Below are 57,671 nucleotides of genomic sequence, written 5' to 3'. Positions count from 1 at the left end.
GAGTACATGGAACTATTGCCGCGGAGTTTTACTGCCACAGAGGTATCTTTGAATTCATACCCGCCTTCGGTATTTATGGTGGTAATCTGTGCTGAAACATAGGTCTCATCAGAACTTATTGCGGCACCGGAAATTGTTTTTATTGCGATAACAGGCATTTCCAACTGAGTATACTCAGGGTTTGCAGCAGGAGCTGTTTCTCCCTTTTCCGCTGCAAATACACTGCCGTTTACTCCCAAAATGCCGGTAAATATAAAGACAAAACACAGTATTAATGCTGTTAACCTTTTTCTCATAGTTTATCCCCTCCTAAATTATTCGGCTTTGTAAAGTCAGTTGCTGTCGGCTTAAGACCAATATAACTGACTTTATGAAAAACGCCCAAAGTCTGCTTGCCGTCAAAGATTTTATAATTCCGGAAGGCTTACCAGTTTTGTAGGTTATAATTTTTTATTTAACACAGTAATGTTTTATATCAGCATTTTGCAATAACAGTAAATAAGGCATTACTGCTATACGATATTTATGTCAACTCCAATATCTACAGGTCTTCCGGAATAAATCCATGAGGTGGAAATGGAATTCACTCCGGTTTTAGCGTATTCCTCAACATTTGCATCATTTATACCGCCGGTTGCAATCAAAAGTATGTTTGAATTGATGACTCTGAGCTTTTGTACTAATTCTCCAAGTTCCACAGGCGGAATTTTATCAAACTGTATGCCATCGGCACCTGCCCTGCAAAGCTTTATGGCATCTGCTTCGCATTCGGTTTCCACAATCACTTTCTTTTCGCAGGCCCTGGCTTTGACAGCCTCCATTCGGCTTAGGAGTCCATCAATCCCTCCCATGAAATTCAAGTGCTGTTTGAATATCAATATGGTCTCAGATAAGCCCAGCCTGTGAGGCAGTCCACCGCCTGCCACAACCGCCTTAACCGCAAGCTCCTTTGTTCCCGGAAACAGCTTCCGGGTAGTAACCAGCTCTGTTTTTGGACTGACAGCCTTTACCCTGTCCACAAGCTTTCTGGTTCTGGTCGCTATACCTGAATAATACTCAAGTATATTCATTGATACCTTCCAGGCCATATGCAGGCATTCCGCCCTGCCCCGGGCTTCAAGAAAGGTTTCCCCCGGGCTGACACAGGTTCCGGAAGGTGAAAACCCTACCGTTTCAGCTCCAAGCTTGTTAAATATTCTAATAACTTCTTCGCTTCCGCATATGATTGCGTGTTCCCTTGAAGTAAAACATATTCTTCCGTTTTGGTCTCCTATTTCCAGAACCAGAGAAGTTAAATCAATATAGGGCAGATCTTCCTTGATAAACCTGTCCAGAGTTTCATCCGCTGTGTAGAACAATTTCTTCCTCCTTCCTTAAATGTAAATATTATACATTTAAATCATACATCCTTTACACCCGTATGTCAAAAGCCAGTGACCCCATTCATCTGAATGACTGTGTTCGTGACAAACCGGGTCCGTGGATATCAAGCTGCCTTCAATAAACCCTTTGGCTGCATTTTCCACTTCTCCTTCCGCACCGGTATGACCTTTTTGCTACCGTTTTACATAATCTATTATTGAGGTACTTTGTTTCATTCCAAAGCTACACCTCCATACAAAGCCTTATGTCCTCCTCTACTGTCCCAATGCCTGCAATACCGAATATCCATATATGAAAAAGCTGAAATTTACAAGGTCCTAAACAGAGCAGCACCTGTTCCGCTCAGATACCTATAGGCACCAAAGTCCACAATCACAGTTACAGCAAGCCAGAGCAGTTGGAAAACAACAATATCCGAAGGCTTAAGCAGCACCAGCATGACAATGGGTAAAATTACGGACAGGAAGCCTGTGAAAATGGCAAGCATCACACTTGCGCTCTGCTTCACCGCCGCAGTCTGGGTAGTCCACTCCAGTTTGGGAAAATGAAGATTGATTATCAGCCCTGTCACGGCAATGAATATACTGTAGGCGCAGCCCAGTCCCACCGACAGCAGGTACTCCCACACAGACAGCCTGAAAACGGCAGCAAGCACCGTCACGCTTAACAGCAGCACAGGTACAGCCACAACAAGGTTCAGGCATATTTTCCCTTTAAAAATGTCTTGTGCCGTCAAGGGCAGTGTCCTGATTATCCAAAGCTTCCTGCCCTCCAATGAAATGGACGGGGCCGTTGTGCACGTGAGTGAAACACAAGCCGCCATTGTCAGTGTTACCAGGAAAGCCTCCGATATCTTAACGGGAAATACCGACAACATCTGGGGAAGCTTTTCCCTGTTAATGATAAACATGACTACCGCAAGCAGCATCATAACAGCTCCGAAGCCAGTATTTAAAACATATACATAGGATGAAAAGTAGTGACTGAGCTCTTTTTTAAGCAATGCCCGGGGAATGCTCTGCACCCGGAGTTCCGTCATCTTAAAATCCGAGGCTTTATATTTTTCCTGCATTTTTGTATTTGTTGCCTTAAAACTCCGTGAAAACAGCAGGACAAAAACCGCAAAAACTGCAATTGATATCCCGCAGAAGAGCAGCAGGGCTGTCAGGCTCAGCCCGGCAAGTGTACGGGTTATCAGTCCGAAGGGGTAATATACCATTTTTAAGCTTTCAATACTCTCTGCAATATCTTTGAGATTTGCAGCAGTCAGTGAATTTATGGATAACATGCCCAGCATAAACAGCAGCAGAAACAAAAACGAACCAACTATCATTATAAGATTTGTACGTTTTGATTTGCCGGACACCTTTCCAAGCCCCAAAGATATCAGAGAACCTATGGTTAACGGCAGCAGGCTTGACAATATCAGCAAGATAACCGCAAGAAAATAAAATATTGCTCCGGCTGAGGTTCTGATGCCATATACCATGAAATACGGAAAACCCAGGAGCACCGACAGGCCCATATTCGACACGGCAAGCATGAACAGCTTGGCTGCTAATATTGCTCTGACAGACAGGGGCAGCGACATGAGCAAATCAAAATCCTTAAATGTAAACAAATAGCCGGAGGCCTTATATATGGACATGAACAGGCAAACCAGCAGTGAAAGTGCCGTACCTGCAATTATAAGCACATCCATGGCTTTATACTTTTCCAGAAAATCAGATATAATCCAGGCATAGGCACTCATTTGTATAAAAACCATAACGGCCACGAAAAACATCAGCCCCACAAACAGTCCCGACTTGACTTTTTCCTTGCTTGTGGAACCTTTCAGCAATTTATTGATTCCCAGCGAGTTTATTAATTGGACTCTTATCAGCAACACAGTATTATTCATTTTCAATCAACTCCAAAAATAATTCTTCCAGAGAGCTGTCACCCTTGACTTCATCTGTCCTTCCGCAGGCTATAAGCTTTCCGTCCTTTATTATGCCTATTTTATTGCAAAGCTTTTCAGCCACCTCAAGTACATGTGTTGAAAAGAATATGGCGCCTCCATTGTCGCACAGTTCCCGCATAAACCCCTTTAATATGTGGGAGGCCTTTGGGTCAAGTCCTACAAAGGGTTCATCCAGAATAAGAAGCCTGGGCTTGTGGATGAAGGCGGATATGAGAGCAAGCTTCTGCTTCATGCCGTGAGAATATGCACCTATAATATCTCCAAGGCTTGAGGTGATTTCAAATGCCTGAGCATATTTTTTAATGGAATTTTCTCTTTCACTTTTTGAAATTCCGAATATATCCGAAATAAAATTAAGATACTGTATGCCGGTCAGGTTTTCATACAGGTCGGGATTATCCGGAATATATGCAATAAGCCTTTTACATTCCATATCCCGGGTTTTAATTGAATTCCCGTCAATATAAATCTCTCCCTCAGTAAATTCCAAAAGTCCGGCGGCACACTTTATGGTTGTTGTTTTACCCGCACCATTATGGCCTATGAAGCCGAATATATCTCCCGGAGCTACTTCAAAAGACAGATTATCCACCGCTTTTTTACCGTTCTTATATGTTTTCGACAGCTTATCTATTTTCAGCATTTTTTATTTCCTTTCTATCTTTTCTTATAACCGCAAAAAAATAAACAATCAGCGGCAGAGGAAAGCTGGATATGCCCCAGATACCCCAAAACCATGGAAATCTGCCCCTTCTCTGTGCATCCCTGAATATCCATATCCCCTGACAGAATACAAGCAGTACCACCAAAAACACCAGCCACACAGGCGGATTATTTAAGAAATCATGTAAGCTCATTCCTTTTCCCCCTTTTAATTAAAAGCAGAACAGCCGGTACTGTAACAAGCAAACCCTGAACTATGGCAAAAGCCAGGGCAGACAGTTGAAACAGGACTGCCAGAGAGGATATGACCGCCAGAGCCGTACAACTGAAAATTGCCATATGCTTGTTATTTTTTGCGGCAACGCTTGCCTGCCTGTCTGAAATAAAATTCATCAGAGACATTAAATCAGGAGTGGAGATATCCATAGCATCAATTTTCTCCGATATTTCCTTTAAACCGTCAGTAATTCTTTTTTCCTCGTCCATCGCCATCCAGCTCCTTTCCCATACTTTTCAATGCGTTTGAAATTCTCGACTTCACAGTTCCCAGGGGTATGTCCAGGGTTTTAGCTATAGCCTCATAGGAATAATCAAGATTATATTTTAAAATAACAGGTGCTTTCAGCTTTTGGGAAAGGTTGTTGACAGCCTTAATCAGATCTTCATTGTTAAAAAGCCTGTCGATTTCATTATCAAAACCCTCCGGTAAAGCAAGCGTACTGCAGTAGCTCTCAAACAGCTTTTTTCTTTTAAGTCCGGTAAGCCACAGGTTTCTGGCAATAGTTACAAGCCAGGTACTGAAGGCCGATTTCTCTCCATCATAAAGACATATCTTTTCCACAGCCTTTGCCATGGCCTCCTGAGTGATGTCCTGAGCCTCCTCCCTGCTAAAGGTTAATTTAAGGCAGTATTTGTATACCGTTTCATAGTTTTCCTTCAGCAGTTGTGCCATAGCATGCCTGTTCCCCTGCCTGGCACTGCGGATCAGGTATTGTATCCCATCCCCCAAACAAATTCACCCCCGTTTCATGCCCGTCTGTTTGTTATACTTATACTGTATTGATTTTGTTCACTTTTGCTAAGAAATATTTAAATAACACCTGAAAAGCCATCTTGAATGACCCTTACAATGCAAGGCCCTGTGAGCCCAATGAAAATTCATACTCTCTGACAATAAAAAAAGTGCATATTTCACAGGGCAGGCGACCATGCCGGCCCGGAAACATCCACTCTTAACCTCCCGGACTAGTCACTGGAGCCGGGAGAATACCTTTTTTATGGCAGCTCGTGTTTTTTCCATATCTGCTTCCGTATGAGAATAGGATATGAACAAAGCTTCAAACTGTGACGGTGCTATATAAATACCCTCCTCAAGCATCAGGGAAAAGTATTTTTTAAATCTGTTCAAATCTGATTTCAGGGCAGTGTCATAGTCAGCCACCCGTTGTCCGGTAAAAAATACACTCATAAGAGAGCCCAGCCTGTTTATGGTTATATCAATGCCACAGCTTGAAGCGGCCTGCTCATAAGCCTCCTGAAGCGATTGGCCAAGCTGGTCCAGACGGCGGTAAAAATCCTCCGTATTTTTTATGATGCTCAAGGTGCTTATTCCCGCCGCAACAGCAACCGGATTCCCGGACAGAGTACCTGCCTGATACACGGGGCCCAGGGGAGCAACCTTTTCCATTATTTCTCTTCTTCCTCCATATGCACCCACAGGCATTCCTCCGCCTATGATTTTCCCAAGCACCGTAAGATCGGGTTTGATGCCGAATAGCTCCTGGGCACCCCCATAGGCCATCCGGAAACCTGTTATCACTTCATCAAATATCAGAAGGGAGCCATAACGTCCGGTCAAGCTCCTCAGCTCCTTGAGAAAATCAGTTTCCGGCAGGACCAGTCCCATGTTTGCTGCCACCGGCTCAATTATAACAGCCGCAATGTTGTTTCCAGCGTTTTTGAATAGCTGCTCCAGGCCTTCAATATTATTATATTCTGCAACAATAGTATTTTTTGAATAATCCGCAGGAATTCCCGCACTGTCAGGTACACCTGCCGTTAATGCTCCTGACCCGGCCTTGACCAGCAAACCGTCGCTGTGACCGTGATAGCAGCCTTCAAACTTCACCACCAGATCACGCCCGGTATAGCCTCTGGCTGCCCGTATTGCACTCATTGCCGCCTCGGTGCCCGAGCTTACCAGCCTCAGCATCTCCATTGAAGGTATTGCATCGGATATAAGCTCCGCAAGCAGCAATTCATTTTCTGTAGGTGCTCCAAAGCTGGTTCCATTTTCCGCAGCAGCTTTTATTGCTCCGATGACCTGGGGATGGGCGTGTCCCAGAATCATGGGGCCCCAGGAGCACACGTAGTCAATGTACTCATTTCCGTCCAAATCAAATATTCTGGAACCTTTGCCCTTTTTAACAACGGGAGGTACAAGCCCCACGGAGCGGTATGCCCTTACAGGGCTGTTAACACCGCCCGGCATCAGCTTGCAGGATTTATCAAATACTTCCTTTGACTTAAAAAAATTATTCATTTGTCAATTGTCTCCTTATTTTAACCAGAGTGCCGCATCCTTTGCAAAGTAGCTGATGATTATCTGGGCACCTGCTCTTTTTATAGCGGTCAACGCCTCCAGAGCAGCACCCCTTTCGTCAATCCAGCCCTTTTGGGCTGCAGCTTTTATCATGCAGTATTCACCGCTTACATTATAGGCTGCCAGCGGGTAATCAAACCTTGTGGCTGCCTGGTGCAAAATGTCCAGGTATGCGAGTGCCGGTTTCACCATGATTATGTCCGCACCCTCAGCTATGTCCAGCTCAATTTCCCTCATGGCTTCCTTTCTTCCGTGATAATCCATCTGATAGGTTTTCCTGTCACCGAAGGCAGGAGTGGAGCCCGCAGCATCCCTGAAAGGTCCGTAGAAGGAGGAGGCATATTTTACACTGTAGGCCATTATTGCCCTGTCGGTAAAGGCCTGGCTGTCAAGAGCCTTTCTGATAACCCCAACCCTTCCGTCCATCATATCCGAAGGCGCGATTATATCCGCTCCTGCTTCTGCCAGGCTTACTGCAGCTCTTGCCAATATATCCAGGGTAAGATCATTATCAATTTTTTCATCCTTGATTATTCCGCAATGTCCATGGCTGGTATATTCACACAGGCACAAATCCGCTGAAAACAGCAGCTCTGGATACCTCTTTTTGGCTTCCCTGAGTGCCTTTTGAACTATTCCGTCACTTAAGAAGGCTCCTGTTCCTGTCTCGTCCTTTTCATCAGGAATTCCAAACAGTATTACACCAGGTATACCGGCTTTTTGTACATTTTCCAGTTCCCGAAGCAGCCTGTCCACTGAGTAATGCATTATACCCGGCATGGAGGGAATTTCCTTTTCAATACCGCTGCCTTCAACAACGAACATGGGATAAATAAAGTCATCAATGTTTAAGCTCGTCTCTCTTGCCAGCTTTCTTATACCCTCACTGGTTCTGAGTCTTCTTGGTCTTTTTGCCAGTTCCATTTTTACCTCCTGGTGAAAATAATTATTCCTGCTGCCTTATGAAAGCTCAATTATTTTATTGATTATTCCTTCAGAGTTATGGGTGGCTGAAATCTCAGCCTCCAAGCCTTCTTCTTCGGCGGCAGCGGCAGTAACAGGCCCTATGCATATGAAACGGCCCTTAAGCCTTTCAACCTTGTCTTTTCCCATTATGGAGATAAAGGCCTTTATGGAGGAAGGACTGGTAAAGGTAATATAGTCAGCCTTTTCTACTTCGGGAAGCAAAAACTCCAGCTTGTCCTTCAGATTGTTAACGCCCGTGGTATATGCTGATACCTGTTCAAAGTTCATTCCATTGGCCTTCAAGCCTTCTGCCAGTTCCGGCCGCGCCAGTTCGGAATTTACCAGCAGTACTTTATCCCTGCTGTTCAACTGTTTCAGCAGTCCTTCAAGCAATTGCCCGCCTGTGAAATCCCCGGGAATATAGTCGGAATATAAGCCATGGGAATTCAAGGTTTCCTCTGTTGCCGTACCCACAGCGGCCAGCTTCAGGTCCTTCAGGCTTCTTATATCCTTTTTCAGCTTCCGCAGTTGCTTGAAAAAAAACTCTGCACCGTTGCTGCTGGTAAAAACCAGCCAGCTATACCGGTCAATATTGTCAACAGCAAAATCCAGCGGTCCTGAATCCTGAAGTCCGGAGGTGTGAATTACCGGAAATTCAGTCACATGAGCACCAAGGCTTTCAAGACCTCTGACGAGTTTTTCAGACTGGTCTGCCGGTCTGGTTACCACTATTCTTTTACCGGAAAGAAGTTCCTTTCCATACCATGCCAGATTCCGTTCAGGAGCGGCCACCTGTCCTATAACTATTACCGCAGGTGATTTCACAGCTTCCCGGCTGCATATGTCATGAATATCCGAAAGTGTTCCAAATACAGTTCTCTGCTCCGGCCTGGTTCCGTTTTCTATGACAGCCGCAGGTGTTTGTGAGGGTTTACCGGCACTTATAAGACCTGTGGTTATCTCTTTGAGATTTTTAACCCCCATAAGAAAAATCAGTGTCCCCTCCTGCAGTGCCAAAGCTTTAAAATCACAGGAAATCAGGCTTTCACTATCCTTGTCGCCGTCGATTTCATTAACAGCATCGCCTTCACCAAAAGCCGCCTGATGTCCGGTTATGATATGAAGGGAAGAGGCATGCTCCCTGTGTGTTACAGGAATCCCCGCATATGCAGGTACTGCAATCGCCGAAGTAATCCCGGGAACAACCTCAAACTCAATCCCGTTTTGCTGCAGGCAGTGGCATTCCTCCCCGCCCCGGCCAAACAGAAACGGATCGCCCCCCTTGACCCTGGCTACGGTTTTTCCCTCCATTGCATATTTTAAAAGTATTTTGTTTATTTCCTTCTGAGGTACCCTGTGATGCCGGGGCTGCTTTCCCACATTTACAAATTCCGCACCCGGACCGGCAAAGCTCAGTACTTTGCTGTCTATAAGCCTGTCATATACTATGACTTCTGATTTTCTGATTGCTTCTGCCGCCTTTAAAGTCAGAAGCTTGTAATCACCGGGACCAACTCCTATTATATATACCTTGCCAGCCATATTTTCCTCCAAAACGGATAATTTAAACTGTAGTGCAATATTTAATCTGAATTGCACTTTGTCCTATCAAGCACCATATCAGCAAGCCTTTCTCCAAGTTGAGCCGCCTGCTGCTTGTCTCCTTCTGCAGCCGCCCTGATTATCCTGCTGCCGTCCCAAAGCATCCCCGTTATCTTCATGCTGTCTCCGCTGATTACGGCATGGGCGGCAATGGGTGTGGTGCAGCCGCCGTTAAGCCGGAGCATATACCTTCTCTCCGCCTCCAATGCAAGCCAGGAGTCGCCGCAGTTTATGGACTCAACCAGCGCTTGAAGCTCTCCGCCCTTCCTGACCTGGATGCCAAGAATCCCCTGTCCAATGGCGGGAATCATATCCTCCGCCCTGAAATAATGGGTACATCTCTCCGAAAGCCCCAGCCTTTTCATTCCTGCGGCTGCAAGAACTATGGCATCATATTCACCGGCGGCCAGTTTATCCAGCCTGGTAAGCACATTCCCTCTGAGCTGTTTAACCCTGATATCGGGCCTCAGGCTCATGAGCTGAACCTCCCGCCTTATACTGCTGGTCCCAACTACAGAACCCTGCGGCAGTGAATCCAGTCCTTTTCCGTTCATGGTTATCAAGGCATCCCTGGGATCTTCCCTTTCCGAAACTGCAGCTAAAATCAACTGCTCCGGCATAACGGCAGGCATATCCTTCATGCTGTGGACAGCCATATCCAACCTGCCTTCAATAAGTGCATTCTCGATTTCGTTTACAAAAAGTCCTTTTCCACCTATGAGGTCCAGCCTTGTATCCAATAAAACATCGCCCCTGGTTTTCATGCCCACAAGTTCAAATTCAAGTTGGGGGTATCTTCCGCTCAGGAGGCTCACAACCAGCCTGCTTTGAGCCAGCGCCAGCGCACTTTCCCTTGTTCCGACTCTTATGATATTTTTCATTTTCCAGCCAGCCTCCATCAACAGTAAGTTAAAAACAATTAAAAAGCTATGAACATATATAAATTAATTATTTTACTATTCCATCAAGCCATATTTATTATAATATACTTGAAGTATTGCTTTCAAAGCCTCCGGGGTAATATTCCCCCCGGAATAAAGGTCATCCAGAACAATATTCAACAGCTTTTCCTTCTCAGCCCCGGTCAAACCGCTGCTTCTGATTCTGCTTCTGTAACCTGCAAGCAATTCAACCATTTGTGAATATTCCTCGGTAAACAGTTCTTCTGCCATGACTCTCAGCCGTTTTGACAGGGCGGGATACGCCCCGGAGGTAGAAATCCCTATGGTCAAATCTCCCCTCTTTATAACCGACGGAAATATAAAAGTACATAATTCAGGAGCATCAACCACATTTACCGGAAGCTTTCTTTCAACAGCATCTCTGAAAACCATTTCATTTACTGACTTTGAAGAGGTTGCCGCAATCACCAGAAAAATACCCTCAAGCATTTTTGTGCTGTACCTGTCCTGTATATATTTTATGTTGCTCTCTTTTACAAGTTCTGAAACAGAAGGGCATATTTCGGGTGCAACAACAGTTATGCCGGCTTCAAACCTCAGCAGCAGTTCAATCTTTCTGGCCGCCACCTCACCGCCGCCAACTACCAGGCATTCCTTATCCTTCAGGTCCACATACATGGGAAACACTGCCATAACTCATTCCCTCCAATTAACTGCCGGTATTTTGCTGATTCCCTGATAGGAATACCTGTTTTCAAACCATCTTATAAACTCTTCCGTATGATTTTCAATCTGTTGAGCAATAAATTTATAATCAAAGGGAACCTGACCTTTTTTTACCCTTGCAAACTCCTTCAACTGGTCGATGTTAAAAAGCTCGGCGTTCTCAAGCCGGGCTATGGCTTCGTCAAAATCCCTGGGTACGGCCAGATCAATAAAAACATGTTTTTTATCCGGGTCTTTCATATTTGCTTCCAGCATATCCATAGTCAAAGTATAATGGGGGCTTGAGGTTGCACCTATCACAACATCGCTGCTATCGATATAAGCATACCGGTCATTATAATCTATGAGCCTTGTCCTGCCGTTATCAACGCTGTTTTTACCCATGGAGGCCTTGTCCCGGCTGGTCATGCTTATATTTTTCATACCCATTTCAGTAAGCCGGTTTACAACAGTTCCTGCTATCTCACCGGAGCCTATAATCAAAACAGACCTCTGTGCCATATCCTCAAAGAGCAGATCAATGAGCTGTCCGGCCTGTGCAGCAAAAGATGCTGCCTTTCCCAGCAGCAAATTTCTGGTTTTGATTTTTTTAGAGGACGTTACGGCAAGTCTTGAAAGCGTATTTAAAACAGCCCTGCTTGTACCGTGCTTCATGGATATTTCATATGCCCTTTTGAACTGCCCCAATATCTGATCTTCTCCAAGCAGCATTGAATCCATGCCTGAAGCAACCTTGATTATGTGGTGTATGGCGTTTATACCTTCATATACATAAAAATACTTCTTAATCTGATATATGTCCATTCCTTTCAGACGGCAAAAGTATTCTTCAATTTTTGACGTCTGAAGCAGCATATTCTCAGAATAGATATGCAATTCAGTCCGGTTGCAGGTGGAAAGCAGGGCACACTCGGATACACCCTCAGCTCTCTTGAGCTCGCACAGTATTTCACCGCATTCTTCCGTATTCACACTGAACTTTTCCCGTATTTCAATCGGAGTGGTTTTATAATTCAGTCCGATAACATATATTTTCATACAAATTCACCCTGTCATAAGTTGTTATAAAAAAGCATATAAAATAAAAGCCATTGATGATTAAAAGTATAAATACTCCTAATCACCAATAGAACAATTATAATACTAATTATAAATAAAATTAATGGCTTTCTTCATTTATTTAAAATAATAAATCTATTTTACTTCCAATTGCCGGGCCTTTTCCCTGGCCAGCTCAATTATCTTTCTAGCTGCCACAGCACCCTGTCCCACGGCAGTAGAAACCTGCTTAAAGCCTCCGGTACAGTCACCTGCTGCAAATAAGCCTTTAATGTTGGTTTTCTGATCCTGGTCTGCAACAATGGACGCACCCTCTGTCAATACTCCCAGCTTCCTTGCAAAATCCACACTGGATGCACTTTCGTTGGCTATAAAAAGTCCATCCAGTTTTTCAGAGGTTCCGTCAGCGAAATATATGCTTTCCAGGAAGTCCTTCCCCTCCAGTTTCTGAACAGGCTTCTCCACTATCCTGAACTTGCTGCGAAGCTTCTCATAGTCACCGCTGTATTCAAGTTCCTTACCGTTGGTATAAACCGTAATATCCTTGGTAAAGGGCTCAAGTTCTTCTGCTTCGTGAATTGCAAAAGCCTTGTTTCCCAGAACTCCCACCTTCAGGTTCCTGTAGAAGAAACCGTCGCAGGTTGTACAGTAGCTCACTCCGGCTCCTTCCAAAGCCTTCAGGCCCTCTATATGCAGCTTCTTTTGCGGCTGGCCTGTGGCAAGCAGCACCATTCTGCCGGTATAAACAGCCTCAGAGGTTATAACTTCAAAATCCTCTTTCTGATTTATTCCCAGCACTTCTTCACAAATAATCCCGGCGCCAAGCCTGCGGGCCTGAGCCTCCCCTGCCTCCAGCAGTTCCCTGCCGCTGACGGCATGGGAAAAACCGAAATAATTTTCAATTTTATGGGCCTTTAGAAGCTCGCTGCTGTCTTTTCCTATGACAAGTGTCTTTAAATTGGCCCGTGTAGTATACAGTGCTGCCGATAATCCTGCCGGCCCCTTCCCCACAATAATCACATCGTAAAGCATATACCCCTCCATCTCATTAAATTGCGTTTCCTGCTCAGTTCAGCTTATCCAGAGCCTGTTCAAAATCAGCTATTATATCTTCCAAATCCTCAATACCCACGCTGATTCTTATCAGGTCTTCATAGACACCCATTCTTTCCATTTCCACAGGAGAATTGGTGGCGTAAATAGTTGAGGCAGGATGTATGACCAGAGTTCTTACATCTCCGATATTTGACAGATTATATGCATATTTTAAATCGTTAATAAGCTTGAAGGCGTTTTCCCTGGAACCTACTCTTATGGTAAGGATGGCTCCAAATTTATCTCCGAATTGTGCGGCTGCCACCGGGTGGTACTCTGAGCTTTCCAGCCCCGGATAGTTCACCGCCTTGATCTTTGAATGAGTTTCCAGTACCTTTGCCAACTGCAGGGCATTGCTGCACAACCGGTCCAGTCTCAAGGCCATGGTTTCAAGACCAAGGCTGCTCAGGTATGCATTGAACGGCGACATGCAGGCTCCAAAATCCTTGAAGATGGTCTTTCTCAGTTTGGCAAGGTATGTAAAGTTCCCAAATTTCTTATAGGGCTTCAGAGACGGATATTTTTCAAAGTCCCATTTGAACCTGCCGCCATCTATAATTATTCCTCCGATGGAATTTCCGCTGCCGTTTATATACTTTGAAGTTGAGTGGATGACAATATCCGCTCCCAGGCTCAAAGGCTTTACCAGATAGGGAGTGGTTACGGTATTGTCCACTATCAGAGGAATACCGTGACTGTGTGCCAGTTCCGCCAGTTCTTTTATATCATATACATCCAGCTTGGGATTTCCGATGGTCTCAATGTAAATAGCCCTGGTTTTTTCATTGATATTTTCCCGAAAAGACCGGGCGGAATTGTCCCCTGCATATCTTGTAACAATCCCCAGGTCCTCCAGACAGCCAAACAGGGAATAGGTGCCTCCGAATATGCCGCTGCCGGAAACTATTTCCTCACCGCTTCTTACTATATTAAGGAGGGCAAGAGTGGCGGCGGACATTCCGGATGCGCAGGCCACGGCACCTGTGCCGCCTTCCAGGAAGGAAATCCTTCTTTCAAAGGCATCAATAGTGGGATTGCCGATTCTTGTGTATATAAAACCCGGCTCACGGCCATTAAAAACATTTTCCAGTTTTTCAGCGGTTTCCTGTTCAAAAGCGGACGACTGATAGATTGGAGTGGTGGTAGCTCCTGTTTTGCCGTCCGCACCAAACTCACCGTGCAAAAGTGCAGTATTAAATCTCATATATCCTCCATAGGACGGATGCTCAAAACCAAACGCTTTTATGCATCAGCCTTCCAGTCCGCCCTTTTCAACAAACACGGTAAAGGTTCCGTCTTCATTGTTAATCACGTTCAATACCTTGTGTCCTTCATCCTTAAAGCTTCTGGGAACATTTTGAATGGGTTCTCCCTCGTTCATTCTGACCTCAAGAATCTGCCCGTCCTCCAATTCTTCAATTGCCACCTTTGCCTTTACAAAAGTTATTGGACACACTACATCCGTTATATCAACAAAATCATCTGCTTTTATTTCCATGACAACCTCCAGCTCTACATTTTTACTTTTTACTGCAATACACCTGCCACTTCTTTTTCCAGCAGTTCCCAGCCGACCCTGTCAACGGTATTTCTGAAACGCTCACTGGCCTTGCCGTGAGTTTCATAGAATTTCAAGGTTGCATCCACTACCTTGAACAAATCCTCAGTGGAGAAAATTATGGGCAGTAGTTTTTTCCCTATTGCAATCCTGTTGCCGAACAGTCCTCCGAAGTATAAAACAAAGCCGCTCTTGCCCTCCCAGGCCTCTGTGGGGCAGGCTTTCACACAACGGCCGCAGTAGTTGCAGGCCTCCTCATTGAACAGGAGTTTTTTCCCGGATTTGTCAACGGTGATGGCTTTTTCACGGCATACCGCTTCACAAAGTCCGCAAAAGGTACACTTATTCTCCACCCAGTTTACTTTCTGTCCGCCTTTAACTCCCACATCATTTTCCTCCGCCTTCAGACAGTTGTTGCAGCAGGCGGTTATGCCAAACTTGAATTTGTGTGGCAGCTCCCTTCCGTGATAATGGCTGTCAAACTCATAGGCAAGCTTCGTTGAATCAATAACTCCGTTAGGACAGACCTCACTGCCCTGGCATGCGGTAATGGTTCTGACCCTGGGACCGCACACCCCCGGCTGAAGCTTTGCTTCTGCCAGCTCTTTTTTAACACTCTCCACATCTTCTAGCTTAATGAACGGAATTTCTATACTTTGCCTTGAAGTCATATGTACATAGCCATGCCCATATTTTTTTGCAATCTCGTGCACCTTCAAAAGCTGGTCGGCCTCAATCTGACCTCCGATAATTCCCAATCTCAGGGAAAAATTGTCCTTTTGCTTCTGGCGCATGAAGCCGCCCTTTTTTAACTCCTTGTAATCTACCTGTGCCATATTTATTTCCATGCCTCCCCTCTCGCACAAAACTCCATGAAAGTCACGGCATGGAATCGGTGCAACATTTTTATTTGCTTCAAAACTTCTTTCAACCTTGTCTTCTCTTTTTTATGAACAGGTCCTTTGCTGCAAGGCAAACTGCCGGAACTATTCACTTACTGTTATTAATTTTTCTTCAAAAATCTGATCACCTTTTATATTAAAGCTTTTAATAACTATGTTTTCCTCGTCCAGCAAGGAAATTATCATATAGCTGGCATTGGGATCAAAGGCCAATCTTTTATCCTCCTCCGAGGGACGGGCAGGTGATTCCGGATGGCTGTGGAAATTTCCAAGCATAAGCCAGCCGTTGCTTCTCATATCCTTTACTGCTCCGAACTGTTCACCCGGGTCCATTGAAAAATGCTCGGGACTGTTGTCCATATTGGTAAGCATATATACCTTTTTTACATATCTGGTCTCATTTTCAATAATGCCGCCCAAAAGGCCGCAGGACTCATTGGGATATGTCTTTTTTGAATGCTCAAGGATATCCCGGTATTGCTTTTCAGTAATTACAATCAATTATAGCACCTACTTTCTTTGAACGGAACATGACATGCAGCATGTTTTATGTTAAATTTATGATTGCTTTAGTTCGCAAACCGCCTGTTCATAATCTATCAAGGTTTTAATGGTTGGATTCTCTCCACATACCTGACAATTTTTATTATGGGGCAGTTTTATTTTTCTGAATTCCATTTTCAGTGAATCATAGGTCAAAAGCTGTCCGGTGAGCAGTTCTCCAACACCAAGTATGTATTTTATGGCTTCGGTGGCCTGTATGGTTCCGATGATTCCCCCCATTACCCCAAGTACGCCGGCCTGCTTGCAGGTTGGAACAGCATCGGGCGGCGGCGGATTCAAAAAGACACACCTGTAGCATGGGCCCTGCCCCGGAACATATGTCATGGTCTGCCCCTGGAATCTGATTATTCCTGCATGGGAGAAGGGTTTTTGAGTGAGAACGCACGCGTCATTTATTAAAAACTTGGCAGGAAAATTGTCTGTCCCGTCTATAATAAAATCATAGTCCTTATCCTTTATAATGTCACTGATATTTTCCGAGCTGACCCACTCCTTGTAGGTTGTCACCTCCACATCAGGGTTCATCTCATTGATGGTCTCCATGCCTGATATAACCTTGGGCTTTCCAACATCCCTGGTAAGATGTATGATCTGCCTTTGCAGGTTGGAAAGCTCAACCGCATCAAAGTCCACCAGCCCGATGTTTCCAACTCCTGCGGCAGCCAAAAACATGGCAGCCGGTGCGCCCAGTCCGCCGGTTCCGATTATGAGCACCTTGGAGTTCAGAAGCTTCTTTTGCCCCTTCACCCCTACTTCCTTTAGTATAATATGTCTTGAATACCTTTCAAGCTGTTCATTTGAAAAACTCACACTAACCTCCGTTCTGCTGCCATGCAGCCTCCGCCCATAAAGTAAAGGAATTCTACCACATCTCCGTCCTTTACCAGCAGGGTTTCAAAGTCGTCTCTGTTTACAAATTCATCATTGATTTGTACTGTAACGTAATCCTGCATTTCAACCTTTTGAAAGCTCAACAGCTCCTTTACGGTCAGTTCCTTTTCCAGAACCACTTCTTTTCCATTGGCTTGAATCTTCATGTTCATACCTCCATTTTTATATTTACTATATATAGTAGTCAAGAATGATTTCCTGCTGCTGAAGCAGCCTGCATACCGATTCTACCGTTTCATCAACAGGACTTCCCCCGGATATATTCTCCTCAGGCTTAAAGCTGTTAAAGGGAGATTCACCTATATTTACAACTATTATTTCATTTGGCTGGTTCAATAATTTCAGCTTTTCAGCCTCATAGTCGTCCAGGTTGAAAACAGAGGTTATGAATATCTGTCCTGCATCTGTAAATATCCTTGCAAGCTCACCAATCTGTTTAATCTGGTTTTCTCTTGAACCGGAATCGGTTGCGCCTTCAGAGGCAAGCCCGTTCAGCAGGCTTGATACGCCCAGATAATAGGCCTTGTAGTTCATTTTAAACAATTTGTTTTCCAGGTTCTTTGCCACGGCCTGAATAGTCTTTTCATTATCTTCACTGCCTGTGGTTATAATTACAAATTTTGATTTGTGGCCGTAGTTTTCTTCTCTTTCAGCCGGTGAAATAAGACTCTTTTCCCAGAGAAATTCCCTATCCCTGATATGTTCAACAAGACTGTTTTCGCTGTCGGATACTCCCTCCAGAATAATTCCTCCGCCTGAAATTTCATAATTGTCAACCATAACAAATCTGCCTGTCAGCTCCAGGTCCGATATGGCGTCAAAGGCAATGGGCTTTGCTGTTTCCAGAATACATTCGGCTACATCGTGTCTTTCCACCTGGTCCTTAAAGGTGTCAATATTCAGCTCGGCTGCATCAATTATATTGAGAATCTCAACCAGCTTGACTGAAATTCTCATAGTGCCTATTTTCAGCTTGTAGTTCCTGTTTTTTATCAAGGGTACGTGTCCCACCCAGAAAATATTGACTCTGAAACGTGAACTGAGCACTGGCAGCGGTTCATTTGTCCTTACCATGAGCTCTCCGGGCTTTATGTATATCTGGGTTTTCAGTGTAAAACCTACAGCCTGGTCGGCATATGCAGTTTCGGCAGGCGCAGTGTTAAAGCTCTCAATGCTGCTTATAATGCTTTTCTTTTGAGAGGGCAGGAAAACCACTTCATCACCGGCTTTTACATTCCCGCTCAGGACAGTTCCGGCTACAATTCTTCTGTCGTCATTTTCCTCTGTAAACTTGTATATATCCTGTACCGGCATACGGAAAGGAAGCTCACGATTTTCCTTTTTATTTGCAAACCCGTCCAATTGCGCCAGCACGGTAGGTCCCTCATACCACAAGGTATTTTCCGAAGCGGCTGCTATGTTGTCACCGTTAAATGCGCTTATTGGTATGAAATTCAAGGGCTTTATATTTATTTTTGTAAGGAATTCGGTAAATTCAGACTTTATGGAATTAAATACATCGCTGTCAAAATCCACAAGATCCATTTTATTTACCAGCACAACCACCTGTTTGATTCCAAGCATGGAAACAATATGACCGTGGCGTTTTGAATTTTCCCTGATGCCTTCCTTTGCGTCAATTACAAGCAGGGCGGCCTCAGCTCTTGAAGCTCCTGTTACCATGTTTTTGAGAAATTCAATGTGGCCGGGTGCATCTATGATTATATAGTCCCTCTTTCCGGTTTTAAAAAAGCAGCGCGCAGTGTCAATGGTTATTCCCTGGGCCTGTTCATCCTTCAGGGCATCCAGCAGAAACGCGTACTCAAAGGGCCTGGAATTCTTTTTGCAGTATTCCTTTACAGCTTCCAGCTTACCTTCGGGCAAGGAATCGGTATCTGCCAGGAGTCTTCCTATTACGGTGCTTTTACCGTGATCCACATGCCCTACTATTACTATGTTCATCTGTTCTCTGTTTTCCATTTACATGTATCCTCCCCTGCGCAGAGTTTCAAGTCCGCCGCCGTCATCCTTGTCCTGGGCGCGGCCTGATCTTTCGGCAATATTTGCAAATTTGCCGCTTTTCAATTCCTCGATGATATCACTTACGTTCTTTGAGGTGGAATCCACCGGAGTGGTGCAAGGATAGCAGCCCAGCGACCTGTAGCGCTTTCCGTCTCCCCTGTCAAAGTACAGTGAGGTTATGGGAATATTCTCCCGTTCAATGTATTCCCATATATTCAGCTCGGTCCAGTCCAGCAAGGGATGTATTCTTATGTGGGTGCCGGGTGCAAAATCCGTCTTGAACTGATTCCAGAATTCAGGGGGCTGATCTCCCACATCCCAGTCATTTTCCTTGTCCCTGGGTGAAAAATATCTTTCCTTTGAACGGCTGCCTTCTTCGTCCGCCCTTACTCCGACTATAACTCCGGTATATTTCTCCCTGTTTGTATCCTGAATGTATTTTCCAGTACTGTGGTTCATTACATATCTGTTCCATTCTCCTGACAGGGTATTTTTCAAGGCCTCCGACTTAAGATTCTGGCAGCAGGTGATTCTGTCCGCCTTTCCGTCCGGAAAGGTCCTTTTCTCAGCCAGGGCCTGGGTGTTTTCACCGTAGACCATGGTCAGCTTCCACTTTAAGGCCAGGTCATCCCTGTATTGGATCATTTCAGGAATTTTATAGTGTGTGTCTATATGTACCAGGGGTATGGGCACATGTCCGAAAAAGGCCTTTCTGGCAAGCCATAAAAGTACAGTGCTGTCCTTTCCTATGGACCAGAGCATGCAAATATTCTTGAATTCCCTGTATGCTTCTCTGAGTATGTAAACACTCTGAGCCTCCAATTTATCCAAATGATTCATAATTATCTCCAATCTACGCTTCCATTGCGTACCAATATAGTTGAAAACCGGTCGTTGACCTATGACATTTCAGGCAGGCTTGTGTCCTCCCAGATGGAGTCCGCATTCCTTTTTGTCCGGATCTTCCCACCACCATCTACCGCTGCGTATGTCCTGTCCCGGCTGTACCGCCCTGGTACAGGGCTCGCAGCCAATGCTTCGGAAGCCCGTATTGTAAAGGTGGCTGTATGGAATATTGTTTGCCTTGATATACTCCCACACCTGCTCCTCAGACCAGTGAACAATGGGATTAATCTTATATATTGAATTCCCGTCGTCCCATTCGAAAATATGCATGTCCTGACGTGTGGGGGACTGGTCTCTTCTCAGACCGCATATCCAACCGTCAACCGTACTCAAAACCCTTTTCAAGGGCTTTACCTTTCTGATCTCGCAGCACTTCTTCCTGAGCTCCACGCTTTCGTAAAAGAAATTCGGCCCCAGCCTGGAAACTGTTTCTTCCAGGTCTTTGCTCTCCGGTGCATACACCTCGTAATTGAACTTATACCTGAGCATTGTCTGCTCCATCAAATCATAGGTCTTCTGAAAATGCCTGCCGGTATCAATTACAAAAATCCTGGCCTTGGGGTCAAGCTCCAGAAGCATATGAGTAAGTACCTGGTCTTCAATAGAAAGACTGGAAGCCAGTGCAACCTTGGAGGTTCCCAGCTTTTCAAGTGAATATTTAACAACGTCGGTCGCACTTGAATATTGATCATTCAACGCCTTCAAATCAAATTTTTCCATTTCATTTCTTCCACCTTTCTTTATTTTTGTGGCTGATAAAAGCTTGTCAATTTAAGGCCCTATTGTCCAAAAAGCTCTCAAGCACCATGGCAGCCGCTCCCACAGCTATGGCGCTACTATTGAAAAAGCCTCCGTTGCTGAAAAATATTTTCTTGTCACCGTGAGCCCGGCATTTTTCCAGAGCAGTTTCAGTACATTTTTCATAAAATATTCCGGAGTGTTTTATAAGCGGCCCGCTTAAAATGACAATTCCAGGATTCAGAAGCTTTATCATATTTGAGAGCCCATCGCCCATAATTTCTGCCGATTCCTGAATTACCTTGAGAGCAACCCCGTCACCGCTAGCCGCGGCATTACAAATATCAGTAAAGGCTATCTTTTCAAAATCCTGCTGTGAAACCCTGCTTTTCAGGCTTTTATACCTTTCAGTTATTGTGAATATGGAGCAGTAGGACTCAATACAGCCACTGTTGCCGCAGGAGCATTTGTTCCCGTCGGCATAGATCATCATATGGGCAAAAGCGTCTTCAGAGTCATTTATATTCCTTACAAATACACCCGATGAAATCAGGCCGGTCCTTATACCCACACCGCAGTTAATGTAGATGACATTTCTGATGCCCTTGCCTATTCCATAATATGTTTCCGCCAAAACTGCCGCATTTGCTCCATTATCAATAACAACCGGTATTCCCAGCCTTTTTTCAAAGATGGACTTGAGCGGTATGTTTTCCCACCCCGGAGCTTCAAACTTTTCGGGATTGAGAATCATACCGTTTTTTCTGTCCAGAGGGCCTACGGTACCGATGCCCATTCCGATGATTTTTCCGTTTTGCTTTATAATTTTTTCCTGGACCTCTTTTATCCAGCTTAGTATTAAGCTCAGAGTCAATTTTGGAGTGGACTCCGTATTCATTTCAAATCTGAACTTTTTTATGGGCTGCATTTTCAAATTTGTAATTACCAACTGTGTATAGGTCCTTGATATATCAATTCCCACAATATAATATTTTGCAGGATTAACATCAAACAGCACCGGTCTTCTGCCTCCGGTGGATTCCCCTATTTCAGCCCTGGTCAGCAGGCTGATTTCTTCAAGAGGCTGCATCATTCTTCTCAAACTTGTCAGCTTCATTTCAGAAAGCTCAGACAGGTCTGATTTAGTTGCTGCCTGATTATGCAGCACCAGGCGGAAAATATTCTTTGATTCCACGGACAATTCACTGAAAAGGTTCTTAATACTCATACGCAACACCCGACTTTTTACCAAATTAGTTAAAAGCTTTCAAAAAAAATGTCTATATTATATAATCCTCCGGAATGAAAACTTTGAAATCCTTCGGTTTGACATATACTGTCTGCTTTTCCTTAAGCTGCAGCTTTTTATATATCTCCTTGCTGATTTCAACCTCAATGTAGTCCCCTGTATCAATTCTTTTCATTTCAAGGTTTACTATTGGACCTACTGCCCGTATAAATATGATAGCCGCGGCTATGAATCCGTTTTCTGCAGGTTCAAGACTTATTTCAATATCATGTGGCCTGATATAGCTTATAACATCCCTGTCTCCTGCCTCAGTGTTTTCCGGAACGTCAAGCTTCAAGCCCCCAAGTTCGATTTTTCCGTTATGAACCCTTCCATGAAACAGGTTTACATTGCCGAGAAAATTATATACAAATGGATTTGCCGGATTGTCGTATACTTCTTCCGGTGTACCTATCTGTTCTATCCTGCCTTGATTGAGAATTACGATCCTGTCTGCCACATCAAGGGCTTCCTCCTGGTCATGGGTCACAAACACGCTTGTTATAGGGTACTCGTCATGAAGCTTTCTGAGCCATCTTCGAAGGTCTTTTCGCACTTTTGCATCCAGTGCTCCAAAGGGCTCATCCAGCAGCAGCACCTTCGGTTCCACTGCAAGTGCCCTTGCCAGGGCTATCCTTTGACGCTGTCCTCCCGACAACTGTGAGGGGTAGCGCTTTGCCAGCTCCTCCATTTTTACAAGGGCCAGCAGCTCATGCACCTTTTTTTCGATATACTCCTTGCCCGGCCTGAGTTTGGAAGGCCTTACCTTCAGTCCGAAGGCTATGTTTTCAAAAACCGTCATATGCTTGAACAGGGCATAATGCTGAAAAACAAAACCCACCTTTCTGTCCTGGGTACTCTTTTCGGTATTATCTTCTCCGTCAAATATGATGTTTCCGGCATCTGAGGTTTCCAAGCCTGCAATTATCCTTAGCAAGGTAGTTTTACCGGAACCTGACGGTCCGAGCAATGCCACCAGCTCACCGGTATTTATTTTCAGATCAATGTTGCTGAGAGCCTTGAATGAATCAAAGGTTTTTGAAATATTAGAAATTTCTATGCTCATATAATCTCCCCTCTGCGTATTTCACGCACTAAAATCAGTTTGAAGCTCTCTCTGCTGTTCCGGCTATTTGAATTGCTGGCTTATTTTCCAATCTGATATGTTTTTGATTATCAGATTGATAATTGCAATCACGGTTAACAACGAGGCAACTGCAAAAGCAGCAGAAAACTTATACTCGTTATACAGTATCTCAACGTGAAGGGGAACTGTATTGGTCAAGCCTCTGATGTGCCCGGATACCACGGATACGGCTCCGAATTCCCCGGCGGCCCTGGCAGCAGTCAGCATTATTCCATATAAAAGCGCCCATTTTATATTGGGAAGAGTTATAAGCCAGAAGGTTTTGAAGCCGCTTGCACCCAAGGTAAGGGCTGCTTCCTCCTCGGCAGTTCCCTGGGATTCCATGAGAGGAATCAGTTCCCTTGCAACAAATGGAAGTGTTACGAACAGTGTGGCCAATATAATCCCGGGAGGCGCAAAAATAATCTTCAGTCCAAGCTCGTTCAATACCGGAGCCAGAAGACCGTGACTTGTGCTGAACAGCAAAACGAATATCAGTCCTGCAACAACCGGTGAAATGGCAAAGGGCAGATCGATTATGGTAATAAGAATATTTTTTCCCTTGAATTTGAATTTTGAGACCGCCCAGGCTGCAATAATTCCGAATATTGTGTTTACAGGTACAACAATTGCTATGGTCAGCAGTGTCAGCTTTATGGCCGATAAGGCTATAGGGTCGCTTATTGCTGCCAGGTATACCTTTGTCCCCTGTTCAAAGGCCTTCACAAAGACCGATATCAGAGGAACCAGCAGCATAATCACAAAAAACAGTACTGCTATGGCAATAAGAACTATTCTGACCAATTTTGAATCTCCGGACGGTTTTTTCCGAGCATTGATTTCATTGGAATATTTTGTTTTTAACGGTATGCTTCCTGCCATATGTCCCCTCCAATTTTATTTATAGTAAGAAATCAGATTTACCGCATTTTATGCCTGTTTCCCGCCCACCACTGAAATAAGTTTATTACCAGCAGCATGGCAAAGGATATTATCAGCATGATTGCTGCAACTGCTGTTCCGCCGGAGTAGTCGTACTGCTCGAGCTTTGTTCTGATTAATAAGGGTGTAATTTCAGTCTTCATGGGCATATTGCCTGAAATGAACACTACCGAGCCATATTCGCCCAGAGCTCTTGCAAAGGAAAGTGCAAAGCCCGTTATAAGTGCCGGCAGCAGTTCCGGAATTATTATCTTTCTGAAGGTCTGAAACCTGCTTGCTCCCAGACAGGCCGCCGCTTCCTCAACCTCGGTGTCAAAACTGTGAAGGACAGGCTGAACCGTCCTTATAACAAAGGGAAAGCTTATAAATATCAAGGCAACCGTTATTCCCAGAGGCGTATAGGAAATTTTAATTCCAAGGGGTTCAAAAAGCCTTCCCAGCCAGCCGTTTGGCGCATAAAGCGTGGTAAGGGATATACCCGCCACCGCCGTGGGCAGTGCAAATGGCAAATCTATGAGGCCGTCTATGAGCTTTTTTCCGGGGAAGGAATAGCGTTCCAGCACCCAGGCCATCAACAGTCCAAAAACTGCATTTATGGAAGCGGCCAGAAAAGCCGTTCCAAAGGATACCCTGAGTGAAGCCAGCACCCTGGGACTTGCCGCAATCTCCCAAAAACTTTTCAGGCCAAGTGTCGAGCTATTTACAAATACCATGGCAACCGGAATTAAAATCAGAAGGGTTATGTATAGAATGGTTATTCCCATGGTCAGTCCAAAGCCGGGTATAACGCTTTGTTGTTTAAGTTTTATGGGCTTTATGCTAAGATTCATATTCACCTCGGATTTAATTCCTTAAGGGATTCTGACTCTCCCTTAAGGAATTGATTTATGTATATTACTTTTTTACATATATCTGGTCAAATACACCACCGTCTGCAAAATGTTCCTGCTGCGCTTTTGTCCAGCCGCCGAATTCTTCATCAATGGTAAAAAGGGTTATCTGTGGAAACTGCTGGGAATATTTTTTTGCTATATTCTCATTTCTTGGCCTGTAATAATTTTTAGCAGCTATTTCCTGGCCCTCATCACTGTAAAGGTATTCCAGATATGCCTCTGCAACCTCTCTGGTGCCTTTTTTGTCTACAACTGAGTCCACAACTGATACGGGAGGTTCTGCCAGTATGCTTACCGACGGTACCACTATTTCAAATTTGTCTTTTCCAAGTTCATTGATTGAAAGAAATGCTTCATTTTCCCATGCTACAAGCACATCGCCCAACCCACGCTCAACGAAGGTGGTTGTGGCTCCCCGTGCTCCCGAGTCCAATACCGGTACATTCTCAAACAAGGCCTTCACAAATTCCTTGGCTTTTTGCTGGTCATTATTATTATTCCTCAGAGCATAGCCCCAGGCTGCAAGATAATTCCAGCGCGCTCCCCCGGAGGTTTTCGGGTTTGGAGTTATTACCTGGATTCCGGCTTTCACCAAATCATCCCAGTCCTTGATATTCTTCGGATTCCCTTTCCTTACCAGAAATACTATTGTTGATGTGTAGGGTGTGGAATTATTGGGAAGTCTCTTTTGCCATTCCTTGTTAATAAGCTCTTTGTTCTTATTGATGGAATCAATATCATAGGCCAGAGCCAAAGTGACCACATCGGCTTCATTTCCGTCAATAACCGTTCTTGCCTGACTGCCTGAGCCTCCATGGGATTGCTGGATTGTCACATCCTGTCCGGTCTTTTCTTTCCAGTACTTTGAAAAGGCTTCATTATAGGCCTGATACAGCTCCCTGGTGGGATCATAGGATACATTCAGCAGGGTTACCGGGCCCTTTGCTGCCCCACTGCCGGAGGAGTTTGTCTGCACTCCGCTGCTTCCGCAGCCTGCCAGCAATGAAAAACTGATTAAAATACTCAGGATTGTAATAGCAATGCTTGATTTTTTGTTGGGTGCCCTCATAATTTATTTCTCCTTTACAATACATTAGTAATCATATATTTTTTATATGTTTTATAACAAAAAAATAATTGTCTGCTTCCGGAATCAAATTTTTATACCATATAATTCTTATATGGTTTATAAGTTATAAAAATATTAACATTTGGCCAAAAGTCTGTCAATAGTTTAGTGCATTAAAGTAAAACTTTTTATTAAATTTTTTTAGTAGACGGTATTTCAATAAACGGTAAAAAACCACACAAACATACATGTTTTTACATAATTGTTGATTTGTACCTTTTCATATAGTAGTATAAAAATAAATACAGGCTTTATTAAGGTCTTTGAACGTTCAAGGACATTAAAGGAGGATTTTTGTGATGAAAGCAAGCTCATTAAAGGTCAAGCTGATTACACTGGTTTTTCTTTTTTCAATGGTGTCAGGTCTATATCTTCCGGTATCTGATGTGCAGGCCGATTCCTCCGGAAAACCATTTTTACATCCTATTTTCAGCGATCATATGGTTTTGCAGAGAGAAGTTGAAAACAACATATGGGGCTGGGCCTCCCCGGGAGAAAAAATTACAGTGGAGCTGGGAGGAAATGTTTCAACCTGCACGGCAGCCTCTGACGGAAGGTGGCAAGCCAAGCTGCTGCCCTTTTCCAAAGGAGGTCCGTATGAATTAAAGGTTTCGGGCAAGACAACCGTAACACTGAAGGATATTTTTTTCGGAGAGGTATGGCTTTGTGCCGGACAATCAAATATGGCCATGCAGCTCCCTTTTGTTCTTAACGGTGACACTGAGGCAAAGAATTCCACCAATCCAAACATACGTTTTTTTACAACACCATACGGCAGCAGTTCGACTCCCGTTGATACCTTCGGCTATGTGAGCAGTTGGTATCAATGCAGCCCCGATACGGTGGGAAACCTGTCAGGAGCCGCATACTTCTTTGCCAGGGAGCTCAATGCCGGGCTGGATGTCCCAATAGGCATTATTTGTTCGGCGGTGGGCGGTACCCAGATAGAAAGCTGGATAAGCAATGAAGCCTTTGCAAGGTTCAAGGCGGAAAACAACGTTTCCGGCTATAATCCCGGTTCGGTAAATGTATATTACAACGGTATGATTGCTCCTTTAAAACCGGTTAAATTCAAAGGAGTGCTCTGGTATCAGGGAGAGTCCAACACACAGTTTGACTACCTGTATGAAAAACAGCTTAAAACCCTGGTTAGTGACTGGCGTACCGGACTTGGTTTAATTGATGCGCCTTTTATAATAGTTCAGCTTCCAAATTATCTGCAAAAGCAGACAAGCCCTGTAGAGTCAGTTCCCTGGACAACAGTCAGAGAAGCTCAGGCAATGGTTGCCCAAAGCGATAAAAATATCGGACTTGTTACAACCATTGATATCGGTGAAGAGGACATACATCCCAAAAACAAACAGGACTTGGGAAAGCGGGCCGCCTTGTGTGCTCTGGGGAAATTCTACAACAGGAACATTACATATTCAGGTCCGGTATATAGCGGAATTACAAAAGAAAATGGCAGGATAAGACTTCATTTTAAAAATACCGCAGGTGGTTTGATGGCAGGAATTAAAACAGGCCTGGAGCCTGTCAGACAAGTTTCTGACGAATTATTGAAGGGCTTTGCCATTGCAGGCTCCAATGGAATATATGTCTGGGCGGATGCCGTAATTGACGGTGACAGCATTCTGGTAGGGTCTTCTGCCGTATCGCAGCCTGAAACCGTCAGATATGCCTGGGCCAACAATCCCACCGGCAACCTGTATAACAGAGCAGGCTTTCCGGCTTCTCCCTTCCGGACGGATCAACCGCTGGTGGTCACACCGGTAATTACCGGTGATTTGAATGCTGACGAACAGGTGGATGCCATAGATTTTTCACTTCTGAAGATGCACCTGCTGGGGCAAAGGCTCTTGGAAGGTGATGCCTTAGCTGCTGCCGATATGGATTTCAGCGGAAGTGTGGATGTTTTGGATCTTGCGCAGCTAAAAAAGTACCTGCTGGGGATAGGATAATAGGAACATCCATGTCATTAACTTAAGCCCCTGCATCAAACTATTGTTGCACTTTTATATGAAAATATACTTTTGAGAGGCAAAGGCAAATGAAGAAAATTCTTAGTTTCTTAATTTTGTTTTCTGTTTCGATACTGACATTAAGTGGGTGTGGTAGTATAGAAAAGGAACAAGCCATTAAGGATACCCCGCATCAGATAGGCCTTAAGGGCCAAATGTCCGCCAGCGTTATAGGCTTCAATTTTGATGAATCATACAAGGAAGCAGATATTATAGCACAAATTAAGATTACTGAATGGCTTGGTGAGGTTGACGAGGAATTAGAAAGAACAATATTTAAAGCAAAATTGGAAAAAACATACAAAAACAACGTAAACAATAACCTTAAAGAAATAAATCTGATACAGACAGGTAATTCAAATTACACTATCAAGGATAATCCTTTATTCAAAATTAATGACAGATTAATACTATATCTTGCAAAGGCGGAAATGGAAGGCTATGGAGATGTTTACTACATATTAGGTGCACACACCGGTATATTCAGAATTGTAAACTCCGACGGGCGCGACTATGTTGTAAAACAGGTTGGTAATTGTCCTGAATTATCGGAAGCGAAAGTAACGGCTGATAACAGTAAAATTAAAAGCACTCTGCTTAAGAATATTACTACTGATAATCCTGTATTGTTTTTCTCAAGTCCACATGACGTTTTTGACGAAACCTATGATTTAGAAAAAATGGAGAAGTTAATTGAAAAACAAAAAAATAAGTGAGGGTTATAATGAAAAAGAGAATTACGAAATTCAAACTGTTAGTCATTGTATTTATAATATTTGTAATTAGTAATTACCCAATTTTTGCACACCCATCTAATCAGTCTGGAATAATTGAATGGGGCGAATTGTGCGGATGGAGTATACTCGAAAATTGTCATTCTCAATCAAACAGCACCACATATAAGTTTGATTCAAATGATAGAAACATGACTGACACATACAAAAACATAATAAGAAACGGAGCAAGTAACAAGTAAATGGAGTAGTTATGGAAATATAAGTGAAAGTTCATCCGGGATAGGTACTATACATACTTATGAAGTACCTAAAGATTCTATTATTGCACTCTTTTATAATCAATATGCTAATTCATCTGGTCATCTTACATTTTGGAAAATCAAATTTAATCGTTATTATTCCTTTACCGCAGTAACTGCAGCTCATGAATTTGGTCATGCTTTCGGACTAGGTGATATATATGATACTGGTAATTATGATAAATTAATGTGCGGAATGGAGCAGCGTTTCGCAACAGCACCTACTACTCAGGATGTTAAAGGATTCAATGTGATTACTGGACTGCATACTTATCATTATTCATGGGCATACAAAACCGTTCCCGGTTATCCCTCAAGTGTTTCGGTACATATGAGATATTGCACTGTATGCGATGGCTACAAAATTGAAAGTTGCTCACCAACTACTGGTGTATGTACCATATGTGGTTATTATCATTAGTTATTTGCACAAAACTTGAAGAGGGTGTATACCGTAAATTCGGCATACACCCTCTTGCATGATATTTATGTGACCGGCGTTTATAGAGCTCCGCCGGCAGACTTACATTTTACTGGTCATTGTCATCCTTTAAGCAACTGTGCCTTAAGCGCTGCGAAATCCAGTGCGTCTATTTCTCCGTCAGAATTCATATCTGCATTCTTTTTGTTGATCTTTGTCTCAGGATTGAGTATGTACTGCTTGATAAGCGCGCAATCCAGAATGTCTACAGCTCCGTCCTCATTGGCATCTCCCAGAAGAACCGGATCGGGATCAGGATCAGGTATGGTCCCGCCATAATACTGGTTCAATGAGATTCCCTTGGAACCCAGCGGTATCTGATGATCCAGTCCGATGAATTTTCCGTTTGCCTGCCATAATGCAGGCTTTAATAATGCATATTTTGCCTCATCCCAGGTTGCCCAGTCATTTCCTATCAATCCGCCTGTATCTCCGGAATTTGGATTAATACACCAGAATGTATGACTTATACGGTTTTTGACCATGTAATCTCTCAATAAGGTCATCCATTTTTGATTCTTTCCGGCATCCATGTGTCCGCCCCACTCGCCTATAAGAAGCGGCGCAATTCCCTTATCATCAATGTATGCCCAGGAGTCATACCAGTAATCGTCAAGGAGTGTCTGTGTTGTAAAATCCTTGTCAAACCATGTCTGGTTATATACTGACGGACCGTAATCATGTGGCGAGTATACAATCTGGCTGTTTAACGCACCCAGATTTACAGGATAATCCTTTACCCCTCTTAAGTTTCCTCCCCACCAGGCACCATGCCAGGGAGCAGCGTCTCCTGACGCACCCCAGACATCCGGTGTGTCATAGGTATAGCCTTTTTCGGTTTTAGGATATTGCTCAACACCTTCAATTACCATTAACAGTTTTGGATTTACTGCCAGTATTGCCTTGGAACATTTTTCAGCGGCATATTTCCAGTTGTTTTCATCTGTGGAATTATCCCATTTTGCCATGTCTGAAGGAGCAGTACCACCAGTATAGCCGCGTTTTCCGTGAGGCTCATTCTTTAAATCAAAAGCCAGGATGGTATCGTCATTCTTATATTTATTGGCCAGCCACACCAGAGTATCTATCCATTTCTGTGTAGTAATTACACCTGCTGTAGGAGTGGTCAGTCCATACCAAAGGGGGTACATGTGACCTGAGTTGTTTGCATCAGGACTGTGTACATCTATCATAACCTTTATGCCAAGTTCCTTGCAGTAACCCATGATTATATCGAATATTTCCATGCTGTTCTTGGTCTTGCCGGTGGCAGTGTCATAGAAATCCGGATTGCAAACATGATAAGGAGGGTTATTGGCGGCTGTGACACTGGAAACCTTGTTGGGGGTTCCAGCCATCCAACTGTACAGCAGCTCGGTTGAAATAGGTATTCTCAATAAGCCGATACCTCTGTCGGCAACACTGGTGAGAATTGTTTTAACATCATACCAGGCACCGTGGAATACGTTCTCGCTGCAATTGAAACCAAACCAGTTCGCTCCTGTAAGCCAAACCTCGTTTCCATTCATGTCATAGATTTTGTCGCCCTTGCAATGCAGCCAGTCATCATTATTGGTATTGGCTGCATTTACAGTAAATGTTCCTGCGAACATAAATGCTGTCAGTACTGCAAACACACATAGCAGAGAAATAACTCTCTTTAATTTAATCATATTATTTCAATCTCCCTTCATATAAATAACCTGTTTTAGTTTAGTTTAACAATTTCATTTTAAGCATGGCAAAATCAAGGGCATTGATGTCTTTATCAGAATTCAGGTCCGCATTCTCTTGATTTATTTTTACATCTGAATTCAGCAAATACTGCTTAAGCACTGCCAAATCCAATGCATCCACCTGGCCGTCACCGTTTACATCACCGGTCACGACTGCACTGGCCGGCTGCGGAGTATATATAGCCGGCACCGGTGCTTGGGCCATATCGTTTCCAAGATAGAAGCCGGTATGTGGAGGCTGGTTATAGGCAACATTTTGCCAAGCTATACTCAGCCTGTACTGAGGGTCATGCATAAGTGTATAAAGCTTGTTGACGGTGGCTTCTGTAGAAGTATAGATATGTAGGTACTTATTGTCTGTTGTCCTCCATATGACTTCCTCTCTCCAATCACCAAGAATATCAGCACTTAGGCAGGGATTTGCCTTGGTGGAGTTATTGGAGGAGCATTCCGTTGCAGTGAGCAGTCTTTTCAAGGTACTGCTTGAGTAATCCCACTTATCAATTTTATTCCCGTCAAGCAGCTCCCGGCTCAAATCTCCGTCCCACCAGATGCCAAAATTAATTGTAGGTTTGGCAGTAGAAATCCGGGTCTTGTTTATACTGTAAACGCCGTCACTGCTGGAGGTCCATAATTCAAAGCCCTTATAGCGGGGATCGATGTCCAAAGCCAGTGCTCTTCCGGTATCATCGGTTCCTGGGAGCCCCCAGATAAGCTGTCCGGTTTTTGCGTCCCGGAATTCTCCCGCGGAAGCACTTGATGCCGTTTCATGACATTGCCACACCTCAAGCCCGGGTCTGTCCGGGTTCATATCCGACAGGTGAAGGGCATCACCATGGTTCAGTTTGGTTGTGTACAAACCTTTTCCGTTGTCATCAATGGCACAGGCCCCATAGATGATTTCATCCCTGCCGTCACTGTCCACATCACCCACACTGAGATTGTGGTTGCCTTGTCCCGCATAATCGGAGTAGCCTGACGTACTGCTGTCGAAGGTCCATTGTTTTGACAGTTTTCCCTCCCTCCAGTTGTATGCAACAAGCACAGACCTTGTATAGTAGCCCCGGCACATCACCAGACTCGGCCTTACCCCGTCCAGGTAGGCAATACAGGCAAGAAAACGGTCTACACGGTTTCCGTAGTTATCACCCCATGAAGCGACACTTCCCCTTGCCGGCTCGTAGCTGACAGTGGTCAGGGCTGCTCCCGTCTCCCCGTTGAATATAGTAAGGTACTCCGGTCCTGACAATATGTATCCGCTGGAATTGGTATAGTCCGCGCTGGCATTGCCAATCACAGTACCCTTGCCATCCTTTGTGCCGTCGGCGGTTTTGCAGGCAAGCTCCGCCTTTCCGTCACCATCCAGGTCGTATACCATAAACTGCGTATAATGAGCTCCTGCCCTTATATTCCTGCCCAGGTCAATTCTCCACAGCAACCTGCCGTTTAGTTTGTAAGCATCCAGATACACGTTTCCCGTATACCCGCTTTGAGAGTTGTCCTTTGAATTGGACGGATCCCATTTTACGATTATTTCATACTGCCCGTCCCCGTCAAGGTCACCCACAGAACAGTCATTGGCACTATAGGAATAGCTTTCGCCCGATTTGGTGGTTCCAGATGCCGGCACGTTCAGAGCCAGAGAAAGATAGTTTTGTGCCAGAACACCGGTACTCTCCGATCTGTCCAGTTCAATACCGTTTTTAACCACGCATACATAATACTTTGAATTTAATGTACCTGCGGTATCAAGGAAGCTTGTTGCCTTATTAATTAAAGACGTATTGACTTTACTTCCGTCTCTGTAAAGGTTAAAGGCAATATCCGCCGGGTCGGTTCCCAGCATTCTCCAACTGATAAAAACACCATTACTTGTTTTTACAGCGACCATGCCGCGGTCAAGGTATTCCATCTGCCTCTGTCCTGCAGCCTTAGCCGCATTCTGCGGCATACAGAAACATAATACCTGTGAGGCGAGCAAAAAACATATCAGGAATCTTTTAAACATAAAACAGCCTCCATATTGATATATTATTTTAGCCTGCTTGGCCTTTTCACACCGGCAAGGCCTTTATCAGCCAAGGAATTCTTATCAGTTGGGTACTTGCAGCAAATATATCTTTAAGGCGGCATAGTCAAGTGAGTCTATACTGTTGTCCTTATTCATATCTGCCGCTTTCAGGCCGTCCACAACGGGGAAATCCACTATTTTTCCCAGCAGATAGCTTTTCATCAGGGCCAAATCCAGCGCATCCACAGCTTTATCACCGTTAAGATCACCTTGCAGTATTTCAGTGGAACCTGCTATATCTCCGTAAACAATACCACGCCCGTTAGTGCCTATGTACACACGTCCGTACACTCTGGGATCACCTGTAATGGCAGAGTCAACAGCACCATAGTTATGCTTGCTGTCATTTATTTTGATAAAGGATGCACCTCCGTCATCGGAACGGAAAAAGCCTGTAACCCCTTCAACTTTGCCGGTAATATAGATTGCGGGGTAACTCTTTCCCGGGGCAGCTTTGCCAAAGCCGACAACATATGCGGTTTCAACACCATTAAGTCGGGTAAATGCCGTTCCGCCGTCGGTGGAATGCCATAAGCCATCTTCACGGGCAGCCAGCCATATATCACCTTCTACGCCCGGAACCGCCTTTATTTTTGCATTTGCAGGAAGTCCGGCAGCGGAAGTCACAGTGAATTTGACTCCTCCATCGGTGCTTCTATAGAAGCTGCCATTGCTGAAGCCGTAATACTTCTTTCCGTTAACCCGGTCTGAAACCACAAAGGTATTGCTTGGCAGTCCTGTACAAGCTGTCCATGAGCTTCCGTTATTGGTGGTTACACTGGGTACTGAATTTTCAGGTGCCCAGACAACCGAGGTGGCATCGGCTGAGGCTGCCACAACTCCTCCTCCCACGGAATTTGAAGGTTCATTGCTTGCCTGGAACCAGTTTTTGCCTCCATCATAAGAGAAGGAAATACGCCTGACATCATTTGTCTCACTCTTGGCTGCAATTGTCATGAAACCGGGAGACAGCTCTGCATAATCCAGACTTGTAGTCGTTCCATATACAGGAATCATCATTTTTGAACAAACTGTATCCAGGCTCTCATGCCTGAAGCCGCAAATATCACCAAGAGAGCTTATGAGAGATGCTCCCGACGGCGGACTTATCAGTCCCTGAACTGCTGTTTCCTCAATGCCTGCGGCTTTGACCGTCAGCTTGATTTTCTCATTCTTATCCCAGGCGGTCAGGTTGTCGGTCCCATAAATGGTGGCACCTGTTCCATACATCATCTTATCCGAATTAAAGGGATCTATTTCTATATCGCCTATCATCCACCCAAGCTTTGGCTTTACCTCGGGCAAGGGTGTACTTGAGGCGGCACCCCAATCCAGCCATGGTGCTCCTGAAATGTCATGGGTATACTTCAGTATGCGCTCAGGGTAATTTCCCCAATCCCAAATCCTGCTCCAGGTTGTCCCCCCGTCAAGGCTTCTCCATATCATATCGTCAGGCCACCAGGATACCAGACTTGTAACCATTATCGTATTGGGATTTTGAGCATCAATAGTCAGACCTCCATAGCCAAAATAGTTGTCCCCATTGTCGGAGCCGTCACTCTTTGTAGAAGGAATAGGGCTTATTCTTGTCCAGGTTCCGTTCTTAGTGTCAAATTTCCATACATCTCCCTTTGCTCCGTCATATGGACCGCAGGAATCACTGTATGTAATATATAAGAATCCGTTGGAGCTCAATACGCCATGATGGGGCAGATAACCTGCAGGCTGACCCTTCACTGCCTGCCACGTTTTTCCTCCGTCAGTGCTTTGATAGATGCTCTCTTTCTTATCAGCTACTCCCACATAAATATTTTTAGTGGTAGTGCCTTTTGTACTGCTGCTTTTGTCAAAGGCCACCCATACCACACCAATTATGTCCTTTGAATAGTCATAGTTGGGATCGTATATATATGTCCCCGGATTAGGAAAGCTGTCTACCTTTGACCAGGTAGCACCATAGTCGGTACTTCTCCATAGTCCGTTACCGCATCTTGTGCCCAGGTAAAGAACGGCATTGTTGTTGGGATCTATTGCAAGGCGCTCACCCATGGATCTGCCGGGATTATTTCCTCCGAATTTGAAGGGAAGCTCTGTCTTTTCCCAGGTATTTCCTTTATCCTTTGAACGCAGTATTGTTCCCTTGTTTGGAAGCCAGTCGTTAGTATACATGCCTGCTGCCGCATATACCTTGTTCGTATCGATGGGATCGGTAGCTATACTCTCAATCCCATAATAGCTGTATTCACTGAAATCAAAGGAATCCGTAAGCGGAATCCAGGTATTTGTAGCTGTATCCAGGCGGTATGCACCTCCCATGTCCGTTCTGGCATATACAAGTCCTTTTTCTGTGGTATTATAGACTATTCCGGGAATAAAACCACCGCCGCCGCCGATAGTTACATTGCGCCAGTTATACGTCTGCTGCGTTACTGCTGCGAAAGTGTAAGCAGGCTGCAGCGTGAAAATCAGAGCAAATATAAGGAAAACATACGCTATTGAAAGCTTTTTACCCTTCATATTGACCTCCTGTTTGTAAATCTTAAAATAAAATTGCAGCTAATCATTCTAAAATGCCGGAACAGCACTTTATGTAGGTTTACAAAAACAAAGTACTGCTCCGGCTGATGCAAGCATTGAAGCTCTCTTTAAAGTGTTGAGCTAAAGGCCTTTTCGCCACAGGATTCAACTATAATTTGCTTTACTGTTATTTACGGCTTTAATTCATAATGGCCTTTTTCAGCAAAGCAAAATCAATGGCGTCAATATTACCGTCATCATTCATGTCGGCATTTTCAAGGGTTAGGCCAGTGCTGTCATTAGTCAGCAAATATTTCTTCAAGCCGGCCAAATCAAGAGCATCTATACTCTTATCATCAATTATATCGCCCTTCTTCGAAGGAATTACTATTCCGCCGAAAAACTTGACAGAACCTGCCAGTGCGCCTACAAGGCCTGCATTATAATCTATGGCAACTTCAGTATATTGATACTGGGAGCCGTCATCCATAAACCTGTCATTCTGGTCGGGACCTCCAACCAGTGCACCTGTGAGCAGATGCTGGGCCGGCTTCATATTGTCACCGTTTGCATAGGTATACCCGTTTGCAGCCCTGTGATGGGGATGCGTGCACCATTTGTTGCCGAAACCTATGATATAGGACATGTTTGCAGGATTGTTGCCCAGTATGTAATCAATCTGGCTTTTAGCAAGATTCAGAATGGACTGGTCAGGGTTACTCTTGCAGGCAATCAGCATTACCATGGATTCTGCCGCCGCATAGCGCAATACACCCCAGTTAGCCAGGTATTTTAAACCTCCCGGCGTTTTGGCAAGGTCGTTCTTCCAGTAGTTGAAATTAAACTGGACGGCATCCTTGTAAATCTGTTTGCCGGTTATCTGGGACAGCCTTAAGGCAGCGGGCACGTACATGTCATCCCAGCACATGGTCCATTTGTCCTGAAGCTTGTTTTCATTCATGGTATTGCCCAAGACTATAAACTCCTCGGCATCAGCAATATAGCTGCTGTCGCCGGTTGCGGTATACAGCCAGGTAGCGCCCCAGGCCAGGTCATCCCCATAGCTGGTAGCCTGATAGAAGGATTGCCCGTTGCCAACACCTTTTTTTGCCTTACCCATGGCATACAGCTCTTTAGCAGCAGTCAGGCATTTATTTGCATATGTTGAATCAATGTTTTTGTAATTCAGGTACATCAGTGCAAGTGCAGCAGAGGTTTCACCCAGTATGTCCGAGGCAGGACTGCTTGAATCAGCCTTGTATAAAGTCTGCCTCCTGCCTGTTTGTTTTTCCGGAGCGCCCCAGTAGGTGTGGTCTTCATTTCCTTCACCTATCTGGTAATAGAATACATTTGAACTTGGATGACTTTTCAGGAAATAATCCGTAAAATACTTCAACTGTTCCAGCATTTTCCCAGTGTTTCCGGTTGAATCAAAAGCGTCCTTGAATTCGTATAAGGACCAGCCCAGAACTGCTGCTGCATAACCCTGCGGCAATCCGAACTTTACATGGTCACCGGCATCATGGTAGCCGCCGGATAAATCCAGTCCCACATCGCTGCCGTCATCAGTATGGCAGGCACCTCTCCAATCGAAAAAGTTGTTCTTTGCAACGTCCTTGCCGCATTTATTGGAATCATAGAAAAGTATTGAGTCCTTAAAGGCCGTTGAATAATCCGGATTGGCCGCTGCAAGCATATTGGCCGGCGGCAGCGAAGCAGTCATGATAATTCCGCTTAACAGGACAGCTCCTATTTTATTTAACTTTTTCTTCAAGACAATCACTCCTTAACCTAATATTTATCGCACCACGTCCGGATGCTCTGCTCCAAAATTGATGAAATCGCTTCCGATGTACGGTTTGCAGTCATAAGCCCCGTCATTCCAGGACCAGAGCATATACCCGGCATAACCGTTTTTATATATTGCATCCAAAACCTGCTTGTGAGTCATTCCCAACGATGAACTCTTTGAATCGGGCATCATTTCTCCAATAATTACCGGCTTGTCCAGATTGAGACTTGATGCCGGAGTCTTTACCGGGTTAAAATACGGTGTTGCCCAGTCATACCAGTGGAAATCATAGAAATCGAGACCTAGTCCGTCCCACAGATCATACTGTGCGCCAAGCCATTTCATGTTTGCACTTCCGAAGCTCACAGGCTGCTTTGCATATTGGTGTATGTATGCACATGTGGTCTTGATATAGTTTCTCATTGCTGAAAGCGGGAAGCTTTCACCTTTACCGTTTGGTTCACCATTATCTTCTCTATTGACGATCCACTCAGGCTCATTGATGATATCCCAGCCCATTACACCCGGATGATCCCCCAGTTTCAGAAGAATAGGCTTCATGGCATTATCCAGGAAACTCTGCAGTACCGTCGGATTGTCTATAATATCATCATGGTCTACGGAATCGTCCGCTCTTGCGCAGTCAAAGCTTGTAATTGTCCAGTAAATCTTAATATTCTTGGACAGTGCGTAGTCGCAGGTTTCCTTCATGTGATCCACCCACTTGTCCGGAAGGCCGGTGCAAAGACTTCCTTCGTTGGCGCCCGACCAGAGAGGACCATAGGCCAGATCAGGGAACACCCACCATCTGAGTGCACGAATACCCTTTGTTGACATGGTGTCCAGGTCACTCTTTATTCTGGCAAAATTTGAATTCCAATTATTGTCGGAAAACTCATATGACCAGTTATACCAGGCATAATTAACTCCAACAGGATATAAATTTTTACCGTCCATCCAGGTTATACCTATACCGGTTTGTTGATTATCACCTGAAAATTTTGTAATCTTGCCCAGCAGATACTGCTTTATTTCCGCAAAATCGAGAGCTTCTATCTCACCGTTGGCATTTACGTCTGCTGCCTTAAAGGCATTTCCCGTAAGAACAACTGTGCCCAGTAAATGTTGCTTTACCTTAGCCATATCCAATGCAGATATTTGAGTATCATTATCCACATCTCCCAGCTTTATGGTTTCAGCTGCCGTTACAGGCAGAGAAACCAACGTAAGCAATGTAAGGGTTACTGACAGAAACAGGCTGATGTATTTTTTCATAAAAAATCCTCCCAACTGTTTGTTATTTGACTATGGATTTGCTGCCAGCAGCAGCTTTTTCAACTCCATAAGATCCAAGACATTAACTTCCTTGTCCTTATTTAAATCCCATATTTCAAGTTTTATATTTCCAGTCTGATCCAGCAGGTATTTCTTCATTAATGCAAAGTCAATGGCATCTATATTTCCGTCCTCATTCAGGTCTCCCGGTTTTATTCCCGCCGTGCCGTCTCCCGGCTCATTTCCGAATACCTTTACACCATTTTTAAAGACTGAAATATTCTCATTAATAGCATAGGTCTTGGTAATATTTTTTCTGCTCCAGTCATTGGTAACATCCCAGTGAGTCTTCCAATTGGAGTCCTGAGCCGCCACCAGTGCAAACTGGAACTCCCTGTCGCCATAGAAAGCATTACCGCTCCAGTCTATCTCAATATAATAGTCTCCATTGGCTTCATTCCAGGCAAACGGCCCTTTTATGGCGGCTGCCTTTTCATCAATAACCTTTGCTTCGTCATACATTACCTGTACATCAACATCCTTTATTGTCTGACCTGCACTCAGCATTTCAGAAATGTTAAAGAAGTAGCGAAGCTTTAAGCCATCAACAAATTGAGGCGGCTTGCTGGTTTCATTATGTATGTTCAGTGTCACCTGGGTTCTTTCCGCATTCTCCTGTTCAAGCTTTGCTTCGGTGTAGAAGTCCAGACTGCTGGGCTCCTTCGGAGGGAAATTTTCCAGAGGCTTTTGACCCTGCCCGTAATATTTGTACAAGCCGGCCAAAGCACCAACAAAGCCTGCATTATAATCTATGGCTACCTCGTTATAAACAAAATCCGTGGTTTCATCAACATGATTATCCTTGGAATCCGGGCCGCCTACCAGGGCTCCCCATAAGGTATGCCTGTGTTCCACAGGGTCCAGCATGCTGAGGGTTTTTGACCCGTGTGCGGCACGATGGTGCGGATGCTTTGCATAGTTGTCCGAGTATCCCACTTCATAGCTTCTGTTTAAAGGATTATCTCCAAGTATGTAATTCATCTGAGATTGAGCCCAATCAGACACATCCTGCTTTCCCGCATATTTCGTATAGACCACGGCACACAACTGTGCAGCAGCGTTATACCTTGCAGATCCCCAGGTATTTACCACCTTGAAGCCTGCCGGAGTTCCCGCCATAAAAGTACCATCTGTAGGATCTTCATGCTTGATTCCGGACCAGTATTCCAGATTCCACCTGAAATAATACCAGTGCTTGGGATCATTTGTAACAGGTGCCAGCTTTGCGAAAACTCCGCCCCAAACCGTATCCCAGGAATGAACCCATATGTTCTGCCAGTTGTCGGTGGGCGCATTAATTATTTTTTTCAAATAGCCCTTATAGGTACCATCTGGGTTTACTGCTGTTATATCATCTATATATGAATGATCTCCGGTTGCAATATTCAGCCATACAGCCCCCCAGGACATCTCGTCCTCATCGAAGGAAGAGTTGTAGAAGCCTCCGGAATAACCGCAGCCCCTGTACTTAACTGCAAATTTGTACAAAGCTTTTGCAGTGTCCAGACACTTCTTGGCATATTCAGGTTCGGTGTCCTTGAAGTTCAGGTAGTTTATTGCAAGAGCCGCAGCCGCATCAGCACACTGGTCGCTTGCAGGATTTTCTGAAGTTGCCAGATAAGCCGGGCGCTGAACCAGTTCCTTTTTGTTCAACTCAGGGGGCTGCCACCAGTTGTGGTCTATGTTCCCTTCTCCAACCTGATAACAGAAGGCTACTACTTCACCATTCTTGTCCATGAAGGTTGAACGCAGCAAATAATCATTTCCCCACTTGAGGATATCAATCATATGGTTCTCTTCGTTTATCTGTTTGAAAGAATCCCTGAATTCATAAAAACCCCAGCCAAGGGTAGATATAGCATAGGATTGAGGCAGACCGAACTTTACATGATCCCCTGCATCATGAAAACCTCCATGCAAATCCAAGGCTCCGTCTCCATCAGGGTCAAGGGCAGCTTTATTCTTGTCTATAAAAGCCTGTGACAGGTTGGTTCCCACAGAATCCTTATTTTTAGGAATCAGTGGTATCTTGCTGTCCTCAACATGACAATCGCCTCTCCACTCAAGCTTCCCTCCGGTTATTCCCGGCCCGCACTTTTCAGCATCATAAAAATACAAGGATTTTTGAAGGGCTTCGGCGTAATTAAAAGTTTTAGCGGTTGCTGCAGAGACATTTGCTCCGGTAAACAGAGTAGCTGTAACCGCAAGTGTTGTAGCCACTGTTAATGTCTTATGCAGGTATTTTTTGATTTTCAAACTTATCACTCCTTTTTAAACTTATAATTAACAGGTGTCATTACCTATTGAAGAAGAGCTTTCTTCAGTAATGCAAAGTCTATGGCATCAATATTACCGTCCACATTCATATCTGCTGACTGCTTATTTATAACCGTCGTATCATCCAGCAGATATTTTTTTAAAAGAGCATAATCAATTGCATCTATATTACCATCGCTGTTTACATCCCCTGCTACAAATTCATTGCTGCCTCCTGAAGGCTCATTACCGGCTAATTTTTTAAAACCGGACCCTTCGTATACGGGAATATTGGGAGCATATTTTCTTGTTCCGCTTACGTACTTGGAATCCCAATTGCTGAAGGACCAGTCATTTTCCGCATTCCATTGGCCTGAAGCCGAGCTGATGGTAAAATTCAATTCCGGTCCGCCCAAGTCCCATCCATAACCGGGATATATATTTTTTCCTGACAAATCAAGTGTGTAATAATATATCTTATTCTGCTGATTCCATACTGATGGCCCGGAAACTTTCACCCAATCGGGAGCCTTTATGCTTATATCACTGATATTGCTTGCATCAAGAGTGAAGAAGTAACGTATTTTCAGTTGGTCACTGGGACGCACCGGCCATGAAGATCGGTTTTCCACAGTTAAAGTAAACTGGGTACCGCTGGTGCCGTTAAAGTATGTATTTGCAAATACAGGCCATTCATCCTTTGGTTCATGAGGCTTGTCCGTCAGCGGAAAACTGCTGTCCGGAATGGGGGTTCCTCCGAATTCCGAATACATTCTGGCCAGAGTTCCTGTCAGGGCGGCATTATAATCAATAGCTACCTCATTGCTCACATAATCGCTGATTGCGTCATTGAAGCCGTCACTCGAATCAGGGCTTCCCACCAGTGCACCATATAAAATATGGCGGTGTTCCGAAGGTGTATCCATCTTTTGTCCCCAGGAGCTATGGGCTGTACGGTGGTGAGGGTGTTGAGGAGGGTTGCTTCCAAACCCTACCATATAACTTGATTTGCGGGGGTTATCACCTAAAATATAGTTTATCTGCCTGACTGCGAAATCATGATAACGTGATTTTTTATCGCCTGCATCAAGCTTATCCGAGTACACAAAAGCAAAAAGTGCCGTATTGGCTGCATATCTCATGGACCCCCAATTGTCAAGCCTTGCATGGCCTCCCGGGGTATAAGTCACTTTGGTACCGTCGGCATTGTTTTCTGAGCCTCCTACGGTCCACCAGTTCAGCCAGCGTTCGGCATCCTGCCGGTATTCATTGTTTTGGGGTTCTATTTGAGACATCAGGATATAACAGCCAAAGGACTGATCATCCCAGCAATGAGTCCATTTATATTTATGTACCGATTGATTTTGCTCTTTTCCGATTCCGTTATAATATTCTTTTGCCTTGGTCAAATATTCCGATCCGCTGCCTGGTTTATTGGCTTCCATAGCCTTGTACAGCCAGATTGATCCCCAGACCAGTTCATCATTGTAGCCGCTGTGTGAGGTATATGCGGCCGCACCTTGCGGATCTGTCTTTTTTATTACATCAGAAAATACTCCTCTGTAAGTGTCACCAAAATTGTAAAGTTCTTTTGCGTGATTCAAAAGCTTCTCTGCATATGCCGGGTCTGAATCTCTAAAGACAATTGATGAAGCAGCCATAGCCGCTGCCGTACCCATTGCCACCTCAGTTCCCGGATTTTGAGCGTCAAGCTTGATAGCAGTCCTGTCATTCATTAAATGAGTAACTTCAATTGGAATCCAGTTGTTATGGTCGTTTGCCGTCATTCCAACCTGCGCCCAGAAAACATTGGGAGCCGTATGAGATTTAATGAAATAATCATTTATCCATCTAAGCTGGTTTTGAAGCCACTTCATCTGCCCGCTTTTTATATAGGCATCTTTGTACTCTATGGCTCCAAACGCCAATAATCCCGCAGTATAGGCATTTGTTATGCCAAACTTTACATTGTCACCTGCATCTACCCAACCTCCTGTAAGGTCAAGTCCTTCCTTTTTTCCGTCTGTAAGCTGAGCATCCCAACGCCATTCCAGCCTTGTAGGAATACTGGAAGTTGATATTGACCCCGAGCGCTGGGCTTCATAAAACAGAACAGATTTCTGCAGAGCTTCTCCATAGTTGAAGGCTGCAGCACTAAAACCATCACCCTTAAAACCATACTGAGTTACAGTTATCATTATGGCCAGTATAAGGGCATATACTTTAAGTCTTTTTGATTTAAACATTTTTATACCCTCCACATATTGTTTTGGCTGGCAAAACAGAATCCGGTCTAATTTACTTTGATTTCGCCTTCTGTAAACGCAGCTTTGATTCTATTGAGAGCACTGTCACCAAAAGCGCCGGTGTTATCATTTGTTATTTTTGTTGTTCCTGTTTTGGCATCCTTTTTAACCTTAAAACTTATATTGGTTATGACTCCCGGTTTTGTTATCAGATCCTCCGCACTATTGCTGCTGGTGAAAAGAAAACTTACCAATCCTGATTCCGCCGTTATCTTGTAGTCAAAATCAGAGCTGTTTCCTCCAAATAATTCTCCTGGCTTCACTTCAACTGCTTCAAGAATACTTGCGTCATATTTTATATTGAAGTTAAAGCTTCCAATTCCTTTTTCAGGAAAGGTTTTCACACTTATGGGTATTGTTATTACAGAGTCGGGTGCTCCGCTGCCGGAACCAATTGTTATCTCCGAGTTTCCGCCTGAAACCGGGGTACTGGACGAAGCAGCCTGGTTATTGGTGATTTCGGATGAAGTTTTTGATGCTGAGGTGTATTTATTAACTCCCCATATTGATACAACAAGAATACAAATAATTAAAATACCTAACAATATTTTTTTCATATTTACTCCATTTCCGGCAAAGGACAGTATAATTTTCCCTTTTATAGTCATTACTTTCCAAGGAGTTTTGTCCGGGAGGAATCCGCGTTTTATCCCGTGCCTTTAGTAAAACTGCACTTTGCGTAATAGTTTTTATAAATAAACAGGAAAGAGAACTATAGAAGATCATTAGCTGACCTTCTATAGTTCCAGATCCATTACTTAATAATTAGCCTTCTGCAGGGAACTTAGTGATCTTTCCCAGCAAGTATGACTTGTACAGAGCGTAGTCAACAGCATCAACCGAGCCGTCAGCATTTAGGTCTGCAGCAGCTATTTCTATTCCGGTTGAATCCTGTGTCAACAGGTACTTCTTCATGAGGGCGAAGTCTATTGCATCCTTTTCGCCGTCTTTATTCAAGTCACCGATGTTGCTTGTTACAGCACTTCCGATTTTCGGTCCCTGTTCATCAAGGTATGCACTAATCCATACAAGAGGAGCATTCCAGTTGATGGTTATTTCATTTGTTGACCAGGACTCGATATTATCCATGAAGCTCTTTTCTGCAGGTCTTACGCCAGCCTTCCAGCCTGAACCCTTAACCCAAGGATCCTGCAAACCTGAGTTAGGTCCGCCTGAGAGGCATCCTGGAGGTGGTTTCGGGAAGGTGTTGTCAGCCTGGTATGCCCAGAAACGGTGATGTGGGTTTTCCAGCGGATTGTCGCCGTAACCTGTTATATAGCTCTGAACATTTGGATTACGTCCAAGGATATAGTCCATAGCAGTAGCCGCACCGTTAATATATTTTACATTAGTTCTGTTACTGAATTCATAAGCATAAGACATTACAATTGCCTCATTTACTACAAATGAATTTGATCCCCATGGGAATCCGGTTACAGATGAACCGTCAAAAGGAGAAGATATTACTTTTTCCTCGATCGGTACTCCATAGCCCTGAGCATTTGAAATAGAGATGAACTTGTCTGCTGCAGCCTGAATGTTAGTTCTGGCCTTTGCTACATCAGCAGCAGGGAGATTGCTTGGTACAAGTGCAAGAGTTATGGTACCCATACCGGCTGTATTTCCCCAGTCAAAAGCACCTGTAAGTCCATTGTCTTCACCGCCCACCAATTCTGTAGGCATTTGCAGATAATGAGGTGAAGCCTTTATATAATCCAGATATTTTGCACTGCCTGTAGTTGCATACAGTTCACAAGCTGCCCAGTAGAAATCATCCAGAACATAATTGTCTCCGTATGCTCCGCCACCAGGACCCTGTTCCATGGTTGCATAAATCTCAGGATGTGCTACAGCCGCAGTCCATGCAGTTTCAGCAGCAGTGAGACACTTGGTAGCAAAAGCCGCATCATACTGCTTCCAGAGACGTGAGCTCTGTGCAGCCATTGCAGCCAGGTTTAAGGTTGCAGCAGTACTTGGGGGCTGTAAATAACGAGCCATTGTATCCTGGTCAGGACGAACTGCAAGAGCTGTCCAACGCTCGTCATGAGCCTTGTGATGAGCCATACCGGCTAATGGGTTTCCTGCCGGAACCTGCATATTCAATAAGGTTTTTAAATTGTAACGTGCTTCATCCAGTATGTCCGGATAGCCGTTTCCGCTTTCAGGTATGTTCATGGAACCATCGGCAAACGGTGCAACTGTCAGGTTACCATTGAGATGTAAAGCGCGTTCGTAGGCATTCATTACAGTCCAGGTTGCAATACCGCCGTTAACAACGTATTTGCCATGGTCGCCGGCATCATACCAGCCCCCTGTAATGTCAAGCGAATAGTTTGCCTTGTAATCCTTTGTAGGATCAGGCTTCAGGATATCGCTTGTATGGCCTGCGGGTCTAGCCCATTGTGCCTGGTCACAGTAAGGCATTTTTATTTCAATGGCACTTCTGTTATGATAGAAGTACTTTATTGAATCATATTTCATCTTTGTATAGATGTCATTACTGATGTTGAAAGGCATACTTTCAGGTGGTGTAGCATCTGCTGAGGCAACCTTCAGCTTGTAACCCGTACCCGGAGTTGTATAAGATGAAAAATCAATAATGTGTACCTTGTCACCTGATGCATGGTCAGCACCCTTAACAGTGGAGGTACCCTGTGCAACTGTTGTTCCGGAGCTGTTCACCAGTGTCCAGGCCACAGGTGAAGTTGAGCTGGATACCAGAGTTGCTGTTTTAGCAGCGTTAGGGAAGAAACCTTCCTGATTTAAACGGATAGCATTTGTCGGTTCGGGCGGAATTTCTTCATAGCCCTTGAATTGAGGATCCTTTACATAGATATCATCAAAAGTAAAGGTTGTAGGCTGGTAATTTGCAGGTGATACTGTGCCCTTTTCAGGAGCAAGGTGGAATGCAAATTCACAATTTTTCTTTGTTCCTTTATTCATGGTAAAGGTCTGAGTTACAGTCTTTGGCTGGTTAGCCCTTAACTCAAGGAAATGCCACTGCTGATCCATGTTCCAGTATTCATCATATGGATCGCCCTGGTCACCGATCTTTGGATAAATTTTACAATCCTTGTCGGCTGTTACAGTGAACTGTACTGTATAAGTATGTCCCTGTTCAATGGTAAGTCCTCTGTGACGGAACTGCAAATCCCATCTTTCACCGGTTCCCATTTCACCGATCTTTTCAGTTTTTATTACGTACTTGCCGCCATCTGTGATTTCGAAGCTTGCCTTTGCAGGATAAGATTCAACCACATGCCATGGAAGACCTACGTTGCCGTCAAATGTGTGATTTTGGATTATATCTCCGGCACCTGTAAGTGCAAATGCTGAAGAAGTAAAGCACACAGACAACGTAAATACTATTGCGAAAATCATCGCAAATTTGTTGATAAACCTCATTGTCTAGACCTCCTAAAAAAAATTTTAATTTATCTAAAGCGTGGGGCCGCCAGCCTGGTCAAGCCCCGGGCTTTAAAATTAATTCATTTACTGCCGGTTTTAAAAGCAATACCATTTACCTAAGCAGGTATATCTTGACTAATGCTATATCCAGAGCATCAACTGTTCCATCCTGGTTCATATCGGCTGCCTTCAGGTCGATACTTGGAGTACCGTTCAACAGATACGATTTTATTGCTGCATAATCCAAGGCATCAACATTCTTGTCCCTGTTGGCATCACCTAAAATGAAATCATCCTCACCTTTGGTAGGTTCATTTCCAAATACCTTCACACCGTTGTCATATATTGGAATATTTGTGACGGTATCAACCGTACTGCCGGTAGGTAATCCCTTATATGAAAAATCATTTTTGGGATCCCAGTAGCTGGTTCCCTGCGGTGCGGCTATTCTGAACTGCACTTCCCTTCTGCAGGCTGATTGACCGCCCGGATAAATATTTTCACCGGTCAGGTCAACATTTACATAGTAAATGTTCTTAGCTGTATCCCACGGCAGCACCTTGGATACTTTTATTTTGCCTTCGGCATAATTGGAAGTAGTTACAAGGCTTAACGGGTCTACATTGGCTGCAACAATTTCAGAAAGATCCATAAAATATTTGAAGGTTAACTTGTCTGTCACTCTTGCAGGCCAACCTGTCTGGTTATAAACAAGGGCCTTTATTTCAGTGTAGTTGGGTCCTGTTGAATTCAAGGACGCCTTGATGATAACTTCATCGTTGGTCTTGGTTTCGATTGCCTTAAAGTTTGCAATGGGATTTCCGCCATATTGCTTGTACATTTTTGCCAATGCACCTGTAAAGCCGGCATTGTAATCACATGCAACCTCGTTATTTACATAATTGCTGATTTCATCAGTATAGCCGTCACTGCTGTCAGGGCCTCCGGCCAGCGCTCCGTACAGGGTATGCCTGTGATATGTAGGAGAATTCATCTGATCTGTCCAGGAACCGTGAGCAGTTCTGTGATGCGGGTGTTGAGGAGGATTCTGTCCGAAGCCCACAACAAAGCTTCTTCCTGTACTTCCCAGAGCGTAGTCCACCTGACTCTTCATAAAGTCCTTATAAGTGGAAACCTTTGATGGAGTACAGCCTTGCCATTCAGCATAAACACCTGCCAGGAAAGCCTGTGTGGTGGCATGTCTCAATGAACCCCACTGGAAAAGCCATGCAAGGCCCTTAGGAGTATATTTTATTTTTTCTCCATTTACGCCTGTGGTCCAATAATCCAGGTTCCTCTCAATGCTTTCCTTGTAAATTGCCTTATTGGTGATTCTGGCAAGGAGCAGCTCCGCGCCGTAATGAACATCATCCCAGCACTGTCCCCATTTATAGGAGATAATGTCTGTTTGCTGTTCCTTTCCCCAATTAGGTACAAAGGACTCAGCCTTGTCAAGGTAGGTGCTGTCATTGGAAGCCAGATAAATCCAGACTGCCGCCCAGGAGAGTTCATCATAGAAGCCGCCCGAGGTATAGAAGCCGGAAGCCGCCTTATAGCCTGCATCGCTCTTTGCCGCGTCGGCCATTGCGAACAATTCCTTGGCATGCTTCAAACACTTTTCAGCATATGCCGGATCACTTGCTTTAAATACTGCAGCAGCGGCAGCAAGTGAAGCAGCCGTTCCCGCGCACACTGCGGAGCCGGGGCTTGCAGCAGTTACTTTGTATGAAGGCCGGGACATCTGCATTACTTCTGCAGGCCCCCACCATGAGTGATCCAGTCCACCGTCACCAACCTGGTAATAATATACGTCTGACGACGGGTGACACTTTATAAAATAATCATTGGCCCATTTTATAGCATCCATGATGTATTTTGTCTGACCGCTCTGATCGTAGGCAGCCTTGTCTTCATATACCGACCATGCAAGCATGGCAGCAGTGTAAGACATAGGAAGGTTGAATTTAACGTGATCGCCTGCGTCATACCAGCCGCCGGTGAGATCCAAGCCTACATCCGAGCCATCCTTCAAACCTGAATCGCCTCTCCAGTTGTCCCGCTTGTCCGCCGGAAGAGCACCGGAGCGTTGGAATTCATAAAACATAATGGATTTTTGCAGAGCTTCTCCATAATTAAATGTAGAAGCAGCTCCCATAGTAACACTTTGAGGAAGCAATGAAGTCATTACGGATACTGCAAGTGCAAATCCGGCAAATTTCTTCAATTTTCTTTTAATATTAATCATTTTTATCACTCCTAAAAAAGTTTAACCACCATTAATTAAGAAGTTTTAATTTTAGTAGTGCAAAATCAATGGCATCTATATTACCATCACTATTCATATCAGCATTTGCAGTATTTATATTTGAATATGACTGAGTAAGAATGGCCTTCTTCAATTCGGCAAAATCCAAGGCATCAACAGACTTGTCATTGTTCACATCACCCTTTAAATCAGCTTGAGGAGCACTTTTATAAAGGTTTGGGAAGTTGCCGTTTACATACAGAAGTACCATCATCCTTAAGGAGTTTCCAAAGTATGAGTAGTTTCCACTGTCTTTTACTTTGTTGTTCTCATTATAAATACTCTTTGCATAGGTTGAATCTGAGCCTGTCATGGCAGCAGCAGCGCAACAACTTACGAATGTTGCATTGTGATAGGAACTTATGGGGTTTCCGGAAATTGAATATCCATCTTTAATATTGGCCGCACCAATGTTCTTAAAGAAATTGGATATAAGATCACAATTTGCTTTTGCCTTTGGAGTTCCATACCAGCTATAGTCAATTGCAGTTCTCCACTGATACCTTATGGCATCATATTTAAAATCGAAGCCCCTGGTGCCTGACTGAGTTCCGTTTGCTGTACACCAGTCAGGAACAAGTCCGGTATTGCTGTTCTTGGCTTTGTCAACAATCTCATAGCATTTGTCGGCAACATTTATCCAGGCAGAATTTCCGGTAAAGTCGGCAAAAATTCTGTACCATGCAGGTGAAAAATAGGAAGGATTGGTACAGTTGGTACCTCCAAAGGTATCTCCCGGTTTTAATACATAGGTTCCGGGTTCAACCATTTTGTTGTAAATCCTGCCAATGTAATTCTTGGCTTCTGTTTCATAGGCAATTGACCCTGTTGAGCCCCATTTTTTATGTGCGAAAACAAGAGCTACAGCAATATCTTCATCCGCATCGGTTGCGGCACCCACACCATCGGTACCCACAATATTTCCGTTTGCATCAATATGCCAGGACATTAATCCGTTTGAATTTAAAAATACCTTTACATATCTGTAGAGATCGTCAAACAGTTGCTGTTCACCGAAATAAACGGCAAGTATCATTCCATATCCAAGACCTTCGGATACCGTATCATAATTTGATGAAGCATCTCTTTGTACTCTTTTATAACCCTTTGCACCATTTGAAGTAATAAATTCACTTTTCCACTGTTCCCATTCCGTCCTGAGCATCTGTACTGCCGACGCCTGGTTGTCTGCCAGCGAGCTGAAGGTACCATACGGGTACTTGGCGTCATAGGGGAAAGGCATGTTATCAGTGGCTGCGCCAACGGGTATAGCCGCTGCTACAATACTCAGTGAAAGGAGTGAAGATATGACAAGTGCCTTGAGTCTTTTGAAATTAAGTTTTTTAATCATTCTTACACCTTAAACCTTTAACAATTATTTTCTCTGTAACCCATAAGCCCGGACAGTACAGGAATAAACTTCAGCATATACATGTCCGGACTTGAAAGGTTACAAATCAGTTATTTCATTTAATATTTACTTCTTAGACTCCTGATAACAGCTTGATCTTCAATTTTGCAAGGTCAAGTGCGTCAACAACTCCATCTTCAGTCATGTCCGCATTCTTTGCATTAATTGTAGTTGTGCTGTCCAAGAGGTACTTCTTCAATACTGCAAGGTCAAGAGCGTCAACAGACTTGTCACCGTTTACGTCTCCCAGAAGCACTTCGATTACATCATCTGTAGGGAACAATATAGCGTAAACACCATTTGCTATTGCAAATTCGCTCTGTGCCCAGAAACGGTGGTAAACCATTGTAGGACTCTTTCCTGCCTTCAGGTCAGCTTCAACTCTGGCCCAATCAGGATCCTGCTTGTACTTGGAACGGATATCTATGAACTTGATGCCTGATTGGATCTTGTCACCATTAGGCATTGTTCCTGTCCAGCCTGAAGGTACATACACTTCCTGATCCAGGAAACGGTGGTAGTCGTTACGAGTTTCAGGTATTGATATACCCTTGCTGTCCTGGTAATTTTTCCACATACCGTCAAGAAGCTTCTTGGCATTGGTCTTTGAAGTAACATCACCGGATGCTGCTGCATAGTAGGCAAGAGTATTTGCCAGTGAGGAAGCAACACCAAGGTCAGTGCCGGAATTTACAACTGTTACATGCAGGTTCGGATTTCCTGTGTAGGTTCCGTTCCAGGTATCAGGTTGTCCGCTCCAGCCAATTGTGCTAGGAATCTGGAAGGTTCCGTCAGCATTGAACTGTATTGTTGAATTTGCCCATTTTGCCCACTTGTCCAGAAGGCTCTTAACTTTTGCATCTTTTGTCTGGTAATAGTATTCAGCCATACGCTGCATTGACCATACCTGCATACCAAACCAGGTGTTGCTGCCTGGGTCTGCATATACTGGGTTTTCTGTATAACCCATGCCATAGAAGGTTGCAGTTGATGAAGGCCAAGCTTCATAACGACCATTCTTTGAGTTACTTGCACCACCGGCTATAGCACCTTCTGCTGACTGCAGCCACTGATAGAATTCAATCTGTCTTGACAAGCTCTTGCCCCAATCGCTTGCACCATTAGGTGACTTAGGCTTGAAGGCTGCATCTGTTGACAGTACCCATGCTGCCATAGGATTCTGATATCCGAAGTGGTTATGGCTGCTGCCGATTACCCAAGCCCAGTCAGAACCAATTCCGCCGCCCCATGCGTAGTACCATGAGAGCAGGTAATGAGCTGCGTCATAACCTGTGCCGGCTGTTTGTGGTGAACCAATCTTTCTGAAATATTTGTCAAACATTGAATATCTCAGATAGTCACCCATTTTTGTTGCTTTACCAACATATGTGGTTACATCCTTACCCTGCTGCTTTGCCCACTCGTCTGCCCAGTAGGTTGCCTGTACCGCACGGGCATCGGCATCAGGTGCATCGGTATATTTGAACTGTTTTGAATATGAACTGTCTCCGGTAAAGAGGTCAAGATAACCGTTTTTACCGCCGAAGTTCATTCCATCCCAGCATGGCTGAGGTATGGTTTCCCAGGTTGACTCCTGTTCACCTCTTTGGAAGGTGTTTATATATGACGGTCTGGATTTTCCGTCGGCTCTCTGGCCGTAGCCATACCAGTTATCAACATCAAGAATCCAATGCATACCATATATCATGTTAGTACCATATGCTGAAACCAATTCTCTGCTAATTGGGTCTTTTCCTACAGGAGCTCCGGTGTCCAGTTTCGCCGGATACTGGTTAGGAGTCTCATATTCGGGAGCATATGTTGCAGGCTTGTTAGGATCGTATTTGCTCATGCTTGTATTGGGCTGATCCTGTGATGACGGAATTATATACTTTTCAGCTATATCCCAGGACTTTCCGAATCCTGTAAAATCACCTGAAAATCTACCCTTCATTGCTTCCAGCCACATATAATAGCTGAATGCTTCACTGGTAGTAACATGTCCGTAGTCAGGTGCTTCAACCAGCAGAGTTTCAATTGAGTGGTAAGGGATTCCTTCAGTGCTGAAATAACCATTTGAAGGATCCTTAATTTTTTGATACATAGTATCAAAACGGCTCTTATATTCTGGATTTACAGCCGGTGCCGCAGCATATACGCTTGTAGCCAGCAATGATACTGTCATAGCGGTTGCTATAGCGACAGAACCAAGTTTTTTAATTCCTTTTCTCATACTTTTACCTTCCTTTTTTGAATAGATATTAATGTGTGGAGTAAACCACCTTATTAAGTAAGAAGCAGCCATGCTAATTCAACTATAAAGTTTATATTGGTATGACCGCTCCTTCCTGTCTCTGATAAATTAATACTTTACGCTTCCGTTTACATAGGTTACATCAGTAATCTTTGACATAGAACCGTTACCAAAAGCTCCGCCTGTCTTGAAGTTTACAGGAGAGGTGGTGCTTGTAGTTCCAGTAATTTTAAAGGTAATTGTTCCGATAACTCCATCGCTGGTTATCAGCTCACTGCCTATGGTGTTGTCAAGGAAGACTACACTGATAGTACCGGTTGTGCTGTTTATTGAGCTTGAGAAGTTAACAGGTGCATTCTTAACGATTGTACCTGCAGTTACTGCTGTAGCCTGCAACTGAGCCGGATCATAGGTTATGTAGAAGTTACATGTTCCTACATTACCCATCTTAGCAACATTTTCCAGGGTGATCGGTACTGTTACAGTGTCACCAGTCTTACCTGTAGCTGTTCCGATAGTAACAGCAAGGCCTGTAGGCACTGGCTTTGAATCCTTGATTGTCAAAGTGATAACAGGATTTGAAGTTGAACCGAAATCAAAAGTAAGAGCTTTTGTTCCCAATGCCTGTGAACTCAGATAGCCCTTGAGAATTACTACTGAGTTACCTGATACTGTGTAGTCTGTTCCCTGTGTCAAACCGGTAATTCCCTTGAAGGTATTTCCGTTTGGTGTCAGAGTTACTGCCACGTCAGCAGGTACATACTTGTCAAAGGTAGCAGTTGTAGGAGTGATGGAAGGTGTTTGTACACCGCCAACATCAATAGTGACACTGCCGTCTGTCTTGGTAACATTTGTTATCTTGCTCATGTTGGCATCACCAAAGGCTCCGCCGGTTTTGTTTGTGATAGGAGTTGTTACTTTAGTAGGAGTGCTCTTTAATGTAAACTTGATGTTTGCAAATACTCCATCTGTCTTTATCAACTCGTTTCCTATTGTGTTGTCAAGGAATACAAAGCTGATTGTTCCATTGCCGTAGCTGCTTGAGAAGTTAGAAGCTGCATTTGTCACTATAGGACCTGCTGCTACTGAGGTTACTTCCAGCAGATTGGCATCATAACCCAGATAGAAGTTACATGTTCCAACACTACCTGCTTTTGAAACATTGCTGAAGGTAACAGGTACTGTTACAACATCTCCTGCCTTACCTGATGCTGTTCCTACTGTTACGCCCAGGTTTTCCTGTGGCTTAGCAGTAACTGTTATTGCCAATACTGGATTACTAGCTACACCAAAATCAAAAGTAAGACTCTTTGATCCGGCAGCCAGAGTATTGAGATAGCTCTGCTTAACTACTACTGTATTGCCTGATACCGTATAGTCAGTACCCTGTGTCAAACCGGTAATTCCCTTGAAGGTATTTCCGTTTGGTGTAAGTGTTACTGTTATATCGGAAGCACTACCCTGCACAAAAGATGCAGTTGTAGGAGTGATGCTTGGATTGTTTACAGGACCTACATCAATGGTAACACTGCCGTCTGTCTTGGTAACAGTTGCTATCTTGTTCATATTGCCGTCGCCGAAAGCTCCGCCGGTTTTATTTGTGATAGGAGTTGTTACTTTAGCAGGAGTGCTCTTTAATGTAAACTTGATGTTTGCAAATACTCCATCTGTCTTTATTAGCTCGTTTCCTATTGTGTTGTCAAGGAATACGAAGCTGATTGTTCCATTGCTGTAGCTGCTTGAGAAGTTGGAAGCAGCGTTGGTTACAATTGAACCTGCTTCTACTGCTGCTACATCTAAAAGATTTGTGTCATAACCCAGATAGAAGTTACATGTTCCAACATTACCTGCTTTTGAAACATTGCTGAAGGTAACAGGTACTGTTACAACATCTCCTGCCTTGCCTGATGCTGTTCCTACTGTTACTCCCAGATTTCCACCAGGTACTGAAGTTACAGTTATTGCTAATACAGGATTGTTAGCTACACCAAAATCAAAAGTAAGGTTCTTTGATCCGGCAGCCAGGGTATTGAGATAGCTCTTTAAAATTACTACTGTGTTGCCTGATACTGTGTAGTTGGTTCCCTGTGTCAAGCCGGTAATTCCCTTGAAGGTATTTCCGTTTGGTGTAAGGGTTACTGTAATATCATTTGCAGCTCCCTGCACAAAAGATGCAGTTGTAGGAGTGATGCTTGGATTTGGATTGTTAACTGGATCAATGGTAACACTACCGTCTGTCTTTGTAACAGTTGCTATCTTGTTCATATTACCGTCGCCGAAAGCTCCGCCGGTTTTATTTGTAACAGGAGTTGTTACTTTGGTAGCAGTGCTCTTTAATGTAAACTTGATGTTTGCAAATACTCCATCGGTCTTTATCAACTCGTTGCCTATTGTGTTGTCAAGGAATACGAAGCTGATTGTTCCGTTGCTGTAGCTGCTTGAGAAGTTGGTTGCCGCATTGGTAACTATCGGACCTGCTTCTATTGATGCTACATCTAGAAGATTTGTGTCATAACCCAGATAGAAGTTACATGTTCCAACATTACCTGCTTTTGAAACATTGCTGAAGGTAACAGGTACTGTTACAACATCTCCTGGCTTGCCTGATGCTGTTCCTACTGTCACGCCCAGATTTCCACCAGGTACTGAAGTTACAGTTATTGCTAATACAGGATTGTTAGCTACACCAAAATCAAAAGTAAGGTTCTTTGATCCGGCAGCCAGGGTATTGAGATAGCTCTTTAAAATTACTACTGTGTTGCCTGATACTGTGTAGTTGGTTCCCTGTGTCAAGCCGGTAATTCCCTTGAAGGTATTTCCGTTTGGTGTAAGGGTTACTGTAATATCATTTGCAGCTCCCTGCACAAAAGATGCAGTTGTAGGAGTGATGCTTGGATTTGGATTGTTAACTGGATCAATGGTAACACTACCGTCTGTCTTTGTAACAGTTGCTATCTTGTTCATATTACCGTCGCCGAAAGCTCCGCCGGTTTTATTTGTAACAGGAGTTGTTACTTTGGTAGCAGTGCTCTTTAATGTAAACTTGATGTTTGCAAATACTCCATCGGTCTTTATCAACTCGTTTCCTATTGTATTGTCAAGGAATACGAAGCTGATTGTTCCGTTGCTGTAGCTGCTTGAGAAGTTGGTTGCCGCATTGGTAACTATCGGACCTGCTTCTATTGATGCTACATCTAAAAGATTTGTGTCATAACCCAGGTAGAAGTTACATGTTCCAACATTACCTGCTTTTGAAACATTGCTGAAGGTAACAGGTACTGTTACAACGTCTCCTGGCTTACCTGCTGCTGTTCCTACTGTTACTCCCAGATTTGAAGGATTAGGAGGAGTAATTGTCAATGTCAATACTGGATTACTAGCCACGCCAAAATCAAAAGTAAGTGCTTTTGAACCGGCAGCCAGTGTATTAAGATAGCTCTTTAAAATTACTACTGTGTTGCCTGATACTGTGTAGTTGGTTCCCTGTGTCAAGCCGGTAATTCCCTTGAAGGTTGCACCGTTTGGAGTAAGGGCTACAGTAATATCATTTGCAGCTCCCTGCACAAAAGATGAAGTTGTAGGAGTTATAGTCGGAACGGGATCCGGTGTTGTTCCCCCTGGTTCATTACCGAACACAAGGCTGCCGCCCTTATAAGCAGTTACATTGTTCCAGTCTACATATGAACCGGACTGCTTATATGAATAGTCGTTTGCCTGGTTATAGTTTGACCAGTCGGCTCTTGCAGCTCTTGTCTGAACTTCGATAGATGAGCCTGCTGCCAGAGTTCCTGCATCACTTCCGAAACCAACCTCAAGGTAGTAATCTGCAGTACTTGTAGTCTGAGTCATTTTTACAAATTTGCCTGTTACTTTGCTTGTAACATCAACATAATTATACCCATTCATCATACCTGCATGGTCACACCAGAAGCTCTGCTGTTTCTCTTCATCAATGGTATAATAATATCTTAATTTGAGATCAGCAAGATTTATTGGTGACCCGGTATTATTTGTCACCTTAAATTTTGCATAAATGGAATTTGATGCTGGTGCTGCATTTCCATTATTAAACTGCACTGATACGCCTGAATCAGCCGCGAATGCTGTAAGCTGAGATCCTAATAATGTAATTAACATTATTATTGCCAATAATAAAGATATTGACTTTCTACGCATTTGTAAACCTCCAATTTTTTTATTTACATGAAAACCTCATCTGCCAGTAATTCCTTAATAAACCCGTGTTCACATTAAAAGCCAAAAACTTTTACTTTAACGTTTCACGGAATAAGTTTCACCTCCTTGACATTTATTGGCCAATTGGTTTTCTTTGTATCATTGTAAAAAATAATCTATAATCTATAAAAGTTACAATATTTGTTATATTTAAAATATTATAACTGGCTCAAAATTGTATCGATTACAAAATTTAACATTATTCGCGTAAATAAAAAAGCAAAAGATTTTTTTCGCAGTTTAAAAACTTAACATTAACATTAAGCATATTCAAATGATTGGTAATTTTGGCAGCCAAAAAAAACCTATATGAAAACTTTAAGTTAAGCCCCTCCCTTCACAACAAAATCTAGCGGCACAATAAGCATGTTGTTCTCTTTAGGTACTGCAGTATTGAATTTTAGTTATACCAATAGCTTGAAAAAAAGAAATGTTTAAATAATGCACTGTTTTTGGAATTTGTGTAAATGCATCAGCTCTATGTAGTATTTTACAAAAAGTCGTCGATGAAAGAATGAATATTTTAAGATTAAATAAGTGTTTTAAAAGTATTTTACAGTTTATTGTGGTTTCGAATATGTAT

The 57,671-nt window shown here is 43.9% G+C and carries 43 protein-coding genes and 1 pseudogene (1 of these 44 running past the window's edge); 3 read left to right on the top strand and 41 right to left on the bottom strand.

Going from position 1 to position 57,671, the window contains the following annotated elements:
* From CLHUN_RS19140 to CLHUN_RS19005, 28 genes and pseudogenes are all read right to left on the bottom strand, one after another.
* A protein-coding gene (locus CLHUN_RS19140) for a CotH kinase family protein (protein ID WP_080066246.1) crosses the window boundary here: on the bottom strand, positions 1 to 296 show its 5' end (the start). It extends 1,486 nt beyond the left edge of the window; the window shows 296 of its 1,782 coding nt (coding positions 1-296); its start codon is at positions 294 to 296; the stop codon falls past the left edge of the window.
* 216 nt (positions 297 to 512) lie between these two features.
* On the bottom strand, positions 513 to 1,358 hold the full coding sequence (modD, locus tag CLHUN_RS19135) for a ModD protein (RefSeq protein ID WP_080066244.1): 846 nt from the start codon (positions 1,356 to 1,358) through the stop codon (positions 513 to 515).
* A 332-nt stretch (positions 1,359 to 1,690) separates the two neighbouring features.
* On the bottom strand, positions 1,691 to 3,286 hold the full coding sequence (locus CLHUN_RS19130; RefSeq protein WP_080066243.1) for a putative ABC transporter permease subunit: 1,596 nt from the start codon (positions 3,284 to 3,286) through the stop codon (positions 1,691 to 1,693).
* On the bottom strand, positions 3,279 to 3,992 hold the full coding sequence (locus CLHUN_RS19125) for an ABC transporter ATP-binding protein (protein WP_080066242.1): 714 nt from the start codon (positions 3,990 to 3,992) through the stop codon (positions 3,279 to 3,281). The genes CLHUN_RS19130 and CLHUN_RS19125 overlap by 8 nt, the downstream gene beginning before the upstream one ends.
* Positions 3,976 to 4,206, bottom strand: a complete 231-nt coding sequence (locus CLHUN_RS19120; RefSeq protein ID WP_080066241.1) for a hypothetical protein — start codon at positions 4,204 to 4,206, stop codon at positions 3,976 to 3,978. Before CLHUN_RS19120 ends, CLHUN_RS19125 begins: the two co-directional genes overlap by 17 nt.
* Entirely contained in the window at positions 4,193 to 4,498 is a 306-nt protein-coding gene (locus CLHUN_RS19115) for a DUF5345 family protein (protein ID WP_080066240.1), read from the bottom strand. The genes CLHUN_RS19120 and CLHUN_RS19115 overlap by 14 nt, the downstream gene beginning before the upstream one ends.
* A complete protein-coding gene (locus CLHUN_RS19110) occupies positions 4,473 to 5,021 on the bottom strand; it encodes a sigma-70 family RNA polymerase sigma factor (RefSeq protein ID WP_080066239.1) in 549 nt (182 codons plus the stop codon). Before CLHUN_RS19110 ends, CLHUN_RS19115 begins: the two co-directional genes overlap by 26 nt.
* Positions 5,022 to 5,261: 240 nt before the next feature.
* Positions 5,262 to 6,554 (bottom strand): glutamate-1-semialdehyde 2,1-aminomutase, encoded by a 1,293-nt coding sequence (gene hemL / locus CLHUN_RS19105; protein WP_080066237.1) that lies wholly within the window; start codon positions 6,552 to 6,554, stop codon positions 5,262 to 5,264.
* A gap of 15 nt (positions 6,555 to 6,569) precedes the next feature.
* Positions 6,570 to 7,538 (bottom strand): porphobilinogen synthase, encoded by a 969-nt coding sequence (gene hemB, locus CLHUN_RS19100; protein WP_080066236.1) that lies wholly within the window; start codon positions 7,536 to 7,538, stop codon positions 6,570 to 6,572.
* Between the two features lie 36 nt (positions 7,539 to 7,574).
* On the bottom strand, positions 7,575 to 9,122 hold the full coding sequence (gene cobA / locus CLHUN_RS19095) for a uroporphyrinogen-III C-methyltransferase (protein WP_080066234.1): 1,548 nt from the start codon (positions 9,120 to 9,122) through the stop codon (positions 7,575 to 7,577).
* A 41-nt stretch (positions 9,123 to 9,163) separates the two neighbouring features.
* Positions 9,164 to 10,063 carry a hydroxymethylbilane synthase gene (hemC, locus tag CLHUN_RS19090; protein ID WP_080066231.1) on the bottom strand — a complete coding sequence of 300 codons (900 nt, stop codon included), beginning with the start codon at positions 10,061 to 10,063 and terminating at the stop codon, positions 9,164 to 9,166.
* Positions 10,064 to 10,138: 75 nt separating this feature from the next.
* Positions 10,139 to 10,777, bottom strand: coding sequence for a precorrin-2 dehydrogenase/sirohydrochlorin ferrochelatase family protein (locus tag CLHUN_RS19085; protein WP_080066229.1), 639 nt, complete (start codon positions 10,775 to 10,777; stop codon positions 10,139 to 10,141).
* A gap of 3 nt (positions 10,778 to 10,780) precedes the next feature.
* The gene (hemA, locus tag CLHUN_RS19080) at positions 10,781 to 11,848 is read right to left on the bottom strand and encodes a glutamyl-tRNA reductase (RefSeq protein WP_080066227.1); all 1,068 of its coding nucleotides are present in this window, start codon (positions 11,846 to 11,848) and stop codon (positions 10,781 to 10,783) included.
* 156 nt (positions 11,849 to 12,004) lie between these two features.
* A pseudogene (locus CLHUN_RS19075) lies at positions 12,005 to 12,919 on the bottom strand (NAD(P)/FAD-dependent oxidoreductase); the annotation flags it as partial.
* 16 nt (positions 12,920 to 12,935) lie between these two features.
* A complete protein-coding gene (locus CLHUN_RS19070; protein WP_080066224.1) occupies positions 12,936 to 14,168 on the bottom strand; it encodes an O-acetylhomoserine aminocarboxypropyltransferase/cysteine synthase family protein in 1,233 nt (410 codons plus the stop codon).
* Positions 14,169 to 14,213: 45 nt separating this feature from the next.
* The gene (locus CLHUN_RS19065; protein ID WP_080066223.1) at positions 14,214 to 14,462 is read right to left on the bottom strand and encodes a sulfurtransferase TusA family protein; all 249 of its coding nucleotides are present in this window, start codon (positions 14,460 to 14,462) and stop codon (positions 14,214 to 14,216) included.
* Between the two features lie 29 nt (positions 14,463 to 14,491).
* Positions 14,492 to 15,358, bottom strand: a complete 867-nt coding sequence (locus tag CLHUN_RS19060; RefSeq protein ID WP_080066267.1) for a 4Fe-4S binding protein — start codon at positions 15,356 to 15,358, stop codon at positions 14,492 to 14,494.
* Between the two features lie 150 nt (positions 15,359 to 15,508).
* Entirely contained in the window at positions 15,509 to 15,925 is a 417-nt protein-coding gene (locus tag CLHUN_RS19055; RefSeq protein WP_080066222.1) for a M67 family metallopeptidase, read from the bottom strand.
* Between the two features lie 57 nt (positions 15,926 to 15,982).
* The gene (locus CLHUN_RS19050) at positions 15,983 to 16,798 is read right to left on the bottom strand and encodes a HesA/MoeB/ThiF family protein (RefSeq protein ID WP_080066221.1); all 816 of its coding nucleotides are present in this window, start codon (positions 16,796 to 16,798) and stop codon (positions 15,983 to 15,985) included.
* A complete protein-coding gene (gene thiS / locus CLHUN_RS19045) occupies positions 16,795 to 17,025 on the bottom strand; it encodes a sulfur carrier protein ThiS (protein ID WP_080066220.1) in 231 nt (76 codons plus the stop codon). Before thiS ends, CLHUN_RS19050 begins: the two co-directional genes overlap by 4 nt.
* 25 nt (positions 17,026 to 17,050) lie before the next feature.
* On the bottom strand, positions 17,051 to 18,859 hold the full coding sequence (locus tag CLHUN_RS19040; RefSeq protein WP_080066218.1) for a GTP-binding protein: 1,809 nt from the start codon (positions 18,857 to 18,859) through the stop codon (positions 17,051 to 17,053).
* Entirely contained in the window at positions 18,860 to 19,741 is an 882-nt protein-coding gene (gene cysD, locus CLHUN_RS19035) for a sulfate adenylyltransferase subunit CysD (protein WP_080066216.1), read from the bottom strand.
* 69 nt (positions 19,742 to 19,810) lie between these two features.
* Positions 19,811 to 20,527: a phosphoadenylyl-sulfate reductase gene (locus CLHUN_RS19030; RefSeq protein WP_080066215.1), complete on the bottom strand. Its 717-nt coding sequence runs from the start codon at positions 20,525 to 20,527 to the stop codon at positions 19,811 to 19,813.
* A 46-nt stretch (positions 20,528 to 20,573) separates the two neighbouring features.
* A complete protein-coding gene (locus CLHUN_RS19025; protein WP_080066213.1) occupies positions 20,574 to 21,773 on the bottom strand; it encodes an ROK family protein in 1,200 nt (399 codons plus the stop codon).
* 52 nt (positions 21,774 to 21,825) lie between these two features.
* Positions 21,826 to 22,899, bottom strand: coding sequence for a sulfate/molybdate ABC transporter ATP-binding protein (locus tag CLHUN_RS19020; RefSeq protein ID WP_080066212.1), 1,074 nt, complete (start codon positions 22,897 to 22,899; stop codon positions 21,826 to 21,828).
* Positions 22,900 to 22,962: 63 nt separating this feature from the next.
* Complete coding sequence (cysW, locus tag CLHUN_RS19015) at positions 22,963 to 23,841, bottom strand: sulfate ABC transporter permease subunit CysW (protein ID WP_080066210.1); 879 nt, start codon at positions 23,839 to 23,841, stop codon at positions 22,963 to 22,965.
* 38 nt (positions 23,842 to 23,879) lie between these two features.
* Complete coding sequence (gene cysT, locus CLHUN_RS19010; protein WP_080066209.1) at positions 23,880 to 24,731, bottom strand: sulfate ABC transporter permease subunit CysT; 852 nt, start codon at positions 24,729 to 24,731, stop codon at positions 23,880 to 23,882.
* A gap of 64 nt (positions 24,732 to 24,795) precedes the next feature.
* Entirely contained in the window at positions 24,796 to 25,863 is a 1,068-nt protein-coding gene (locus CLHUN_RS19005; RefSeq protein ID WP_080066208.1) for a sulfate ABC transporter substrate-binding protein, read from the bottom strand.
* A 359-nt stretch (positions 25,864 to 26,222) separates the two neighbouring features.
* Between CLHUN_RS19005 and CLHUN_RS19000 the strand changes: the two genes are divergently transcribed.
* The 3 genes from CLHUN_RS19000 to CLHUN_RS18990 all read left to right on the top strand — a co-directional run bounded on the left by CLHUN_RS19000 (position 26,223) and on the right by CLHUN_RS18990 (position 28,920).
* A complete protein-coding gene (locus CLHUN_RS19000; protein WP_080066207.1) occupies positions 26,223 to 27,884 on the top strand; it encodes a sialate O-acetylesterase in 1,662 nt (553 codons plus the stop codon).
* 89 nt (positions 27,885 to 27,973) lie between these two features.
* Entirely contained in the window at positions 27,974 to 28,660 is a 687-nt protein-coding gene (locus tag CLHUN_RS18995) for a hypothetical protein (protein WP_080066206.1), read from the top strand.
* A gap of 8 nt (positions 28,661 to 28,668) precedes the next feature.
* Positions 28,669 to 28,920 carry a hypothetical protein gene (locus tag CLHUN_RS18990; RefSeq protein ID WP_080066205.1) on the top strand — a complete coding sequence of 84 codons (252 nt, stop codon included), beginning with the start codon at positions 28,669 to 28,671 and terminating at the stop codon, positions 28,918 to 28,920.
* 603 nt (positions 28,921 to 29,523) lie between these two features.
* Here the strand turns inward: CLHUN_RS18990 and CLHUN_RS18985 are convergent.
* The 13 genes from CLHUN_RS18985 to CLHUN_RS18925 form a co-directional block, all read right to left on the bottom strand.
* The gene (locus tag CLHUN_RS18985) at positions 29,524 to 31,074 is read right to left on the bottom strand and encodes a cellulase family glycosylhydrolase (protein WP_479692039.1); all 1,551 of its coding nucleotides are present in this window, start codon (positions 31,072 to 31,074) and stop codon (positions 29,524 to 29,526) included.
* A 100-nt stretch (positions 31,075 to 31,174) separates the two neighbouring features.
* Positions 31,175 to 33,205, bottom strand: coding sequence for a rhamnogalacturonan lyase family protein (locus tag CLHUN_RS18980; protein WP_080066203.1), 2,031 nt, complete (start codon positions 33,203 to 33,205; stop codon positions 31,175 to 31,177).
* A gap of 84 nt (positions 33,206 to 33,289) precedes the next feature.
* Positions 33,290 to 35,785, bottom strand: a complete 2,496-nt coding sequence (locus tag CLHUN_RS18975) for a dockerin type I domain-containing protein (protein WP_080066202.1) — start codon at positions 35,783 to 35,785, stop codon at positions 33,290 to 33,292.
* Between the two features lie 199 nt (positions 35,786 to 35,984).
* A complete protein-coding gene (locus CLHUN_RS18970) occupies positions 35,985 to 37,559 on the bottom strand; it encodes a glycoside hydrolase family 9 protein (protein ID WP_080066201.1) in 1,575 nt (524 codons plus the stop codon).
* Between the two features lie 24 nt (positions 37,560 to 37,583).
* Positions 37,584 to 38,852 carry a dockerin type I domain-containing protein gene (locus tag CLHUN_RS18965; RefSeq protein ID WP_080066200.1) on the bottom strand — a complete coding sequence of 423 codons (1,269 nt, stop codon included), beginning with the start codon at positions 38,850 to 38,852 and terminating at the stop codon, positions 37,584 to 37,586.
* Between the two features lie 30 nt (positions 38,853 to 38,882).
* Entirely contained in the window at positions 38,883 to 41,168 is a 2,286-nt protein-coding gene (locus CLHUN_RS18960) for a glycoside hydrolase family 9 protein (RefSeq protein WP_080066199.1), read from the bottom strand.
* Positions 41,169 to 41,212: 44 nt separating this feature from the next.
* The gene (locus CLHUN_RS18955; protein WP_080066198.1) at positions 41,213 to 43,414 is read right to left on the bottom strand and encodes a glycoside hydrolase family 9 protein; all 2,202 of its coding nucleotides are present in this window, start codon (positions 43,412 to 43,414) and stop codon (positions 41,213 to 41,215) included.
* 47 nt (positions 43,415 to 43,461) lie between these two features.
* Positions 43,462 to 44,031 carry a cohesin domain-containing protein gene (locus CLHUN_RS18950; RefSeq protein ID WP_080066266.1) on the bottom strand — a complete coding sequence of 190 codons (570 nt, stop codon included), beginning with the start codon at positions 44,029 to 44,031 and terminating at the stop codon, positions 43,462 to 43,464.
* 208 nt (positions 44,032 to 44,239) lie between these two features.
* Positions 44,240 to 46,879 carry a glycoside hydrolase family 9 protein gene (locus CLHUN_RS18945; protein WP_080066197.1) on the bottom strand — a complete coding sequence of 880 codons (2,640 nt, stop codon included), beginning with the start codon at positions 46,877 to 46,879 and terminating at the stop codon, positions 44,240 to 44,242.
* 115 nt (positions 46,880 to 46,994) lie between these two features.
* Positions 46,995 to 49,127 carry a glycoside hydrolase family 9 protein gene (locus CLHUN_RS18940; RefSeq protein WP_080066196.1) on the bottom strand — a complete coding sequence of 711 codons (2,133 nt, stop codon included), beginning with the start codon at positions 49,125 to 49,127 and terminating at the stop codon, positions 46,995 to 46,997.
* Positions 49,128 to 49,158: 31 nt separating this feature from the next.
* Positions 49,159 to 50,538, bottom strand: coding sequence for a glycosyl hydrolase family 8 (locus CLHUN_RS18935; protein ID WP_080066195.1), 1,380 nt, complete (start codon positions 50,536 to 50,538; stop codon positions 49,159 to 49,161).
* A 133-nt stretch (positions 50,539 to 50,671) separates the two neighbouring features.
* Positions 50,672 to 52,831 carry a glycoside hydrolase family 48 protein gene (locus CLHUN_RS18930; RefSeq protein ID WP_080066194.1) on the bottom strand — a complete coding sequence of 720 codons (2,160 nt, stop codon included), beginning with the start codon at positions 52,829 to 52,831 and terminating at the stop codon, positions 50,672 to 50,674.
* A 129-nt stretch (positions 52,832 to 52,960) separates the two neighbouring features.
* Positions 52,961 to 57,028, bottom strand: a complete 4,068-nt coding sequence (locus CLHUN_RS18925; protein WP_080066193.1) for a cohesin domain-containing protein — start codon at positions 57,026 to 57,028, stop codon at positions 52,961 to 52,963.
* Positions 57,029 to 57,671 lie beyond the last annotated feature (643 nt).

Source organism: Ruminiclostridium hungatei, assembly GCF_002051585.1.
GTDB classification, from domain to species: domain Bacteria; phylum Bacillota; class Clostridia; order Acetivibrionales; family DSM-1351; genus Ruminiclostridium; species Ruminiclostridium hungatei.
The sequence above is the reverse complement of the archived record's forward strand: the minus strand, read 5'-3'. Positions and strand labels throughout refer to the sequence as shown.

Bases quoted from the DNA above. Each gene is read 5' to 3' on its own strand.
- CLHUN_RS19130 (WP_080066243.1), bottom strand. From the start codon at position 3,286: ATGAATAATACTGTGTTGCTGATAAGAGTCCAATTAATAAACTCGCTG.
- CLHUN_RS19125 (WP_080066242.1), bottom strand. From the start codon at position 3,992: ATGCTGAAAATAGATAAGCTGTCGAAAACATATAAGAACGGTAAAAAA.
- CLHUN_RS19120 (WP_080066241.1), bottom strand. From the start codon at position 4,206: ATGAGCTTACATGATTTCTTAAATAATCCGCCTGTGTGGCTGGTGTTT.
- CLHUN_RS19115 (WP_080066240.1), bottom strand. From the start codon at position 4,498: ATGGACGAGGAAAAAAGAATTACTGACGGTTTAAAGGAAATATCGGAG.
- hemL (WP_080066237.1), bottom strand. From the start codon at position 6,554: ATGAATAATTTTTTTAAGTCAAAGGAAGTATTTGATAAATCCTGCAAG.
- hemB (WP_080066236.1), bottom strand. From the start codon at position 7,538: ATGGAACTGGCAAAAAGACCAAGAAGACTCAGAACCAGTGAGGGTATA.
- cobA (WP_080066234.1), bottom strand. From the start codon at position 9,122: ATGGCTGGCAAGGTATATATAATAGGAGTTGGTCCCGGTGATTACAAG.
- hemC (WP_080066231.1), bottom strand. From the start codon at position 10,063: ATGAAAAATATCATAAGAGTCGGAACAAGGGAAAGTGCGCTGGCGCTG.
- CLHUN_RS19085 (WP_080066229.1), bottom strand. From the start codon at position 10,777: ATGGCAGTGTTTCCCATGTATGTGGACCTGAAGGATAAGGAATGCCTG.
- hemA (WP_080066227.1), bottom strand. From the start codon at position 11,848: ATGAAAATATATGTTATCGGACTGAATTATAAAACCACTCCGATTGAA.
- CLHUN_RS19070 (WP_080066224.1), bottom strand. From the start codon at position 14,168: ATGAGATTTAATACTGCACTTTTGCACGGTGAGTTTGGTGCGGACGGC.
- CLHUN_RS19065 (WP_080066223.1), bottom strand. From the start codon at position 14,462: ATGGAAATAAAAGCAGATGATTTTGTTGATATAACGGATGTAGTGTGT.
- CLHUN_RS19060 (WP_080066267.1), bottom strand. From the start codon at position 15,358: ATGGCACAGGTAGATTACAAGGAGTTAAAAAAGGGCGGCTTCATGCGC.
- thiS (WP_080066220.1), bottom strand. From the start codon at position 17,025: ATGAAGATTCAAGCCAATGGAAAAGAAGTGGTTCTGGAAAAGGAACTG.
- CLHUN_RS19040 (WP_080066218.1), bottom strand. From the start codon at position 18,859: ATGGAAAACAGAGAACAGATGAACATAGTAATAGTAGGGCATGTGGAT.
- cysD (WP_080066216.1), bottom strand. From the start codon at position 19,741: ATGAATCATTTGGATAAATTGGAGGCTCAGAGTGTTTACATACTCAGA.
- CLHUN_RS19030 (WP_080066215.1), bottom strand. From the start codon at position 20,527: ATGGAAAAATTTGATTTGAAGGCGTTGAATGATCAATATTCAAGTGCG.
- CLHUN_RS19025 (WP_080066213.1), bottom strand. From the start codon at position 21,773: ATGAGTATTAAGAACCTTTTCAGTGAATTGTCCGTGGAATCAAAGAAT.
- CLHUN_RS19020 (WP_080066212.1), bottom strand. From the start codon at position 22,899: ATGAGCATAGAAATTTCTAATATTTCAAAAACCTTTGATTCATTCAAG.
- cysW (WP_080066210.1), bottom strand. From the start codon at position 23,841: ATGGCAGGAAGCATACCGTTAAAAACAAAATATTCCAATGAAATCAAT.
- cysT (WP_080066209.1), bottom strand. From the start codon at position 24,731: ATGAATCTTAGCATAAAGCCCATAAAACTTAAACAACAAAGCGTTATA.
- CLHUN_RS19005 (WP_080066208.1), bottom strand. From the start codon at position 25,863: ATGAGGGCACCCAACAAAAAATCAAGCATTGCTATTACAATCCTGAGT.
- CLHUN_RS19000 (WP_080066207.1), top strand. From the start codon at position 26,223: ATGAAAGCAAGCTCATTAAAGGTCAAGCTGATTACACTGGTTTTTCTT.
- CLHUN_RS18995 (WP_080066206.1), top strand. From the start codon at position 27,974: ATGAAGAAAATTCTTAGTTTCTTAATTTTGTTTTCTGTTTCGATACTG.
- CLHUN_RS18990 (WP_080066205.1), top strand. From the start codon at position 28,669: ATGAAAAAGAGAATTACGAAATTCAAACTGTTAGTCATTGTATTTATA.
- CLHUN_RS18985 (WP_479692039.1), bottom strand. From the start codon at position 31,074: ATGTTCGCAGGAACATTTACTGTAAATGCAGCCAATACCAATAATGAT.
- CLHUN_RS18980 (WP_080066203.1), bottom strand. From the start codon at position 33,205: ATGTTTAAAAGATTCCTGATATGTTTTTTGCTCGCCTCACAGGTATTA.
- CLHUN_RS18975 (WP_080066202.1), bottom strand. From the start codon at position 35,785: ATGAAGGGTAAAAAGCTTTCAATAGCGTATGTTTTCCTTATATTTGCT.
- CLHUN_RS18965 (WP_080066200.1), bottom strand. From the start codon at position 38,852: ATGAAAAAATACATCAGCCTGTTTCTGTCAGTAACCCTTACATTGCTT.
- CLHUN_RS18955 (WP_080066198.1), bottom strand. From the start codon at position 43,414: ATGTTTAAATCAAAAAGACTTAAAGTATATGCCCTTATACTGGCCATA.
- CLHUN_RS18950 (WP_080066266.1), bottom strand. From the start codon at position 44,031: ATGAAAAAAATATTGTTAGGTATTTTAATTATTTGTATTCTTGTTGTA.
- CLHUN_RS18945 (WP_080066197.1), bottom strand. From the start codon at position 46,879: ATGAGGTTTATCAACAAATTTGCGATGATTTTCGCAATAGTATTTACG.
- CLHUN_RS18940 (WP_080066196.1), bottom strand. From the start codon at position 49,127: ATGATTAATATTAAAAGAAAATTGAAGAAATTTGCCGGATTTGCACTT.
- CLHUN_RS18935 (WP_080066195.1), bottom strand. From the start codon at position 50,538: ATGATTAAAAAACTTAATTTCAAAAGACTCAAGGCACTTGTCATATCT.
- CLHUN_RS18930 (WP_080066194.1), bottom strand. From the start codon at position 52,831: ATGAGAAAAGGAATTAAAAAACTTGGTTCTGTCGCTATAGCAACCGCT.
- CLHUN_RS18925 (WP_080066193.1), bottom strand. From the start codon at position 57,028: ATGCGTAGAAAGTCAATATCTTTATTATTGGCAATAATAATGTTAATT.